The sequence below is a fragment of the Streptomyces spororaveus genome (assembly GCF_016755875.1).
Classification (GTDB): domain Bacteria; phylum Actinomycetota; class Actinomycetes; order Streptomycetales; family Streptomycetaceae; genus Streptomyces; species Streptomyces spororaveus.
Window position 1 is genome coordinate 8,092,485 of the sequence record NZ_BNED01000005.1, and the last position, 55,866, is coordinate 8,148,350.

Annotated in this window: 54 protein-coding genes (2 of these 54 running past the window's edge); 28 read left to right on the plus strand and 26 right to left on the minus strand. The window is 74.0% G+C overall.

Annotated features, from left to right (window positions below; all coding sequences use genetic code 11):
• The 3 genes in view from Sspor_RS38985 to Sspor_RS38995 are tightly spaced (each overlapping or abutting the next) and all read left to right on the plus strand, a layout consistent with a single transcriptional unit that may run on beyond the window.
• Positions 1-33: the final stretch of a hypothetical protein gene (locus tag Sspor_RS38985; RefSeq protein WP_202203338.1), read on the plus strand. 396 nt of this gene lie to the left of the window's left edge; only the last 33 of its 429 coding nucleotides appear in the window; its start codon lies beyond the left edge, outside the window; its stop codon occupies positions 31-33.
• Entirely contained in the window at positions 27-260 is a 234-nt protein-coding gene (locus Sspor_RS38990) for a helix-turn-helix transcriptional regulator (RefSeq protein WP_202203339.1), read from the plus strand. Before Sspor_RS38985 ends, Sspor_RS38990 begins: the two co-directional genes overlap by 7 nt.
• On the plus strand, positions 257-1,225 hold the full coding sequence (locus tag Sspor_RS38995; protein ID WP_202203340.1) for an NAD(P)-dependent alcohol dehydrogenase: 969 nt from the start codon (positions 257-259) through the stop codon (positions 1,223-1,225). Before Sspor_RS38990 ends, Sspor_RS38995 begins: the two co-directional genes overlap by 4 nt.
• Here the strand turns inward: Sspor_RS38995 and Sspor_RS39000 are convergent.
• On the minus strand, positions 1,220-2,107 hold the full coding sequence (locus tag Sspor_RS39000; protein ID WP_237404451.1) for an endonuclease/exonuclease/phosphatase family protein: 888 nt from the start codon (positions 2,105-2,107) through the stop codon (positions 1,220-1,222). The two genes, Sspor_RS38995 and Sspor_RS39000, sit on opposite strands and share 6 nt — an antisense overlap.
• A gap of 266 nt (positions 2,108-2,373) precedes the next feature.
• Between Sspor_RS39000 and Sspor_RS39005 the strand changes: the two genes are divergently transcribed.
• Complete coding sequence (locus Sspor_RS39005; protein ID WP_237404229.1) at positions 2,374-3,348, plus strand: ATP-grasp domain-containing protein; 975 nt, start codon at positions 2,374-2,376, stop codon at positions 3,346-3,348.
• On the opposite strand, the gene Sspor_RS39010 is transcribed toward Sspor_RS39005, so the two are convergent.
• The 10 genes from Sspor_RS39010 to Sspor_RS39055 form a co-directional block, all read right to left on the minus strand.
• The gene (locus Sspor_RS39010) at positions 3,345-3,980 is read right to left on the minus strand and encodes a hypothetical protein (RefSeq protein ID WP_202203342.1); all 636 of its coding nucleotides are present in this window, start codon (positions 3,978-3,980) and stop codon (positions 3,345-3,347) included. The genes Sspor_RS39005 and Sspor_RS39010 overlap by 4 nt on opposite strands.
• A gap of 116 nt (positions 3,981-4,096) precedes the next feature.
• Positions 4,097-6,160, minus strand: coding sequence for an RICIN domain-containing protein (locus Sspor_RS39015; protein ID WP_237404230.1), 2,064 nt, complete (start codon positions 6,158-6,160; stop codon positions 4,097-4,099).
• A 335-nt stretch (positions 6,161-6,495) separates the two neighbouring features.
• On the minus strand, positions 6,496-6,717 hold the full coding sequence (locus tag Sspor_RS39020; protein ID WP_202203343.1) for a hypothetical protein: 222 nt from the start codon (positions 6,715-6,717) through the stop codon (positions 6,496-6,498).
• A complete protein-coding gene (locus tag Sspor_RS39025) occupies positions 6,717-7,922 on the minus strand; it encodes an NAD(P)/FAD-dependent oxidoreductase (RefSeq protein ID WP_202203344.1) in 1,206 nt (401 codons plus the stop codon). The genes Sspor_RS39020 and Sspor_RS39025 overlap by 1 nt, the downstream gene beginning before the upstream one ends.
• Positions 7,923-8,010: 88 nt before the next feature.
• Positions 8,011-8,727 carry a DsbA family protein gene (locus Sspor_RS39030; protein WP_202203345.1) on the minus strand — a complete coding sequence of 239 codons (717 nt, stop codon included), beginning with the start codon at positions 8,725-8,727 and terminating at the stop codon, positions 8,011-8,013.
• Between the two features lie 87 nt (positions 8,728-8,814).
• Positions 8,815-9,627 (minus strand): polysaccharide deacetylase family protein, encoded by an 813-nt coding sequence (locus tag Sspor_RS39035; protein WP_237404231.1) that lies wholly within the window; start codon positions 9,625-9,627, stop codon positions 8,815-8,817.
• A gap of 114 nt (positions 9,628-9,741) precedes the next feature.
• Positions 9,742-10,284, minus strand: a complete 543-nt coding sequence (locus tag Sspor_RS39040) for a heme-binding beta-barrel domain-containing protein (RefSeq protein ID WP_202203346.1) — start codon at positions 10,282-10,284, stop codon at positions 9,742-9,744.
• 144 nt (positions 10,285-10,428) lie between these two features.
• Positions 10,429-12,504 (minus strand): elongation factor G, encoded by a 2,076-nt coding sequence (fusA, locus tag Sspor_RS39045; RefSeq protein WP_202203347.1) that lies wholly within the window; start codon positions 12,502-12,504, stop codon positions 10,429-10,431.
• Positions 12,505-12,945: 441 nt separating this feature from the next.
• Entirely contained in the window at positions 12,946-14,325 is a 1,380-nt protein-coding gene (locus tag Sspor_RS39050) for a sensor histidine kinase (RefSeq protein WP_202204121.1), read from the minus strand.
• A gap of 82 nt (positions 14,326-14,407) precedes the next feature.
• A complete protein-coding gene (locus Sspor_RS39055; RefSeq protein WP_202203348.1) occupies positions 14,408-15,085 on the minus strand; it encodes a response regulator transcription factor in 678 nt (225 codons plus the stop codon).
• Positions 15,086-15,220: 135 nt separating this feature from the next.
• Here Sspor_RS39055 and Sspor_RS39060 point away from each other — a divergent pair, with 135 nt between their 5' ends.
• Positions 15,221-15,856, plus strand: coding sequence for a hypothetical protein (locus Sspor_RS39060; RefSeq protein WP_202203349.1), 636 nt, complete (start codon positions 15,221-15,223; stop codon positions 15,854-15,856).
• Here Sspor_RS39060 and Sspor_RS39065 read toward each other — a convergent pair whose 3' ends face one another.
• Entirely contained in the window at positions 15,857-17,077 is a 1,221-nt protein-coding gene (locus Sspor_RS39065) for an FAD-dependent monooxygenase (RefSeq protein ID WP_202203350.1), read from the minus strand.
• A gap of 49 nt (positions 17,078-17,126) precedes the next feature.
• Positions 17,127-19,019 carry a glycoside hydrolase family 15 protein gene (locus Sspor_RS39070; protein ID WP_202203351.1) on the minus strand — a complete coding sequence of 631 codons (1,893 nt, stop codon included), beginning with the start codon at positions 19,017-19,019 and terminating at the stop codon, positions 17,127-17,129.
• A gap of 626 nt (positions 19,020-19,645) precedes the next feature.
• On the opposite strand from Sspor_RS39070, the gene Sspor_RS39075 reads away from it, so the two are divergent.
• The 3 genes from Sspor_RS39075 (at position 19,646) to Sspor_RS39085 (ending at position 22,806) form a co-directional block, all read left to right on the plus strand.
• On the plus strand, positions 19,646-20,221 hold the full coding sequence (locus Sspor_RS39075; protein ID WP_237404233.1) for an RNA polymerase sigma factor: 576 nt from the start codon (positions 19,646-19,648) through the stop codon (positions 20,219-20,221).
• A gap of 911 nt (positions 20,222-21,132) precedes the next feature.
• Positions 21,133-21,963: an IclR family transcriptional regulator domain-containing protein gene (locus Sspor_RS39080; RefSeq protein WP_237404452.1), complete on the plus strand. Its 831-nt coding sequence runs from the start codon at positions 21,133-21,135 to the stop codon at positions 21,961-21,963.
• Positions 21,964-22,071: 108 nt separating this feature from the next.
• Positions 22,072-22,806, plus strand: a complete 735-nt coding sequence (locus Sspor_RS39085; RefSeq protein ID WP_202203353.1) for a hypothetical protein — start codon at positions 22,072-22,074, stop codon at positions 22,804-22,806.
• A 30-nt stretch (positions 22,807-22,836) separates the two neighbouring features.
• Here Sspor_RS39085 and Sspor_RS39090 read toward each other — a convergent pair whose 3' ends face one another.
• The gene (locus tag Sspor_RS39090) at positions 22,837-23,487 is read right to left on the minus strand and encodes an HAD family hydrolase (protein WP_202203354.1); all 651 of its coding nucleotides are present in this window, start codon (positions 23,485-23,487) and stop codon (positions 22,837-22,839) included.
• 170 nt (positions 23,488-23,657) lie between these two features.
• Between Sspor_RS39090 and Sspor_RS39095 the strand changes: the two genes are divergently transcribed.
• Both Sspor_RS39095 and Sspor_RS39100 read left to right on the plus strand, forming a co-directional pair.
• Positions 23,658-24,497: a dienelactone hydrolase family protein gene (locus Sspor_RS39095; protein WP_202203355.1), complete on the plus strand. Its 840-nt coding sequence runs from the start codon at positions 23,658-23,660 to the stop codon at positions 24,495-24,497.
• A 300-nt stretch (positions 24,498-24,797) separates the two neighbouring features.
• Complete coding sequence (locus tag Sspor_RS39100) at positions 24,798-25,598, plus strand: class I SAM-dependent methyltransferase (protein WP_202203356.1); 801 nt, start codon at positions 24,798-24,800, stop codon at positions 25,596-25,598.
• A 9-nt stretch (positions 25,599-25,607) separates the two neighbouring features.
• Here the strand turns inward: Sspor_RS39100 and Sspor_RS39105 are convergent, their stop codons facing one another.
• The 3 genes from Sspor_RS39105 to Sspor_RS39115 form a co-directional block, all read right to left on the minus strand.
• Complete coding sequence (locus Sspor_RS39105) at positions 25,608-26,501, minus strand: hypothetical protein (protein ID WP_202203357.1); 894 nt, start codon at positions 26,499-26,501, stop codon at positions 25,608-25,610.
• The gene (locus Sspor_RS39110) at positions 26,498-26,836 is read right to left on the minus strand and encodes a PadR family transcriptional regulator (protein WP_202203358.1); all 339 of its coding nucleotides are present in this window, start codon (positions 26,834-26,836) and stop codon (positions 26,498-26,500) included. Before Sspor_RS39110 ends, Sspor_RS39105 begins: the two co-directional genes overlap by 4 nt.
• Before the next feature lie 82 nt (positions 26,837-26,918).
• Positions 26,919-27,824, minus strand: coding sequence for an NADPH-dependent F420 reductase (locus Sspor_RS39115; RefSeq protein WP_272934865.1), 906 nt, complete (start codon positions 27,822-27,824; stop codon positions 26,919-26,921).
• Between the two features lie 24 nt (positions 27,825-27,848).
• Between Sspor_RS39115 and Sspor_RS41240 the strand changes: the two genes are divergently transcribed.
• Together Sspor_RS41240 and Sspor_RS39125 are read left to right on the plus strand one after the other, a co-directional pair.
• Positions 27,849-28,340, plus strand: a complete 492-nt coding sequence (locus tag Sspor_RS41240) for a hypothetical protein (RefSeq protein WP_202203359.1) — start codon at positions 27,849-27,851, stop codon at positions 28,338-28,340.
• 56 nt (positions 28,341-28,396) lie between these two features.
• Entirely contained in the window at positions 28,397-29,098 is a 702-nt protein-coding gene (locus Sspor_RS39125) for a GNAT family N-acetyltransferase (protein WP_202203360.1), read from the plus strand.
• A gap of 18 nt (positions 29,099-29,116) precedes the next feature.
• On the opposite strand, the gene Sspor_RS39130 is transcribed toward Sspor_RS39125, so the two are convergent.
• Positions 29,117-29,827, minus strand: coding sequence for a hypothetical protein (locus Sspor_RS39130; RefSeq protein ID WP_202203361.1), 711 nt, complete (start codon positions 29,825-29,827; stop codon positions 29,117-29,119).
• Positions 29,828-30,083: 256 nt separating this feature from the next.
• Between Sspor_RS39130 and Sspor_RS39135 the strand changes: the two genes are divergently transcribed.
• The 9 genes from Sspor_RS39135 to Sspor_RS39175 all read left to right on the plus strand — a co-directional run bounded on the left by Sspor_RS39135 (position 30,084) and on the right by Sspor_RS39175 (position 37,519).
• Entirely contained in the window at positions 30,084-30,971 is an 888-nt protein-coding gene (locus tag Sspor_RS39135; RefSeq protein ID WP_202203362.1) for a CAP domain-containing protein, read from the plus strand.
• Positions 30,972-31,156: 185 nt separating this feature from the next.
• Entirely contained in the window at positions 31,157-31,723 is a 567-nt protein-coding gene (locus Sspor_RS40935; protein ID WP_237404235.1) for a hypothetical protein, read from the plus strand.
• Between the two features lie 366 nt (positions 31,724-32,089).
• A complete protein-coding gene (locus tag Sspor_RS39145) occupies positions 32,090-32,851 on the plus strand; it encodes a thioredoxin family protein (protein WP_202203363.1) in 762 nt (253 codons plus the stop codon).
• Positions 32,839-33,525: a TlpA disulfide reductase family protein gene (locus Sspor_RS39150; protein WP_237404236.1), complete on the plus strand. Its 687-nt coding sequence runs from the start codon at positions 32,839-32,841 to the stop codon at positions 33,523-33,525. Before Sspor_RS39145 ends, Sspor_RS39150 begins: the two co-directional genes overlap by 13 nt.
• Positions 33,522-34,298: a cytochrome c biogenesis CcdA family protein gene (locus Sspor_RS39155; RefSeq protein WP_202203364.1), complete on the plus strand. Its 777-nt coding sequence runs from the start codon at positions 33,522-33,524 to the stop codon at positions 34,296-34,298. The genes Sspor_RS39150 and Sspor_RS39155 overlap by 4 nt, the downstream gene beginning before the upstream one ends.
• Before the next feature lie 65 nt (positions 34,299-34,363).
• Positions 34,364-34,969, plus strand: coding sequence for a hypothetical protein (locus tag Sspor_RS39160; RefSeq protein WP_202203365.1), 606 nt, complete (start codon positions 34,364-34,366; stop codon positions 34,967-34,969).
• A gap of 34 nt (positions 34,970-35,003) precedes the next feature.
• The gene (locus Sspor_RS39165) at positions 35,004-35,735 is read left to right on the plus strand and encodes a response regulator transcription factor (RefSeq protein WP_202203366.1); all 732 of its coding nucleotides are present in this window, start codon (positions 35,004-35,006) and stop codon (positions 35,733-35,735) included.
• Positions 35,732-37,144 carry a sensor histidine kinase gene (locus tag Sspor_RS39170; protein WP_202203367.1) on the plus strand — a complete coding sequence of 471 codons (1,413 nt, stop codon included), beginning with the start codon at positions 35,732-35,734 and terminating at the stop codon, positions 37,142-37,144. Before Sspor_RS39165 ends, Sspor_RS39170 begins: the two co-directional genes overlap by 4 nt.
• Before the next feature lie 69 nt (positions 37,145-37,213).
• Positions 37,214-37,519, plus strand: coding sequence for a hypothetical protein (locus Sspor_RS39175; protein ID WP_202203368.1), 306 nt, complete (start codon positions 37,214-37,216; stop codon positions 37,517-37,519).
• On the opposite strand, the gene Sspor_RS39180 is transcribed toward Sspor_RS39175, so the two are convergent.
• Entirely contained in the window at positions 37,516-38,295 is a 780-nt protein-coding gene (locus Sspor_RS39180) for an SGNH/GDSL hydrolase family protein (protein ID WP_202203369.1), read from the minus strand. The genes Sspor_RS39175 and Sspor_RS39180 overlap by 4 nt on opposite strands.
• Positions 38,282-38,848: a PadR family transcriptional regulator gene (locus Sspor_RS39185; RefSeq protein WP_202203370.1), complete on the minus strand. Its 567-nt coding sequence runs from the start codon at positions 38,846-38,848 to the stop codon at positions 38,282-38,284. The genes Sspor_RS39180 and Sspor_RS39185 overlap by 14 nt, the downstream gene beginning before the upstream one ends.
• 92 nt (positions 38,849-38,940) lie before the next feature.
• Here Sspor_RS39185 and Sspor_RS39190 point away from each other — a divergent pair, with 92 nt between their 5' ends.
• Entirely contained in the window at positions 38,941-39,354 is a 414-nt protein-coding gene (locus tag Sspor_RS39190) for a nuclear transport factor 2 family protein (protein ID WP_202203371.1), read from the plus strand.
• A gap of 132 nt (positions 39,355-39,486) precedes the next feature.
• On the opposite strand, the gene Sspor_RS39195 is transcribed toward Sspor_RS39190, so the two are convergent.
• A complete protein-coding gene (locus Sspor_RS39195) occupies positions 39,487-40,221 on the minus strand; it encodes an SAM-dependent methyltransferase (RefSeq protein ID WP_202203372.1) in 735 nt (244 codons plus the stop codon).
• Between the two features lie 64 nt (positions 40,222-40,285).
• Positions 40,286-45,064, minus strand: a complete 4,779-nt coding sequence (locus Sspor_RS39200; protein WP_202203373.1) for a hypothetical protein — start codon at positions 45,062-45,064, stop codon at positions 40,286-40,288.
• 191 nt (positions 45,065-45,255) lie between these two features.
• On the opposite strand from Sspor_RS39200, the gene nadE reads away from it, so the two are divergent.
• A complete protein-coding gene (gene nadE, locus Sspor_RS39205; protein ID WP_272934866.1) occupies positions 45,256-46,086 on the plus strand; it encodes an NAD(+) synthase in 831 nt (276 codons plus the stop codon).
• Positions 46,087-46,232: 146 nt separating this feature from the next.
• On the plus strand, positions 46,233-47,483 hold the full coding sequence (locus Sspor_RS39210) for a PP2C family protein-serine/threonine phosphatase (RefSeq protein ID WP_237404237.1): 1,251 nt from the start codon (positions 46,233-46,235) through the stop codon (positions 47,481-47,483).
• 89 nt (positions 47,484-47,572) lie between these two features.
• Here the strand turns inward: Sspor_RS39210 and Sspor_RS39215 are convergent, their stop codons facing one another.
• From Sspor_RS39215 to Sspor_RS39225, 3 genes are all read right to left on the minus strand, one after another.
• Positions 47,573-48,418 (minus strand): phosphatase PAP2 family protein, encoded by an 846-nt coding sequence (locus Sspor_RS39215; protein ID WP_202203374.1) that lies wholly within the window; start codon positions 48,416-48,418, stop codon positions 47,573-47,575.
• A 74-nt stretch (positions 48,419-48,492) separates the two neighbouring features.
• Positions 48,493-49,473, minus strand: a complete 981-nt coding sequence (locus Sspor_RS39220; protein WP_202203375.1) for a YihY/virulence factor BrkB family protein — start codon at positions 49,471-49,473, stop codon at positions 48,493-48,495.
• Position 49,474: 1 nt separating this feature from the next.
• A complete protein-coding gene (locus Sspor_RS39225; protein WP_202203376.1) occupies positions 49,475-51,313 on the minus strand; it encodes a bifunctional phosphatase PAP2/diacylglycerol kinase family protein in 1,839 nt (612 codons plus the stop codon).
• 248 nt (positions 51,314-51,561) lie between these two features.
• On the opposite strand from Sspor_RS39225, the gene Sspor_RS39230 reads away from it, so the two are divergent.
• The 3 genes from Sspor_RS39230 (at position 51,562) to Sspor_RS39240 (ending at position 53,757) form a co-directional block, all read left to right on the plus strand.
• Positions 51,562-52,443: a trypsin-like serine peptidase gene (locus Sspor_RS39230; RefSeq protein WP_202203377.1), complete on the plus strand. Its 882-nt coding sequence runs from the start codon at positions 51,562-51,564 to the stop codon at positions 52,441-52,443.
• Positions 52,444-52,538: 95 nt separating this feature from the next.
• A complete protein-coding gene (locus Sspor_RS39235; protein WP_202203378.1) occupies positions 52,539-52,853 on the plus strand; it encodes a DUF6980 family protein in 315 nt (104 codons plus the stop codon).
• 106 nt (positions 52,854-52,959) lie between these two features.
• A complete protein-coding gene (locus Sspor_RS39240; protein WP_202203379.1) occupies positions 52,960-53,757 on the plus strand; it encodes a GNAT family N-acetyltransferase in 798 nt (265 codons plus the stop codon).
• Between the two features lie 55 nt (positions 53,758-53,812).
• On the opposite strand, the gene Sspor_RS39245 is transcribed toward Sspor_RS39240, so the two are convergent.
• A complete protein-coding gene (locus Sspor_RS39245) occupies positions 53,813-54,613 on the minus strand; it encodes an arylamine N-acetyltransferase family protein (protein ID WP_237404238.1) in 801 nt (266 codons plus the stop codon).
• A gap of 168 nt (positions 54,614-54,781) precedes the next feature.
• On the opposite strand from Sspor_RS39245, the gene Sspor_RS39250 reads away from it, so the two are divergent.
• Positions 54,782-55,866 carry the 5' portion of a carboxylesterase/lipase family protein gene (locus Sspor_RS39250; protein ID WP_202203381.1) on the plus strand. 457 nt of this gene lie beyond the right edge of the window, so 1,085 of the gene's 1,542 nt are visible here — the first part of the coding sequence; its start codon is at positions 54,782-54,784; the stop codon falls past the right edge of the window.

The following is a 55,866-nucleotide window of genomic DNA, read 5'->3' on the forward strand; positions in this document are numbered from 1 at the left end:
GCCTCGTACCGGATGGGCTTCCACCCGTGGTGAGGCCCACCCGGGTCACCAACACCATCCGGGCCCTGCGCTTCGCCAACGGCGAGATGACCCAGGCCGAGCTCGCCCGCAGGATCGGCGTGACCCGTCAGACCGTCATCGCCATCGAACAGGGCCGCTACTCGCCTTCCCTGGAGAAGGCATTCGAGATCGCCCGCGTGTTCGCGGTACCGCTCGACACCGTGTTCCAGTACACCTCCACCGAGGGAGAAGACGCATGAAGGCCATAGTCCAGGACGTCTACGGACCGCCCGGGGTCCTGCGCATCGAAGAGACGGACCGGCCGGAGCCGGGCCGGGGCGAGGTCCTCGTACGGGTCCACGCGGCCGGCGTCGACCAGGGCGTCTGGCACCTCATGGCGGGCATGCCCTACGCGGTCCGCGCCGTGTCGGGCCTGAGGAGACCCAGGTCCCGCGTCCGCGGGATGGACGTCGCGGGGGTGGTCGAGGCCGTCGGCCCGGACGTCACCCGCTTCCGGCCGGGCGACGAGGTCTACGGCAACTGCCACGGGTCGTTCGCCGAGTACGCCCGCGCGAAGGAGCGCACCCTCGCGCCCAAGCCGCCCCGCCTCAGCTTCGAACAGGCCGCGGTCGTGCCCGTCTCCGCGTGCACCGCCCTCAATGCCGTACGCGACAGCGGACGGGTCGAGGCCGGTCAGCGCGTCCTCATTCTCGGCGCCTCGGGCGGCGTGGGCAGCTTCGCCGTACAGGTGGCCAAGGCCTTCGGCGCCCACGTCACCGGGGTGTGCAGCACCGCCAAGACCGACCTGGTCCGCTCCCTGGGCGCCGACGAGGTCCTCGACTACACACGGCAGGACCCCGTCGACGGCAGCCGCCGCTACGACGTCATCCTCGACATCGCGGGCAACCGGCCCCTCACCCGGCTGCGCCGCGCCCTCACCCCTCGCGGGACGCTCGTCATCGTCGGCGGGGAGGGCGGCGGCAACTGGATCGGCGGCAACCAGCGGCAGCTCGGCGCCATGCTGCTGTCACCTTTCGTCGGCCACCGGCTGCGCGCCCACAGCACTCTGGTGCGCCACCGCGACCTCGAAGCCCTCACGGAGCTCATCGAGGCCGGCTCGGTGACCCCCGCCCTCGACCGGACCTACCCGCTCGCCGAGGTGCCCGACGCCATCGGCTATCTGAGGGACGGCCACGTACGCGGCAAGGTCGCCATCCGGCTATGAGGCGTCCAGCCTGATGCGGGCGGCGACCGGCAGGTGGTCGCTGCCGGTGGCGGGCAGCGTCCGGATCTCGGCAGCCGTCGCCGAGCGGGTCAGGATCTGGTCGATCCGGGCCACCGGGAGGGCCGCGGGCCAGCTGAGGGCGAGCCCCCGCCGCGGCGCGCGCATCCGGGAGGTGACCGGGGCGAGACCCCGGTCGTCCACCGTGCTGTTGAGGTCACCCAGCAGGATCACCCGCTCCAGTTCCTCGGCGGCGAGGGCCGCACCCAGCAGCCGGGCGCTCTCGTCCCGCGGGCCGGAGCCGAAACCGGTCGCCCGGAAGCGGACCGAGGGCAGGTGCGCCACGTACACCGCGATCTCGCCCCGGGGCGTGCGCACTCCGCAGCGCAGGCCACGGTCCCAGCCTTCCCCGATGCCCGCCGGCCTGATATCCACCCGGCGGACCCCGGTGAGCGGATGCCTCGACCACAGTCCGACGGTGCCCTCGACCGCGTGGTACGGGTACTCAGCGGCCAGCGCCGCTTCGTAGGACGCGAGAGCGGAGGGCGTCAGCTCCTCCAGGGCGATGAGATCCGGCGCGGACCGGGCCAGGGCGCGCGCGGTGCCCGTGGGGTCCGGATTCTCGTCACTCACATTGTGCTGGACGGCCGTGATGTCGTGCGCGCCGCCGTCCGCGGGCAGCAGCAGCCCGCCGAAGAGGGCCGCCCAGGCGGCCGCCGGCAGCAGTACGGCCACCAGCGCGGTCAGCGAGCGGCGTACGAGCGCCGAAGCGAGCAGGACCGGGACCGCGAGGCCCAGCCAGGGCAGGAACGCCTCCAGCGCACTGCCCAGCCGGCCCACCGCGTTGGGGACCGCGGAGTGGAACACCAGCAGGGCGGCGCTCAGTACGGCGAGCGCCGCGAGGACGCGCCCGCGCGTCCAGGGCGTACGGCCCTGGGCGTCGGTACCCCGGCACCACCGGGCGGTGTGCCGCGCCCGGCTCCCCGCCGCGTCCACCGCCACCGGAGCCCCACCCGTCTGCCTCGGACCGTCTTCCACTCCGGGTACGACGCATGATCAGGCGGCCGGGTTCCCGCCACGGCCCGTGTGGAAGAGTGATCGTCGGGGGCGACCGCACCCGGCGGTCCGAGGAGCGAGGACGGGAGACCCGTATGGGCACGGCGAGGATCGCGGTCGTGACGAGCGAGGGCGGCGCCGACCAGGACGCGGATCTCCCGCTGATCCTGTCGGCCTTGCGCGCCGCGGGCCTGTCCGTGCAGGCGGTGGCCTGGGACGCGGACACCGTGCGGTGGGACGGCTACGACCTCGTGGTCATCCGGTCGACCTGGGACTACGCGGACCGACTGGCCGAGTTCCTGGCATGGGCGGACGCGACGGCCGAGGTCACGCGGCTGTTGAACCCGGCGCCGCTGGTGCGCTGGAACAGCGACAAGCGCTATCTGCTGGAGCTCGCCGGGCGCGGGGTCCCCGTCGTACCGACCCGGGCCGTCGAACCGGGCGGGACCTTCGAGGCGGCGGACTTCGACGGGCCGCACGGGGTGGTGGTCAAGCCGGCCGTCTCCTCGGGCGCACGCGACACCGCGCGCTACGAGCCCGGCCGCCCGGCGGACGCCGAGCGGCACGTGCGGATGCTGCTGGACCAGGGCCGCACGGCGATCGTCCAGCCGTATCTGCCTCTGGTGGAGGAGGGGGAGCGGGCGCTGATCTTCTTCGGCGGCACCTTCAGCCACGCGATCCGCAAGGAGGCGCTGCTGACGGAGGCCGGGCTGATCGACAACTTCAGGGTGCCGCACCCCGGCGCCGCCCCCTACCGGCCGTCCGAGGCGGAGCTCCGTACGGCCCGGGCGGCGCTGGCAGCGGTTCCCGCCCCGGGCGATCTGCTGTTCGCCCGGGTGGACCTGACGTTGAACGGGGCCAGGGAACCCGTGGTCATGGAACTGGAGCTCATCGAGCCGAACCTGTTCCTGCGCATCAACCCGCAGGGGCTGGAGCGCTTCGCCGAGGCGGTCACGGCCGCGGTGACCGCGGGCCGCCAGGGGGTGTCCGGCGGATCAGGGCCGGGCGCCCGTCACGAAATCCCCGGCACCACACCGCCCGGCACGACATCCCCTGGCACGACCCCCTAGCCGAGGCGGTCGAGACGCACGCGCCGGCGGCGGCGGAGCAGGAGACCCACGGCCGCGCCGGCCACGGCCGTCACCGCCACACCCGCCGTGGTCCACCAGACGGCGTACCCCTGGGCGTCGGCGGCCGGTTCCGCCGCCTGCGGCGAGGAAGCGGCCGGGGCCGAGGCGGCGGAGGCCGCCGAGGACACCGGAGCGGCGGCCGACGGGACGGGGGCCGCCGCGGAGGCGACCGGGGTCGGGGCGACCGGAGCCGGGTCCACCACGGGCACGCCCACTTCGAGTTCGCCGTGCCCCAGGGACGGGAAGCCCACGTCGACGCTGACCTTCCACGAACCCGGCGGCAGCGCCTCGGCCGTCGTCCAGCCCGCGGGTGCCGCGGCGGAATCGCGCACCAGGCGCCAGGGCCCCATGGTGCGGGAGCCGTCGACGCTGACCGCGTTCACGGTCGCGGCGACGGCCTCCTCGATGGCGTCCCCGTCGTTCTCCCAGGTGACGTCGGCGGTGACATGACCCTCCCGTTGCCCGGTCACCACCACCTTCACGGTGTCACCGTGGGCGTGGGCCGCGACGGGGAGCAGGAACATGAGGCCGAGTGCGGCCAGGGCGGCCGAGAAAACGATTCGTATGCGCATCGTCGGGGTGCTCCGGTCAAGATGAGGGGTGCCGGCGGACGGCCGCTCGGTGCGGCCGTCCGCCGGGGTGGATTCACGCCGTCAGGGCGTCAGGAAATGCTGCGCCGTGGCAGTGATCAGCCGGACTTCTGCAGGGTCCAGGCCTGCGTCGCGCGGCCGTCCGCACGCTGGAGGTCGAGCAGCCAGTACCCGTAGTAGGGGCGGTTGCTGACGGTGAGGGCGAAGCCGCCGCTCGCGTCCGTCACGGTCACCGCGCCACCGCGCGAGGTCAGCTTCCAGGCCTGCGCCTTGTCGCCGTTGGCACAGGGCTGCTGAGCGACCCACATGCCCGCGGCGGGGGTGCCGCCCGGCTGGAGGCACTTGCCGGAGGCCGCGGACTTGATGCGCACCTGGCCGTTGCCCGCGTCGTCGAAGTACCACTGCTGCTGGGCGTACCCGTTGGTGCGGCCGCCCACGAGGACGGTGCCGTCGGCCGTGCGGCCGCCCCACAGCTCGGCGGCCATGCCGCTGCTGCCGTTGCCGAGCACGTACTTGGTGCCCGGGGTGGTGGCACCGCCGCCGCCACCGGTCGTACGGAAGGACGCGGCCTTGCCGGGGCCGCTGTCACGGCCGGCGCTGTCGCGGACCGAGACGGTGACCTTGTAGGCGGTGTCGGGCTGCAGGTTGTAGATGCGCAGTACCTGGGACTGGACCCACGTCAGGTGCTTGCCGTTCAGCTGCACCGCGTACCAGGAGGCACCGTCGACCTTGGGCCAGCTCACCACGACCGAGTTGGACTGGATCTGCGCCGCCGTCACGGTCGGGCCGCCGGTGGGCTTCTTGGTCGGCGTCGGCGTGGGCTTCTTGGTGGGCGTCGGGTTCGGGTTCGGACCCGGGTCCGTGCCGCCGCCGCCCTGGTTCTTCATCAGGAACTGGTTGTCGGCGATGTTCCAGTGCGTGGCCAGGTAGCTTCCGGCCTTGGGACTGGTGTGGAAGTAGTCGTCGTGGTTGCAGTCCAGGATGTTCTCGGCCGCCTGGTTGGTGCAGATGTTGCGCATCTGCGGGTAGTACGGGGTGTCCGAGTAGCACATCACGTCGTACTCGTCCGTGCAGTGCGCGCCACGGCTGGTGTTCGGGGCGCTGTTGTTGACCGCGCCCAGGTTGTGGCCGAGTTCGTGCGCGGCGGTGTGACCGCCCCAGCAGCCGGAGTCGGTACGTCCGTAGGAGGGCCCGAAGTTGCTCTGGTTGGCCTGGCCGGGCCGCTCGTCGCCCGCGAAGGTGCCGATGCCGCAGTAGACCTGGGTGTCGGCGAAGATCATGTACTTGCGGTCGCGACGGTCGAGGCCCTTGCCGGCGAGCGCGTTGTTGGTCGCGCTGAACTCGGCCAGAGCCGAGGCCGGGAGCTCGATGTTGAGCACGGTGGGGGTGCAGTCGGCGGCCGTCACATAGCGGATGTGACGGATCCCGCCGGTCTCCTTGGCGCTCGTCGAGTAGATCAGGTCGGCGTCGGCCGCCCACTTGCGGAACGAGGCGACGTACTCGGAGTAGCGGTCCTTGCCCGGTGCGTGGACGTAGACGACCTGCACGCGGTTGCCGGTGCTGCCGTCGCCGTCGCACTGGACGGTCTGGCCGGCGGGGCCGGCGGCGACGTTCTGGCTGCCGGCCGCGGCCGCGGGTTCGGGTGCGGAGGCCTTGGTGGCCGTCGACGCGTCGGCCGCGGGCGCGTCCTGAGGACGCCCGCCGCCTTCCTTGCTGGCCGGGTCATCGGCTGCGGGGCGGGCCGGATCGGCCGCCGGCGCCGTCTCCTTGACGGCGGGCGCGATGTCCTTCGTGATGTCGACGCCCTTGGGCGGGGCGTCGGGGCCGTGGGTGCACAGCCCGGTGTCGGTGCGGTAGACACCCACGCACCGGTCGCCCTTCGGCGCGGCCTGGAGGCCGTCGTAGATCATGCCGCTCGCGGTCTCGTTCGCGGGCGCGGCGGCGATCGGCTCCGGTTCCTGGTCACGGGCCGGTGCGGCGGCCGGCGCCTCGGCGGCGGCCTCCACCACGGGCGCCGCCGCCTGGGCGCCGTCGCCGATTCCGGAGTAGGCGATGCCTGCGGCTATCAGCCCCGCCGCTGCGGTGGCGGCGGTGACGAGTATCAACCGCCGGGGTTTGCGGCGGTGGTCGGCGGCGGCAGGCCGTCTGCGACGTCCTGTCATGGGCACCTCAAATCGTTGTCGGAAGACTGGGTGCGCGGAAGCCTGCCAGACGAATGCGGAGGAGAATTCGGACAAACGGGGGCGCGCCCCGAGAAATCATTCCGTTACCTGTCGGCTTGATTTGACGAACAATCAACTTGCGCCAAAAACAAGCGAGTTACGCGCGTCGCACCCTAATGGTCCAGTCCTTCCCGGACGGGTTGTTATCAAATCGAGATATGAACCGGAGGCTTGTTGACGGGAATTCAGTCAGGAATTCACCTAATTACTACCTGCTGAATTCCCTCGGTCACGACCTGTGAGGTGGCTCGTGCGGCGGGCGCCGCGCCGCGGCCTCATCGCAGGGTCGGGGAAGTCTCCGATGCGACCCGGACCGGCTTCCGCGGGTTGCGGACGCGGGAGATGCCCGTCATGCGGGGGTCCTCCAGGCGGATCGCCGTGACGCCGTCCAACTCGCCGTCCAGGTGCAGGGCGAGTGCCGGATCGCCGTTGACCACGGTGCCGGGGAGGCCGGCGCCGTTCCTGGCGGCGGACGTATCCGCCGCCCGGTCGTTCATCAGGCCGTCCGGCCGACGGTGGCCGCCGCCCCGTCGCGCTCGGCGCGCAGCCGCTGTCCGCGCTGGTCCCCTCCCGAGACGCGGTGCAGGCCGTACGAACCGGGCTCGCGCGCCTCGTCGGCCAGGTGCTTGACGGTGCCCTTGCACACGAGTTCCTTGAGCTTCGCCCCGGGGCGGCCCGCGATGTGGAACCACAGCGCCACGTCGTTCCTGTGGGCGAACTGGAAGATCCCGGCGCGTCGGCCCAGGCTGATGCACTGACCGGCGAACACCTGGTTGAGCGTCGAGGGCCGCTCCCCGTCGATCCGGCTGAGCACCGTGTCGGCCGCCCGCGCGCCCAGGGGCATCGCGGCCTGGCAGCTCATCCGCAGCGGCACGTCCGACGGGGCCGCCGAGTCGCCCGCCGCGACGACGCGTTCGTCGTCCACGCTGGTGAGCGTCTCGTCCGTGAGCAGGCGGCCCAGGGCGTCCGTGGTCAGCCCGCTGCGCACGGCCAGGTCCGGCACGCCGAAGCCGGCGGTCCAGACGGTCACCTCGCTCGGCACCGTGCGGCCGTCGCCGAGCTCCACCGCGTCGCGGGTCACCGCCGTCACCCTCGTTCCGGGGCCGTCGAGCACGGTCACCCCGAGCCGGGCCAGCCGCCCGGCGACCGAGCGGCGGCCGCGCGCGTGGAGGTAGGGGCCGAGCACGCCACCGCAGACCAGGGTCACGCGCCGACCCCGCTCCGCGAGCTCGGCGGCGGCCTCGATGCCGGTCGGACCGGCCCCGACCACGGTCACCGCCGCCGTGCGCGGGGCGGCGTCGAGCACCGGCCGCAGCCGCTGCGCCTCCTCCAGGGTGGTGATCGGGTAGGCGAACTCGGCGGCCCCCGGCACGCGCAGGTCGGCGCTGCCGCTGCCCACCGCGTAGACCAGGTAGTCGTAGCCGATCGGGGCGCCGGCCCCCAAGGTCACCGTGCGCTCCGGGGCGTTGATCCGCGTCACGGTGTCCACGACCAGCCGGACGCCCTCGGCCAGGACCTCCCGGTACTCGACGACCGCGTCGTCGGTCCCGGCCGCCAGCTGGTGCAGGCGGATCCGCTCGACGAACGTCGCGCGCGGGTTGATCAGGGTCACCGTCACGCCGTCCCGCCGCGTCAGGCGGTTGGCCGTCATAACGCCTGCGTAGCCGCCGCCGATCACGACCACGTCGGTGTGCTGAGTCATGGTGTCTCTCCTTCTCGTTCGGTTCGACATCAAGACACCGCAGCCCTGCGGGTTGTGACACGGTGTGAGCCGGATCACCTCACAGGCCCTACTCCTTGGCCCGGGCCGCCTTCTTCAGATGCCGGTAGAGGCGGCTGCGTTCGCTGAAGAGCTCGCGCCTCTCCGGCGGGACGAGTACTCCGTCGATCGCCATGGCCGGAGTTCCCGCAACGGGCGACTTGCGGAGCACCTCGTCGGCGGCCTCGACGAACTCCCGGTGCTTCGTCTCCAGCACGGCAGCGTCGAACTCCGGGCCGCGCAGGCCCGGAATCATGATGGCCAGCCCGAGCAGCCGGTCCCGGGTGAAGCCCCCCGCCTTCCGCACCCGGCTCTGCTCGCGGTACAGCAGATCGTGGTAGTCGGCGAACCGGTTCCGGTCCACGGCGGCGCGCAGGGCGTTCGCCGCGAACTTCGACCCCGGGCCGAGGAAGGACCCCAGCGTGAACTGCAGCTGCAGCGCCCCGCTGCGGGCCGCGCGCTTCAGGTACGGGGCGGTGCCCTCCGTCTCGAACTCCGCGCAGGCCGGGCAGCTCATGTCCTCGTACAGCCGGACGGCGAGAGGAGCGCCCGGGTCACCGAGCACGATGGTGGTGCCGTCGGCGGCCAGGGATTCCCGGGCCGCGGGCAGGTTCGCGCTCGACGGGACGTCGAGCGGGTCGTCGCTCCCGTGACTCGCGTCGCCCCTGCTGCGGCAGCCGGCGACCGACGCCGAGGCGGTGATGGCCGCCGCCGCGACCAGGAAACCGCGTCTCGTTCCGACCTGCATGAATGTCCTCTCCCCGTGATCGACAGGGAGACGATACGGGGTCGGGCGGTGGGCGCGTCGGGTGGACCGGAGGTCAGACGGAGCGCCTCAGCGGGCCTCCGCCGCGGGGACGAGGAACTGGCGCAGGTCGATGACCTCGTAGCCGTCGGCCAGCGCGGCGTCGGCGATCAGGGGAAGGGCCTCGGCGTCGAGGACGACGCCGGCGCCGTTGCTGCCGACGTGCATCTGGATGATCGCGCCCGGAGCGAAGGCGTCCACGGCCCGTTCGACGGCCTTCCCCACGGTCATGCCGCCCTTCGGCCCCAGGTAGCCGTTGGTGTCGGCGCTGAACTCGATCGCCGCGTAGCCCAGTTCGTTGACGTCGGCGACGGTCTCCGGGCTGGTGGAGCTGTAGGGGAAACGGAAGAACGGCAGGGGCTCGACCCCGGACGCCGCCCGGATGGCCTCGTCGGCGGCGCGCACCTCCCGCGTCCGCTCGGCGGTGCCGAGGTCGTCGAAGGAGGGGTGGCTGTACGAGTGGTTGCCGAGGCCGTGCCCCGCGTCGGCGATGGAGCGCACCGCAGCCGGCCGGGCCTCGGCGAACTCGCCGGTCGGGAAGAAGGTGGCGGGCAGCCTTCGCCGGCGCAGTTCGGCCAGCACCGCGTCGATCCCGTCGACGTCCCAGGCGGCGTTGAAGGTGAGGGCCAGGACCTTGCGGGAGGTCGGCAGCCGGCGGATCTCGTCGCCCAGCAGCGAGGCCGGCGGACGGGGACCGGCGGCGGCCCGGGCCGTGCGCCCGGGCCCGGCCGCCGCCGCGGCGGCCGAGGAGGACGTGAACCCGGCGAGCCCCGCGAATCCGGTGCACCCGGCCCACGCCAGACCCGCCAGGGCCGAGCGTCGTTCCACATCGACCACGGTCACTCCACTCCTCACGCCCACAGCCTCCGGTACGGCCTGCCACCGACTATCCGGCGGTGCGGGCCCGGCCGCCCGCAGCCCGTGCCGGGCACCCGGGTGATTTCCCGGGGGCCGCTCTCAGGACGGGCGCTGCCGCAGGCGCGTCGTGAGGTGGTGCTGCAGGGGCTGTCCCACGGCGGCCATGTCGTGGACGACCGTCATCTCGCCGTTCTCGACCGTGTAGTGCCGCCGCGTGCCGGTGACCTCCTTCGCCAGCGGGGTCAGCGCCACGTCCTTGGTCTCGATCTCGATCTCCGTACCGGACACCCGCCCGACGTACGTCTCCACGATGCCCGTGGGGTGGGCGAGCACGACCTCCAGCGCGGCGTCGGGAGTCACCCGCCACCACCCGGTCTCGCGCCCCGCCGGCCGCACAGGTGCCCCGGACCCGTCGATCAGCCACGCGCGTGCCTCGTAGCGCAGGAAAGGGCGGCCGTCGTGGCTGAAGGTGATCTCCTGCTCGTAGCGGAAGTCCTGCTCCAGGGTCGGGTACTGGCCCTGCCCCCGGCCGTGCCAGCGCCCCAGCAGGTGCAGTACGGGCCGCAGCTGCGGGTGCGGATCAGGGCCCTCGCCGAGGACGTGGCTGTCGGGGTAGGGATTTTCCTGCACCGGCTCGAACATGTTCACCTTGTCTGCCCGTTCGTCTCTCCGCGAGTACCGCCGAATCCCGCAGCCTAGGGGATGTCCTGCCGATCGGGGGCGCGCCCGCCCCGCCCCCGGCACGGCGGGGACGGGGCGGGCGGGCAGCGGGCGTTCACCCGGCGGTCACCGGGCCGGCAGGGCCGCCGCGACCGAGGCCGGCACCGGTGCGAGACCGGCCGGCCGGGTGGTGAAGGTGCCCCGGCCCTGCGTCCGGCCGCGCAGCCGGGACGCGTAGCCGAACAGCTCGGCCAGTGGCACGGCCGCCGTGATCACCGCGGTCCCGGCCTCGGCCGTGGAGGCGGAGACCCGGCCGCGGCGGGCCGCGAGATCACCCAGCACGCCCCCGACACCCTCCTCCGGAAGCGTCACCGTGACCTCGACGAGCGGTTCCAGGAGCTCCATCGTGCTCAGGCGCAGGGCCTCGCGCAGCCCGAACCGGCCCGCCGCCCGGAACGCCATCTCCGAGGAGTCCTTCGAGTGGGTCGCCCCGTCGGTGAGGGTGACGCGCAGCCCCGTCACCGGGAACCCGCCGAGCGGCCCCTCGGAGAGCGCGTCCCGGCAGCCCGCCTCCACGGCGCGCGCGTACTCCTGCGGTACGCGTCCGCCGACGACCGTCGACCGGAACTCGAAGCACGGCTCCTCCAGCGGCTCGACATCGAGGACGACGTGCGCGAACTGGCCCGCACCACCGTCCTGTTTGACATGCCGGTGGACGAGCCCGCCGACCCCGCGCACGACTGTCTCCCGGTAGGAGATCTGCGGGCGGCCGACGACGACCTCCACCCCGTGGCCGCTGCGGATCTTCTCCACCGCGACCTCCAGGTGCAGCTCGCCCATCCCCGACAGCACGGTCTGACCGCTTTCCGCGTCGGACCGCACCACCAGCGACGGGTCCTCCTCGGCGAGCCGCGCGAGCGCCGCCGAGAGCCGGCCCGTGTCGCTGTTGCGGCGGGCCTCGACCGCGACCGACACCACCGGCTCGGCCACCGAAGGCGGTTCGAGGACCAGCGGCGCGCCCGGCGCGCACAGGGTCGTGCCCGCCCGGGCGGCCTTCAGCCCGATCACCGCGACGATGTCACCGGCCACGGCCTCCTCCCGTTCCTCGTGCCGGTCCGCCTGGACCCGCAGGATCCGGCCGACCCGCTCCGTGCGGCCCGTGGCCGCGTCCAGTACCGTCGCGCCCTTGCGCAGGGTGCCCGCGTAGACCCGCAGGTACGTGAGCCGCCCGGTCGCCGTGGCCGTCACCTTGAAGGCGAGCGCGGTGAACGGCTGCGCCGGGTCGGGGGCGCGTTCCTGCTCCACGCCGTCCGTCACGAGCCCCCGTACCGGAGGCATGTCGGCGGGCGACGGCAGGTACGCGAGGACCGCGTCCAGCAGCGGCTCGATCCCGCGGTTGCGGTACGCGGATCCGCACAGCACCACGACACCGTCCCCGCGCAGCGTCAGCTCCCGCAGGGCGCGCGCCAGGGTGCGCTCCGTCAGGGCCGAGGCCGAGCAGAACTCCTCCAGGGCGTCGGCGTGCAGCTCCGCGACCGTCTCCTCCAGGAGCCGGCGGCGGCGGGCCGCCTCCTCGCGCAGCGGCTCGGGGACCGGGCCCACCTGGTAGCCGTCGGAGCCCGTCCGCCAGTGCACGGAGCGCATCCCCAGCAGGTCGACGACGCCGGAGAACGAGTCCTCCGCCCCGATGGGCAGCTGTACCACCAGCGGAACGACCCCCAGGCGCTCGCGGATCGACGCGACCGCCGTGTCGAGGTCGGCGCCCGCCCGGTCCAGCTTGTTGACGAACGCGATCCGCGGTACACCGTGCCGGTCGGCCTGCCGCCACACCGTCTCGCTCTGCGGCTCGACGCCGGCGACGGCGTCGAACACCGCGACGGCCCCGTCCAGCACCCGCAGGGAACGCTCGACCTCGTCGGAGAAGTCCACGTGGCCCGGGGTGTCGATCAGGTTGACGCGATGACCGCTCCAGGCGCAGCTCACGGCCGCGGCGAAGATGGTGATGCCGCGATCGCGTTCCTGGGCGTCGAAGTCGGTCACGGTGGTGCCGTGATGGACCTCGCCGCGCTTGTGGATGGCACCGGTCGCGAAGAGGATGCGTTCGGTGACGGTGGTCTTGCCGGCGTCGACGTGGGCGAGGATGCCCAGGTTGCGGACGGCGGTGGGGGAAGAGGTGGTGAGGGGCTGCCTGTCGGCGCGCATGGCCCAAGGCCTTTCGGATGTGCGGAGGAAGAGGGCGGCGCGATTCCCGCAATCCGGCACCCGTCACCCCCGCCCGGCGGCCGCGGCCGCGGAAGCCCGGGCAGGCGGTCGTACGGGCTCGCGGACCTACGGCCGCAGGGGGAAGGAAGGCGCCGGAACCCTAGAAGCGGGTCACGGGCATACGGTGACGGCCGCGCAGCCGGCACCGGGCGCCGCGAGACACCGGGATCACGTCGTACCGGGACGGGGGAGCGAACGCGGCGGTGCGGTACGTGCACATGGCGCGGCTCCCCTTCTCTTCACTCGGCATGAGGCGCGCGGCGCCCTGTCGGCGGCGCGCACGACGAGTCTAGTGATCGCGTCATGCCGGGGCACCGGGTTTTCCCGGCGCCTTCCGCCGCAGTGGGGCAGGCGGACGGCCGCTCCGCTTCACCCGCCCCGTCAGCACCGGCCCGTCGTCGGCAGCCGCAGCACCAGCCGCGCGCCACCGGAGCCACCGCCGGGGCGGCCCTCGGCCGTGAGCGTCCCGCCGTGGCGGGTGCTCAGGTCGCGGGCGATGGCGAGACCCAGTCCGGCCCCGCCGTGGTCGCGGCTGCGCGAGTCGTCGAGGCGCGTGAAGCGCTCGAAGACCCGCTCCCGGTCGGCCGCCGGGATGCCGGGCCCGTCGTCGGTCACCTCCAGCACCGCGGTGCCCGGCCGCGCACCGTTCGTGGTGCGCAGGGTGACGTCCACGCGCCCGTCGGCGTAGCGCTGCGCGTTGTCGACGAGGTTGGTGACGATACGCCCGAGCCACATCGCGCCGGCGCTGACCTCGACACCGGGTTCCAGCCGCAGCCCTACGGGAACGCGGTCGCCGAGCCGGCCCTCCACCACCTCGCGCACCAGTGCCGTCAGGTCCAGCGGGGCGGCGGCCACCGGCTGGGCCGCGTCGATGCGGGCGAGCAGCAGCAGGTCGGCCGTCAGGTGCTGGAGCCGTTCGATGTCCTCCAGGGCCCCGGAGATCAGCTCGGGCCACAGCTCCGGGTCCTGGACGGCCAGGGCCACCTCGAGCTGGGTGCGCAGGACGGTGATCGGGCTGCGCAGTTCGTGCGAGGCGTCGGCGATGAACTGCTGCTGGCGGATCCCGGAGGCCTCCAGCCGGTCCAGGGTCGCGTTCATGGTCTCGGCCAGCCGGGCGACCTCGTCGTCGGTCGCCGGCACCGGCACCCGGCGGTGCAGACCACGGGCCGAGATCTCGGCGACCTCGGCCCGGATCTCCTCCACCGGCCGCAGCGCGTGGCCGGTGACCCGCCAGGTGACGAGCGCGACCGTGGCCAGCAGCAGGGGCATGCCGATGACGAGGGCGGCGGTGGTCGTGTCGTCAGCCGCGTCCGCGTCCCGCAGGGAGGCGCCGGCATAGACCGTGGCCATGCCGTCCGGGGTCTGCGTGACGACCTGGACGACTCGCTGCCGGTACTCGCCGTCCAGCGGGCGGACCCGCCACGTGTGGAGCCGGGTTCCCGGAGCGCCGGGACCGGGCGCCGGGAAGGCGGGCGCACCGGCCAGGTTCGGGCTGGCGAACAGGACGCGTCCGTCGGCGCCCACCACCTGGACGAAGTCGATGCCGCGGGCCGGCGGGCGTACGCGCCCCAGCTTCCCGGTGGCGGCGAGCTGCGCGACCGTCTCGGCCTGCCGCCGGGCGTCGTTCTCCGCGTTGCGGAGCAGGTTCGCCTCCAGCAGCCCGAGCAGGGCGAACGAGGCGAGTGCCAGCGCCGCGGCCACCACCACGCTCGCGCCCACGGTGGCCCGCGCCCGCACGGTCGTGGGCCACAGCCGCCGCAGCACCGGCCACCGGCGCAGGACCGCGCCCGGAACCGCGCGCAGGGCGGCGCGCACGCGCTCGCGCGGGACCGGACGCACCGCCTCAGCCACCGTCGGCCGCCAGCCGGTAGCCCGCTCCCCGCACGGTCTCCACCGCGGTGCGGCCGAACGGCGCGTCGATCTTGCGCCGGACGGCGCTGACGTGGACCTCGACCACATTGGGATCGCCGTCGAAGGCGCTGTCCCACACCTGCTCCAGGATGTCCCGCTTGGGCACCACCTCGCCGCACCGCCGGGCCAGGTACTCCAGGACCGCGAACTCCCGCGCCGTCAGCCGGATCTCCGTGCCGCCCCGGGAGCAGGAGTGCCGGGCGGGGTCGAGCAGCAGGTCCCCGAAGCGCATCACCTGGGGCCGCCGACGGCCCGTACGCCGGCCGAGCGCCCGCAGCCGGGCGACCAGGACGAGGTAGGAGAACGGCTTCGACAGGAAGTCGTCGGCGCCGGTGTCGAGCGCCTCGGCTTCGTCGTACTCGCCGTCCTTCGCCGTGAGCATCAGGATCCCCGACTCGTTGCCCGCCGCGCGCAGCTTCGCGCACACCCGGTACCCGTTCAGCCCGGGCAGCATGATGTCCAGCACGATGAGGTCGTAGTCGTGCTCCGTGGCCATCCACAGACCCTGGGTCCCGTCGGTGGCCACATCCACCGAGAACCCCTCCGACTGCAGCCCTCGCTGCAGGGCCACGGCGAGCCGCCGTTCGTCCTCCACCACCAGTACGCGCATGCCGGACAGGATCTCAGGACCGCCCCGGCGTTGGCTGAAGAGGTCTTCAGGTGGCTTCAGCGGGGCTTCAGGTTCCGCTCAGCATGCTCTGGAACGAGCCGCGCACCGCGCCCGGTTGTCCTGAGGAGTGCCTGTATGTCTGATTCTGTCCCGCCGTCCGAGCAGGCCGAGACCGCCCCCCTGTCCGCCCCGGTGGCCGCCCCCGAGGCCGAGGCCCGGAAGTCCGCGGCCCTGGGCCGCCTCGTCCCCCGCGGCAAGCGCACCCGCTGGGTGGCGGCGGCGGGCGCGGTCGCCGTGGTGGTCGTCGGAGGAGCGGCGGCGGTGGCTGTGGCCGGACACCACGACCACCACATGCGCGTCGAGCGGGGTCCGCACATGGCGTGGGCCGGACCGGGGCCCGAGGGCGGCCTCCGGGGCGGCCCGCACGCCGCCGGACCGGGGCAGGAACGGGGGCAGGCCGGGCCCGGCCGCCCCGCGGGCCCCAAGGCCCCCGGCGAGCCCGGCCGCCCGGGAGGCGCCGAAGGGCACGGAGGCTTCGCCAAGGAAGCTCCGGCGCCCGCACCCATTCCCTCCCTGGCCATCGGCGAGGCGGCCGAGAAGGCCGCCGCGGCCGTACCGGGCGGGAAGGTGGCGGGTCTGCGCGCGGTCGCCCAGGAGGGCGGCGGCAGCGCCTGGCTGGCCGTGGTCATCGGCTCCGACGGGGTCCGGCACGCGGTCACCGTCTCCGGTACGGACGGCACGATCACCAGCAACACCACCAGGAACCGGTAGTCACGGGGTCATGGCCCGGCCCCCGATACCGGGGGCCCCGCCGAGCTGGCCCCGCCACCAGGCCGCCATCTCCCCGCCGTCCATGGCCGCCCAGGCCGGGGTCCGCTCGACCTGGGCGCGGCCCAGCCGCCGGGCCAGTGCGACCAGTTCCCGTCCGGCGGCGCCGCGGGTCTCCTCGTAGCCGCGCAGCAGCTCTTCGAAGGACCCGCAGCGCCGCCAGCCGTCGGCGAGGGCGGTGGCGTCCTGCAGCGCCTTGGCGGCACCGCTCGTGTTGTGCGGGCGCACGACGCTCGCCGCGTCCCCCGCGAGCAGCAGCCGGCCGGCGGCGGTGCGTGCCGTCTCCATGTCGTAGATCGGCTGTACGAAGGTGTCCGCCGGGTCCGTCAGCGCGAGCGCCCGCCCCCAGTACGGCGGGAACTCCCGGTCGAGCAACTCCGCCAGATGCCCGGCCAGCCCGGGCGTGAGACCGCCGGGCGGAAAGCTCGTCGGATCGTCGAGGCGCAGCTGCCCGTCCCGCGGCGGAGCGGCGTAGAGCACCCAGTTCACCCGCGGCCCCTTCGGCCCGGGAATGCGGTAGACGACGCAGGAACCGCCCGGGAAGCAGACCGTGGTCCCCGCCTCCGGCGCCGAGTCCGCGACGCTGCCCAGGCCCGCGAGCAGCTCCGCGTCGAAGTTGCCGCGCCAGCACACGTATCCGGCGTACTGCGGCCGGGAGTCCGGGCAGAGTGCCGCGCGCACCACCGACCGGTACCCGTCGGCACCGACCACCAGGTTGTACCGTTCGACGGAGCCTCCCGCGAGCCGCACGTCGGCGCCCGCGTCCCCGGTCTCCTCGACCCCCGTCACCGCCTCCCCCTGCCGGTAGACCACCCCGTCCGGCACGGACTCCCGAAGGCCCTGCCAGAGCAGGCCCCAGTGGTAGGAGTGGAAGGGGAACGGCTGCTCCCAGATCACCCGGCCGCCCGCCCCGTGCGCATCGTCGCGCACCACCCAGCGGCGCCGCTCCAGCGGGTGCGCCGCGATCCCCCGGGGCAGCGTGCCGCTCGCGCCGAGCTCGGCGGCCCGATCGTCGTGGATGCACAGGCCGACGCCACGGTCCTGCAGCCGCCCGCGCGTGCGCTCCAGTACCACCACCTCACCCGCGCCCGCCCGCGCCGCCGCCGTGGCGACGGCACAGCCCGCGATGCTCCCGCCGACCACCGCGATCGTTCCGCCGCGCATAACCGCCTCCTGTCGATGCACACCACTGCCGTGACCCTCGCAGGGCCCGTCACTCCGCGGAAGACCGCGCCATCGGCGGCGTGGGCCGCCCGGAACCCCCGAGGGCCGACGCCGTCAGCACGACCAGCGAGTCCGTCCAGCCCAGAGGCGCCACCGCGGACGGCAGCCCGGCCCCGTTCACCGTCTCGGGGAGCTCGCCGAGCCCGTTCCGCTTGGACAGCACCCAGTCCAGCACCGCGCCGGCCTTCGCCGGCTCACCCGTACCGGCCCAGGCGAGGGCGAAGAAGGAGGTGCTGGCCGTCCACGCGTACGAACCCCAGCTGAAGGACGGGTCGTTGCCGGGCGAGACCCCGCCGTTCGGCAGCAGCAGCGCCCGGTAGGTGGAGTCCAGCGCCTCGCCGAGACCGGCCGGGGCGTCGTTGAACGGGGGCGCCATGAACGCCACCGCGCTGTCCCGGCCGTGCCTGCCGTCGACGGTCCGCTGGTACCCGAGCGGGGCGAAGGAGGTGGCGATCGCGGCGGACAGCCGCCGGGCCGCCTCCCCCCAGCGCTCCGCGTCCGCGACCGTGCCCAGCCGTGCGGCCAGGTCGGCCGCGGCGTTCAGCCCGGCCAGCAGGGGAGCGGCGGTACCGATGTTGGCCGTCGCCGTGTCCAGCTCCCAGTAGTCCGGGGACGCCGGAGGCAGCCCGTCCGGCCCCAGGGAGCGGGCGGCGTAGTCGGCCGCCTTGCGCACCATCGGGTAGAGCGCGCGCAGCCGTTCGTCCCGCCCGCCGGGCGGCGCCGCCCGGTACCACTGCCACGTGGCCCAGGGCACCCAGCCGTTGCCGTCCAGCTGCCACTTCCGTGCGTCCGGCGGCCCGCTGCCGTCCAGCTCGGTACGGGCCTCCCAGGTCCCGTCGGCCCGCTGGGTGAGCGCGTCGTAGCCGAGGATCCGGTACGCCTCCTCGTCGTGCCCGGTGGCGGCGAAGGCGACCGCCGCGAACGCCCCGTCGCGGGGCCAGGAGTACTCCCACGGCGGCGCCCAGGCCGCCGCGAAGGCCCCGTTGGGTTTCAGCAGCGCCCGCATCGACAGCAGGGCGCGCTGCGACGCGGCCCGCTGCGCGGCGGTGGCACCGGGCACCGTGCCCGCCGCCAGCCACGCGCGGCTCTCCTCGACCTGTGCCAGGGCGTCCGGGTCGTCCGCCTCGACCACCACCGACGCCGAGGCCCCGTCGGGCAGGTACCGCCACCGGCCGGAGGGCAGGCGCAGCACGTTGCCGCCCTCGAGGTAGGAGGCGCCCACGGCGAAGGAGGGCAGGACGGCCTCGGTGGCGACCCGGTTGCCCAGCAGGCCCGAGGTACGGGCGGCGAGCGCCGAGGCCGGTACGTAGCAGGGCTCGGTCTCCCCGCAGCGCTCGCCGCCGGCGGGATTGACGTGGAAGGCGAGCCGGGAACCGTAGGCGTGCCAGCCACCCCAGTACGGCCTGTCGTAGTTCCAGCTGGTCAGCGAGCCGGGCACCGGCCGCGTGGTGCCGTACCAGGCGATCGGGCCGCTCTCCGTGGTGCTCGCCTGGAGGAACAGGTGGTACGGGGTGCCGGGGGTGACGGCGGCGCTCAGCGGGAACTCGACCCAGCCGGCGCCGGCGCCGCCGAGTGCCGCGAGGTCCAGGGTCGACGAGGCGATCACCGACTCCGCGTCCGCGCGGTCCCGGCGGACCTGCGCCGTCACGGTGCCCGTCGCGGCCCCGCTGCCCAGCCAGACACTCACCCGGGAGAGCCGGGAGCCGTCCACCGTGAACTCCTGGGCCGCCGCGTGGTCCGTGGCCTTCACGCCGAACAGCGCGCTCTCATGCGCGGCCTGGCCGTCGTAGGGCACGGCGGCCGCGGTGTGCGGGTGCGCGGCGGGCACACCGCTCAGCGCCAGACAGAGCACGGCGGGCAGCACGGTCCTCGCGAACGCCATCTGTACGGCCCCTTCCTACGCGACGGGCGCGCGGGGCGGAGGGGCCGGGGCGCCGGGATCTGGACCCACCATGCAGGCATCGGGCACCGAGGAGGGGGGAGTCGGGACGTATCCCACCGGTATGGGGCCGCAACGACATCCGATCGTGTGACGGGAAGCGGAGCGGACCCGCTCGGGCGCGTGCCGGCGGGGGCGGCGCTCGGCAGGCACGCCGGGGCGCGCGCGGGCGGACCGGGGCGCGCAAGGAAGCGGATGCGCTCACTTCGGAAGATTTCCACGGACCGGCTTGCACGATCGGGCTCGCTTTCCGATGGGGTGGTGAATGGGAGCGCCTGGTGCTCCACGGCTGCCGGTTCGGGGGCAGGCACGCCGATCGCTCATGATCCACTCGAAAGGTTCCGCGCCGAAGTGAATGTTGCCGAGACGGCCGCCCTCGCGCTGTTAGTCACCACCGCCCGTTATCGCGTCATCGATGTGTTCAGGGCGCCGATGCGCCTGCCGGGCGCGGGGGTACGGACAGGAACAGGCGGACCAACCACCGGCCGTCGCCGTGCCGCTCCCCGCGCCCGCCACCATGAGGTCCCCGCCACCCCGGTGCGCGGCGACGAACAGCTGTGGGGGAGCGTATGAGCGAAGGCGAATTCGATCCATCGGGGGACCAGGCGGTCTCCAGCGAACTGGCCGGCGTACTGCCGGTGGACTTCACCGCTTTCCACTCGCAGCAGCACCGCGCCTATCTGCGCTACGCCCACCTGCAGCTGGGAAATCCCAAGGACGCCGAGGAAGTCGTCGACGACGTGTTCACCTTCCTGCTGAAGGTGTGGCGCCAGGCCCTGAAGGAGGCGAGCCTCCACGGCTTCGCGTGGGCCGTGCTGCGCGAGCACGTCGAACGGCGGCTGGCGGCTCTGGGCCGGCAGGTGGCGATGGTGGAGACGGCCTGGTTCGCAGCGCTCCGCCGCTCCTCCAGAGAGCGGCTGGAACTGCTGGAGTCGAAGCTCGGGCTGTACGCCGCGATCGCCGGCCTGTCCGAGCGGCAGTACGACGTGGTGCTGCTGGCGTTCCTCCTGGGCAACGACTCCGACACGGTCGCCCGGATGATGGGGATCACCCCCGCGACGGTCCGCTCGCACATCCGCGGCGCACGCCGAACCCTGTCCCGCAAGCTCGGGGTGGACTGGATCCCCGGAGAGGAGAAGGACTAGTGAGCGACATGCCACGCCACCGCGACATGCCGCTGTGCGAACTGGACGCGGCCCTCGCGGACGCGACGGTACTCGCGGAGGAATACGCCGGATACGACGAGGGCGCGGCCCGCCGTCGGATCGCCCGCCGGATCGTCGCCGACCGTGCCCGCTCGGCGACCGGCATGACCGGCATGACCGGCCCCCCGTGCACCGCGCCCCCGCCGCCGCGGGGGTACGCCGTATCCGTATCCGCGTCCTCTTCCGCAGCAGCAGCCGACGAACTCGTCCTGGACGCCGCCTGTCACGTGCGCGCCGCCCGGGGTCTGGACGACCTCACCTGGTGCCTCGTGGAGAGCCGCGCCTTCGCCGAACTCGCCCTCGACGCCGACTCCTGGCCCCACGGCGTGGACTCGGCCCTGCTGTTCGGCTGCCTGCTCCACCTGGCCGACCGGATGGAGGGCGCGCAGTTCTGGTTCCAGTACGCGGCCGGGGCGGGCTCGCAGACCGCCGCCCACTGCCTCTACCTGCTCCACCTCGCCCGAGCCGAGGTCGCGACCGCCCGCCACTGGAAGCGCCAGGCCACGACCCTGTCCCCGGAAGAACACCTGCCGCCCCTGCCGCAGCTCCCGGACCACCTCGAAGGGGCCCTCGGCGCCTCCGTCATCTGGACCACCCCGCCCATCACCACCCAGGACCTCACCGCCCTGACCACCGGAGCCGGCCGGGCCGGCCGGCCCCCGTGCCGACTTCCCGTACGACTGCGCCAGGCGCTGCTGGCCCGCCCCCGCAAGGAACACCCCGACCTGGGGGAGATCGTCACCCCCGGCCCGCAGGTGGCGGTCGCCGTCGCGCAGAACGCCCGGCTCAACCCCCTCCACCTGACGGCCCAGGCGAGCGCCTGGGCCCTCGACGCCCTGAAACAGCCGCAGCTGGTCCATGCCGCCCGGAAGACCCCCGAAGGCAGGCCGGCCCCCGCCCCACTGGAATCCGTCCACCAGGCACTGCGCGTCCTGGAAGTCGTCAACCGCTACTCGGGAGGCGTGAACCTGACCCAGATCGCCCGGGAGACGGCACTGCCGCAACTGGTCCTCGCCCGGGCCATGGAACAGCTCCTCCGGGCGAACCTCGCCACCCCGATCGGACCGGACGCGTACGTCGCCGGCAGCACCCTCCTGCCGGCCGAAGCGGCGAACGGCGAGGGCCGCGGGCACCTGTGGGAGACCCTTTCCTGGCTGCGGGACGCCGTAGGCGCCGCCGTCTACGTCGCCCGCTACACCGACGGCGAGGTCTCCATCACCCAGTACGCCGACGGTCCGGCCGCACCCGTGGTCGAGGAATGGGTCGACTTCCGGGTCGCCGCCCATGCCTCGGCGGTGGGCAAGGCGCTGCTGACCCAGCTCGACTACGACGACAGGAAGGACCACCTGGCCCGGCACCGGCTCACCCGCTTCACCCCCCACACCCTCACCAGCCAGCAGGACCTCTTCCACCAGCTCGACCACCGCCCGCCGAACGCTCCGCTCCTGGACCTGCAGGAGTACGCGATCGGCACGGTGTGCGCGGCGGTCCCGATCACCGCGGGGCCGAACGCGGAATGCGTGGCCCTGTCCATCCCGGTTCCGGACCCCGGCCGGCTGAAGCAGGCCGCCCGGATCCTGCAGAGCGAGGCGGCCGCGGTCCTGCTCGCCCTGATCGTCGCCGGCAGCAACCGCGACCCGGCACACCGCCCGGAGGACACCATGCTGTCGCCGACCGCCTAGCACCGTGAAGGACGGGCCCGCCGCACCCAGGGTGCGGCGGGCCCGTCCGGTCTTCCGGGTGCGCCCGCGCGAGATGCGGGCCGCCGCGCCGCGTGCGATAACGGCACCATGGCAGAGTTCCCGACGGCCACGGCCGCGGAAATCAAGATCAGCTTCGGCGGGACGGACGCGAAGGCCGCCTTCGACGCCCTGGAGCTCGACCGGGACGACGGGCGCCGCCGCGCGATCCATTTCTGGGACAGCCCGCAGCGGGCGGCGGGCGGCGAGGTGACCCTGCCCCTGCTCGAACGGGGGGTCATCCTGCGCCTGCGCCGGGACGACGAGGGGCACGCGTCCGAGCAGGACGCCGACCTGACCGTCAAACTGCGTCCCTGTCCGGTGCTGCCGGCGTCCTGGAGGGAGGACCGGGAGGGCGAGGACTGGGAGTTCAGGGTCGAGGAGGACCGGACCGGGCCCGCGTTCACACCGGTGCTGTCCGCCTCGCTGGAGGCCGAGAGCGGTCCCACCGGGCTGCTGCTCGTCGAGCGGCAGCGGGAACTCCTGGAGGCGGCCGGGCTGACCGGGGCCGATCTCGCCGGCCTGACGGCGCTCGGCCCCGTGCGCGCGGTCAAGTGGAAGCAGGACTGGGACGAGGTGCCGGGCACCGTGGCGATCGAGGAATGGCGCACCGGCAACGGCCTGCGCTTCCTGGAGGTCTCGGCGCGGTCGGACGTCGGCGACGCCGCCGAGGTCCAGACGCGGCTCGAACAGGCGCTGCGGGAACGCGACATCACCCCGCCGCCGTTCGGCGAGATGAAGACCCAGGCTGTCATGAAGGCCCTCGCCCGCGACGCGCAGTTCTGACCCCCGGCCCCGGACCCGGCCCCTCGCGGGTCACCCGGCGGCGATGAGGCCGGGCAGTTCGCCCATGTCGTGGAAGACGACGGTGCCGGTGCCTTCGAGCCGTTCGGCCGGAGTCAGTCCCCCCGCGTAGCCGAAGGCCCGCATACCGGCGGCGCGGGCGGCCTCGACACCCGGACGGCTGTCCTCGACCACCACGCACGCGGCCGGGTCGACACCCATCCGCCGGGCCGCGTACAGGAACAGGTCCGGGGCCGGCTTGCCGCGGCTGACCTCGGTGGCGCTGAAGATGCGGCCCTCGAAGTGCTCGTAGAGGCCGGTGCGGCCGAGGGTGTGGCGCATCTTCTCGTGCGAGCCGCTGGAGGCGACGCAGGTCGGCAGGGTGATCGCGCCGAGTGCCTCGGGCAGTCCCTCGACGGCGGACAACCCCGCGTCCACCGCCTCGCGGTGACGCTGTTCGAACAGCTCCTGCCAGAGGCCGGCCGTCTCGTCGCCGACTCGCAGGGCGATGTCCTCGCCTATGGAGGCGCTGGAGCGCCCGATGAAGCGGTGCATGACCTCGTCCTCGGTGAGCGGCCAGCCCAGCTCCGCGCCCAGCGCGACCTGGATGGGTACCGCGAGGGGCTCGGTGTCCACGAGGACGCCGTCGCAGTCGAATATCACGAGTTCAATCGGCTTGATCATTCCCGCAGCATAGAGGCCGGTCCGGTGCCGGACCCCGCGGCGGGCCACCGCGCCGCTCGTCCCGCCTGCCGCGGCCACGGCAGAACACGGCGCGACGGCTTGACCGCGACGCTCTGCTTCTCGGTAGCTTGATGTCGTCCAGGCGAGAGCGGTCGGAAGGAGCGGGGCGCATGGCTGACCACGACCTGAGCGGGTTCGAGAAGAGCACCTTCACCCATGACGGCACCACCCGCCGGATCCTGCGCCGGGGCACGGGCCCCGCGGTGATCGTCATGGCGGAGATACCGGGCATCACCCCGAAGGTCATCGAGTTCGCCGAGCACGTCGCGGCGTCCGGCTGCACGGCCGTGCTCCCGGTGCTCTTCGGTGAACCCGGCCGCGACGCGGATCCCGGTGCGGTCGGCTGGCCGAGTGCCGGCCGCTACATGGCCTCGTCGCTGTGGCAGGTCTGCGTGAGCCGCGAGTTCACCCTGCTGGCCACGGGACGCAGCTCGCGCGTCGTGCGGTGGCTGCGCGCCCTGGCCGCGGCCGAGCACGAGCGCTGCGGCGGACCCGGGGTCGGCGCCGTCGGGATGTGCCTGACCGGCGGATTCGCCCTGGCCATGGCCACGGACGAGCGTCTCGTCGCCCCGGTGCTGTCCCAGCCCTCGCTCCCGCTGGCCTGCACCGCGAGCCGCGCGGGTGCCATCGACATCAGCCCCGAGGACCTCGCGGTCGTACGCGGGCGCTGCGAGCGCGAGGGGCTCCAGGTGCTGGGGCTGCGCTTCCGGGGCGACCGGCTCGTCCCCGGCGACCGGTTCGCGCACCTCCGGCGCGAACTAGGCGACGCGTTCGTGGCCGTCGAGCTGGATGCCGGCGCGGCGAATCCGGCCAGCGCCCTCGCCCCGCACTCCGTCCTGACGGAACACCTCATCGACGAACCGGGACAGCCCACCCGGCAGGCGCTCGACACCGTCCTCGACCTGTTCCGCACCCGGCTGCTCGGGGAACGGCCCGCTCCTGCCGTGTGACCCGACGTGGGGCCGCCGTCTCGTCATGCCGCCGGACGCCTGGCTGACGGGGCGTCCGGCCCTGGGCGCGTTGCGTGGACCCCTGGCGCAGCACGTGGCAGTCTGAGGCGATATCGCCCTAAACGCCCATTCTTCTGAACTGCGCGCGCGTACGCCGTGCCGCGCCGTTCGCTTCCCTGGATAGTCCAGTGGTTTATATATGTCGGTCACCGACGTATGGTGGGGCCTGAAGATCCTTCCCGGTGGCAGTCGCTCCTGCCTGCCGTCGGGGATTCACGTTGCGACGGAGACGGAGTGCCCATGGCCACCAGGAAGAACCTCACCGCGAACCGGGAATCCCTCGTCCACAAGGTCCGCTACGCCGCCAGCCGCCCGCACCGCATCGCCCCCTACCTGAAGCGGGCCGCCCGCGACCGGTGGCTGGCCTTCAAGCACCCCGACCACGTCAGCTACTACCGGGCCGTGATGGCATCGGACACCCGCCGCAACCCCGAGGCGGCGGTCGGCAGCCAGACCCACGAACGCTGGCTCGCCCTCGGGCAGATGCAGTTCGACTACCTCCTCGGACACGGCCTCGCGCCCGGTGCGCGCATGCTGGACATCGGCTGCGGCAACCTCCGCGCCGGCTGGCGGTTCATCGACTACCTCGACGCCGGCCACTACTACGGCATCGACATCTCGCCCGACATCCTCATCGCCGCGAAGCGGACCCTGACCGAGCGGGGACTGCAGGCCAAGGTCCCGCACCTGACCCTGACCAGGAACCTGACGCTGGATTTCCTGCCCGACGGCTACTTCGACGTCGTCCACGCCCACAGCGTCTTCTCGCACTCGCCGATCGACGTCATCGACGAGTGCTTCGCCCACGTGGGACGCGTCCTGGCACCCGGGGGCCACTTCGACTTCACCTTCGACCGCACCACCGGCACCGAACACCAGGTGCTGCGCGAGGACTTCTACTACCGCACCCAGACCCTCGTCGACCTCGCCGCGGGACACGGGCTGTCCGCGCGCTTCATGGACGACTGGGAGGCGCTCGGCCACGGCCAGTCCAAGATCCGCGTCAGCGTCGCCGGATCCGACGCCGAAGCCGAGGTCTGAGCCGCCGGCTCAGGCGCGGCCGGCCCGGTCCGATCGCCTGCGGCGCCACAGGCGCACGGCCAGGCCCGTGGACGCGAGCACGGTCAGGCACGGCAGCGCCGTGTCCTCGCTGACCACCCCCGCGAAGTGGCCCACGACGAGGAACGGCGCCGCGGCCAGGGCGAACTCGCCGGAAGTGCGGATCCCGGAGAGGGCGGGGCGGCCCGCCAGCGCCAGGGCGGCGGTTACGGTCACGGCGAACCGCCACAGCGGGATCATGGCGACACCGCCCGCGTCGAGCAGACCCAGCAGCGCCACGGACAGCGGGGCCCAGAGCAGCAGCGCCACCAGCCCCGACGTGGTCCGGATCCGGCCGGGCGGGCGCAGGTCCGGGGGACACAGCAGCGGGAGTGCGGCGATCGCCAGCGGCGGGGCCAGGTAGGCCACGTGTTCCAGCGGCATCTCCAGGGCGCCCGGCAGCGCGGCGACCACGAAGCACACCGCGGTTCCCGCGACCCCGGCGAACGCGGTCCGCGCGCCCACGGCGAAGCGCCCGCCCAGCGCCACCACCGTGCCGAAGAGGGCCAGTGCGCAGAAGCCGTTGATCGCGTACCCGAGCGGGGTCTCGAAGTCGGGGCGACCGGTGACGTACGCCCGGTTGAGGGCCGAGGCGAGGCGGAACGCCGCGTGCGCGCCCGTCGCGGCCAGCGCGAAGGGAGCGGCCGCCGCGAAGAGGCGCCCGCCGCGGTGCGCGGAACCCACCCGCAGGCGCAGCCGCAGCGCGTGCGCCACGACGTCCCCGGCCTCCCGCAGCCGGGTGACCGGGCCGGCGCCCTCGGTCGCCTCCCGGTAGGCCTCGGCCAGCTCGTCGCCGAAGGCGCGTCGGAAACCGGCCGGGTACAGGCGCAGCAGACGCGGGTTCACGCCGTGGCCGTCTCTCCGGAGAGGCCCAGGCGGCGTGCCGCCTCGCGCGCGGTGGCGGCGATCCGCCGCGCCTCGGCGGCCAGGCTCTGCCGGCCCTCGGCGGTGAGGCCGTAGGTGCGGCGCAGTCGACTGTCGACGATCTGCTCCTCGCGCACCTCGATCAGCCCCTGACCCAACAGCCGCTCCAGAGCCCCGTACAGGGTGCCGGTCCGCATCTTGACGCGCCCGCCGGAGATCAGCTCCACCTCGCGCGCGATCGCGTACCCGTGCCGGGGCTCGTCCGCGAGCGCGGTCAGGAGGAGGAGGGTCGGTTCCTGCATCGCACGATCACTCATGTCCGCATGGTAGGCCACTCACCGGCATATGCCGCCGGGTGGGGCGCGCGCCGGGCCGCCGGGGCGCGCCCCGTGGTACCGGTCAGCCGCGGAAGTCCGCCGGGCGGGTCGGGGAGGCCTCGGCGAGGGCCTTGGTGACCGCGTCGACGCCCTCCCGCAGTCCGTAGACGGGGGTGTCGGGCTGCTGGCGCCAGGATTCGTCGAGGCCGCCCGCGTCGACCGTGTCGAAGCCGAGTTCGTCGATCAGGGCGCGGACGGTCTTCTTCGCCGCGGCGTCGTCGCCCGCGACGGGAAGGGCCATCCGGTCCGCGGCGCCCGCGGGCCGGTGCCGGTCGAGGATGTCCTGGGCGTAGGTGCCGTTGAAGGCCTTGATGACGGGGTGCCCGAGGTGCCGCTCGGTCCAGCGGCTCTCGGTGAGACCCTCGTCCTCGACACCGGCGATCCGGCCGTCGCGCTGGCGCGGGTAGTAGTTGCCGGTGTCGATGACCGCGAAGCCCTCGGCCGCCTCCGCGAAGAGGCCCGCCGGCAGGTCCGGCACCTTCTTGAAGGGGATCGTGACCACGACGATCTCGGCGCCGCGCGCTGCCTGGGCCACGGTGACGGGGGTGGCGCCGGTCTCCTCGGCCAGCGCGGCCAGGGTCTCGGGACCGCGCGAGTTCGCCACCGAGACCTCGTGCCCGAGGGCCGTGAGGCGGCGGGTGAGGTTGCCGCCGATGTTGCCCGCGCCGATGATGCCGATCTTCATGAGCTCTCCAGTGCATCCGGGATCAGTGTCGCGTTCGCACCAACCCCCTTCCCGGGCGGGGCATTCCGCCCCGGAGCGGGCGTCCCCCGGTCGAGCGATGCGATCGCGCCGCCGTACGAGGGGCCGGCCGGTATGCGGGCGGGGCCCTGTCAGGCCCGATACGGCCAGAGGTGTGATTTTTCGGCCATTTCTCGCATTCCGCGAACCGGGCCGGGCCGGGACCGCGTCGGTCGGTACAGCCACTCAGCACGAGGAAAGGCTCAGCAGATGTCCAAGCTCCCGGCCAGGCGGACCGCCACCCTCACCCTCGCGGCCGCCGCCGCGCTCACCCTCGCCCTCGTCACCAGCGCCTCCGCGAACGGACCGGCGGCGGGGACGCCGGCCCTGGTCGCAGCCCGGGCCGCGGCCCCGGCCCCGTCCGTCTCGGGCAGCCCCGAGAGCGCCTTCACCCGGATCGCCGACTTCTACGGCGCCTACATCGACGCGGTCTACGACGGGGACGGGCCGACCGCCGAGCGCCTGCGCTCCTTCTATCTCTCGGACCGGCTCCAGGCGGAGTTGAAGAAGTGGGAGGAGGCGAACCACGCGGACGGCGTGCTCCGCGCGCAGAACGTGCCGCTCGGATGGAAGGTCGCCTCCACCGGAAGCGGAACGGGCCGCACCGACGCCACCGTCACGCTGACCTGGGCCAGCGGTACGACGAAGGTGTACGTCCAGGCCGACCTGGCCACCCGCAAGATCGTCTCCATCCGGGACTGACCCGTCGGCACCGGGCACGCGGGGGCCGCATACAGTTCCCGCGTGAGGACACACCGATGATCCGGGGCCTGGGACCGCGCCGCCCGCAGCCCGTGCCCGTCCGCTGCGGCGGAGGCCGCCACGCGATACGGACCGCACGACTGGTCCTCTACACCCCCCGCGACCACCTGGACGCGGAGATAGGCGTCGCGGCCGGTTCCGACAGCGACGCACAGCGCTGGTTCGGATGGAACCCCGACACGCTCGTCACCCCCGAGACCGCCGCGCACCTCCTCGGCATCCACGACGGAAACCGCGCCGAGCGGCTGCGGGCCTTCCCCCGAGCCGTACGGCGGGAGTTGGTACGGCCGGTGGTGCTCCCGGATCCGGACCCGCGCGCGGCGCACCGACTGCTCGCCGTCCACGCGGCCACGGGCCTGGTGGCGGGGATGAGTTCGCTCACCCCGGGCAACGGCGGGGCCATCGGGATCCAGCTCGCCCCGGACTTCCGCGGCCGGGGCCTGGGCACCGAACTCGTCGAGGCGACCGCCCGGTTGGGCCACGAACACCTGGGCCTGGAGTCGGTGTCGGCCGGCACCGAGACCTCCAACCACCGCTGCCGGGGAGCTCTGGAGGCCGCCGGTTTCGTCGAGTGCGAGGGCCCGGCCCTGCACACGCTCCCCGACGGCAGGGTCGTCGACTCCGCCTGGTACGAGCACGAATCGGCCGGTACCGCCCGCTGCGCCGGGGTACCGGCGGCCGCCGTCACCCGGGTGTGAGCGGGGAGGGGCCGCGGGTCAGGAAACCGCGTACCACTGGCTGGCCCAGCCGGTGTTGATGGTGCTCACGGACTGCTCGGCGAGGTTCACGCGGGGCGGCAGCGAGGTCTGACCCGTCAGCAGGGTGCTGTACCGCAGGTTCGGCGGCGCCAGGCCCGCGTTGACGGAGATGCCGGCGCCCGTGGACTTCAGGGTGAGGCCGTTGGTCGCCCAGGTGCCGTTGAGCAGCAGGGCGATGAAGTAGGTCCCGGGGGCGGCGGTGAACGGCTTGCCGAGGGCGAACGGCTTGGCGATCGCGTCGGTCATCAACTGGGGGGAGATGTCCGGGGTGGTCGCGACGAGGGTGCCCGTGGCGTCGTACACACCGAGGTAGCAGTTGGCGAGCTGGGCGTTCGGGTCGATGCCGGCCAGGCCCAGCCACACGTTCGACCAGGTGATCTGCTCGCGCAGGACGATCCGTACCAGGGTGACCCGGCCGCCGACCCCGGCCGACGACTGGGCGGTGACATGTCCCGCGTCATTGGGGTCCCCGGTCCACGCCAACAGGTTCTGGTCCTGCGGCCGGGGCCCCTCGAAGCCGGACCCGCCGCCGCTCTGCGCGGGCACGGTGGCCACGGAACTCGACGTCGCGGGCCGGCCGCTTCCCGACCCGGTACAGCCGGTGAGGACGAGCAGCGCCGCGAGCGCGGTCACGAGACCGGTCGTGGCGGTGGTGGTGCGGGTGCGCATGGTCCCCCCATGAGGTGCGGATCTGTCGACGGACATGATCACACGCCGCCGGAGCGCGCCCGTCCCGCCAGGGACGCCGGACTCGCCGCGTCCGTATCGACCGAATGGTCAGGGGATGGCCCGGGTCGTCCCCTGAACCGACCCTGCGGGCTTCCTTAAGGGAACGTGAAGTACCCCTCCAGCGCGCGGTTTTCACTGATCACAACCCTAGGCTCGGTCGCACCCACCCCCTCTCCCTCTGTGAGGTGCTACAGGCATGAGCAGCCGAACTCCCGCTACCCCGTCCCGCGTCGAGGCGCGGCGGAAGAAGGCGATGCGCACGCGCATCGTCCTGTCCCTCACCGCGGCCGCCGCGGCGGTGGCGGTCGGCGTCGCCGTGGCCGATTCCGGTGGCGGTACGCAGGCGGACCAGCGGGCCGACGGCGCCACCGGCGGGAAGTCCGGGACGCCGACCCCCGCGGACACGGCCGGGACGGCGAGCCCCACCGCGCCGCTCCCGGAGGTCACCGCCGATGCCGCGGCGGCCACGGGCTCGCTGCCGCCCGGGACGCCGGCCGCCGAAGGCACGGAGTCCGCGGCTCCGGCGAAGGCCCCGGCCGAGGAGAGCAGCCCGGCCAGATCCACCCCGGCCGGCAAGCCCCCGCGTACGTCGGGCGGGAGCAGCGGCGGCGGTTCCGGCACCTCGGGCGGGTCCGGCGGGTCCGGGGGATCGTCCGGCGGTTCCTCCGGAGGCTCGTCGGGCGGTTCCGGCAGCTCCTCAGGCGACTCCGAATCCGCGGTGCTCGCCCTGGTCAACAAGGAGCGGGCCACGGCCGGCTGCGGCCCCCTGAGCGTGAACGGCAAGCTGAGCGCCGCGGCACGCGCGTACAGCGACACCATGGCCCGCAGCGGCGTCATGTCCCACACCGGCCCCGACGGCTCCACCATGACCACGCGAGTGGAGGCCGCCGGTTACGCGTGGTCCCGCCTCGGCGAGAACATAGCGCGCGGCCAGTCGGACGCCGACGCGGTCATGAAGGCGTGGATGAACAGCTCCGGACACCGGGCCAACATCCTCAACTGCGCCTTCCGGGAGATCGGCATAGGCGTGCACAAGGGCGACGGCGGCCCGTGGTGGACGCAGGACTTCGGAACGGGGAAGTAGGAACCCTCCCTCTGGGGGCACCCCCGGCGCCCCCCGGCTGTCGAGCCGCACACGTCCTCCGACCCGTACGCGGGTCAGGAGGACGTACGTGTTCGCGCCCGTGACACCGCGGCGGCGGGCGCTCCGTCGCGCCGAGCAGGGGGAGGCGGTGACGCGCCGCCCGGTCCGTCGGCCACTATGGGGCCGTGCCTCGATTTCCGCGCTACCTGTTCATATGGCTGTCGTGCACGGCCACCAGCGTGACGGCCGTGCTCGCCACGGTCCAGTTCGTGGTCGGCTCCACCAGCCATACGCCCCCGGTGGCCCGGTCGGCCCCCATGGTCTTCGACTCGCCGCCCGCGTGGCTGGCGGCGCAGAGCCCGTCGCCGGGACCGCCGTCCCCGACCGTCTCCGCGTCCCCGAGCCCCTCGCCCACCGCGACCGAGGCCCCGACCCCGTCGGCTCCGGCCTCCCCGTCCGCGAAGGCCTCGCCGGCCGCCCGGACGAGCGCACCGAAGCCCGTCGTCGACTGCGTGAACGGCGGACCGGGCCTGCACACCGTCCCCTCGCAGGGCGGCAAGGTGACGGTGCGGTACGGGAGCCGCGGCGTGTGCCTGATCTCCGCGGTCCCGAGCCGCGGCTTCAAGGCGACCACGTCACAGAGCGACGACGACACCCTGACGGTCACCTTCAGCAGCTCGGACCACCGGTCGGTCGTCACCGCGACGATCGACCCGACGGCCAAGGCCAGCGTCCGCGAGACGTCGTTCTGACGGCGGGCCGGCCGGACCGTGGCCCGACGCCGCACCGGCCGGACCGGTGCGGCGTGACCGCTTCGGCCGGTCCGCACCGCCGAGTCGCTCCTGACCCCTTTCGCGGGATTTCAGCTCCCCTTGTGCCCCTTGTGCCCGCATCGGACGGCTCCCGGCGAAGCGGAAGGTGAGCTCTTCCTTAGGGGAACCTCAAGATCGCGCTCAGGAGGTTCGCAGGGCCCGTCGCGGTCCTATGCTCACGTCAGCCGATCGGCCTTCGGCGCCCGGGCACATCGCCCCGGCCGGCCGCAGGACCGTCGGCTTCACCGAGTCGGGGGGCTGCTCGCCCGTCCCGTAGTTCTCAGCGCGCCTTGGGGTGTCTTCGCCATGACTTCTCGCATACTCCGACCCGTCCGTGCCGGCCACGCCGCGCAGCCCCGCTCCGCCGCGCCCCGGGGCGTTCGGCTGCCCCTCGTCGCCGCGGCCGTGGTCGCGGCGGGGCTGTGCGCCGCCTGCGGGCCCTCCACCGAGACCGTCGGCTCCGCCTCGCCGACCACGGCCGGCCAGTCCGCCGAGGCCCTCGCCGCCCTCGCGCCGTCGGCCTCCGCGTCCACCGAAGCCTCCCCGAGCGCGTCGGCCTCGCCTTCGGCGTCGGCCACCGCACAGGCCTCCTCCTCGCCGACCCCCTCCCGGACCCGGAGCACTTCGGCCGCCCCCAAGCCCGCCCGTACGTCCACCGCGTCGGCCCCGGCCCGGGTTCCCGGCCCCGGCTACGACAGTTCGGCCGACGGGCAGAAGCAGATCGACGCCGCACTGGCCGCGGCCAAGGCCGACGGCAGGATGGTGCTGCTCGACTTCGGCGCCAACTGGTGCGGCAACTGCAAGGCCGCCGACAAGGTGTTCGCCCAGCCGCAGACGACCGCGATCCTCGGAGCCTCGTACCACCTGGTCAAGATCGACATCGGCGGCAACAGCTCCGCCAACTCCGCGCTCCTGCGCAAGTACAGCCCCTCGGGCGGCACCTACACGATGCCCGTGCTGATCGTCGTCAACTCGTCCGGCAAGGTGCGCACCGACACCCACACGACGGGCAACCCGTCCCTCACGGCGGAGGGGATCAACGCCTTCCTGCGCAAGTGGGCCTCGTGAGACCGGCGGGCCCGGGCCGGGCCCGGATGCGTACGGCGGCCCTGGCCGGAGCCGCTCTCGTGGCGGCGGTGGCCGGCTGTGTCTTCGCCGCCCTCGGCACGGTCGCCGCCCTCGGCACGGTCGCCGCCGACGGCAGCCGCGCGGAGGCGGCGGCCGGACCGGCGACCGGACCGGCGACCGAGGCCCGGGCGGCGGTCAGGACCGCGGCCGAGGCCGTGGTCATCGACCCCGCCGACCGGCCCGCCGCGCCCGCGCTGGCGGGCGGCGATCTCGACGGGAAGCCGGTCCGCCTCGACGGCTTCCGGGGGCACGTCGTCGTCCTCAACGTCTGGGGGTCCTGGTGCGGCCCCTGCCGGGCGGAGGCCGACGACCTGCAACGGATCGCCCGGCAGCACCGGGACCAAGGCGTCCGTTTCCTCGGGATCAACACCCGCGACCCGGACCGCGCGGCGGCCCGCTCCTTCGTACGGGCGCACGGCCTCGGCTTCCCCAGCCTCCACGACCCCACCGGCGAGCTCCTGCTCCGCTTTCCCCCCGCCCTCCTCAACCCGCAGGCGATCCCCTCGACCCTCGTGATCGACCGCCGCGGACGCATCGCCGTCAGCATCGGCGGCGCGATCACCGAGGACGAACTGAACCCGCTGCTCGCCCGCGTGACGGAGGAGGCGTCATGACGACGGGCCTGGCGCTCGCCGCCGCGGACACCCCCTCGCTCCTCCAGGGGACCCTGGCCGTCGCCGCTCCGGTGGCGTTCCTCGCGGGACTCGTCTCCTTCCTCTCGCCGTGCGTGCTGCCGCTCGTACCGGGCTACCTCAGCTACGTGACCAGCCTTTCGGTCTCCGATCTGGCGCAGGCCCGCGGCGGGCGCCGCAGCCGGATGGCGGCCGGAGCGCTGCTGTTCGTCCTCGGCTTCACGGCGGTTCTCGTCTCCGGGGGCGCTCTCTTCGGCTACTTCGGCCGCACCCTGCTGGCCCACCAGGAGGTGATCACCCAGGTGCTCGGTGTCTTCACCGTGCTGATGGGCCTGTCCTTCATGGGGTTCCTGCCGGGATTCACCCAACGGGAGTTCCGCAGCCACCGCCGTCCCGCGCTCGGGCTGGCCGGCGCGCCCGCGCTGGGCGCGGTGTTCGCGGTCGGCTGGACCCCCTGCATCGGCCCGACGCTCGGCGCCGTACAGGCGCTGGCCTGGAGCGAGGCCAGCGCCGCCCGCGGGGCGCTGCTGATGGCGGCGTACTGTCTCGGCCTGGGGCTGCCGTTCGTCCTGGCCGCGCTCGCCTTCCGACGGGCCCTGGGCGCCTTCGGCCTGGTCAAACGCCACTACCCGTGGGTCCTGCGGATCGGCGGCGGGATGCTCGTGCTCGTCGGCGTGCTGCTGGCCACGGGGGTGTGGAACGACCTGGTGTACCGGCTCCAGCTGTGGAGCGCGGACTTCACCACCGCCGTGTGACCGGCCGAGACCGCTCGCTTTTCCGGACTTCCCGATCCCCTGACACAAGAGGCACAGAGACACAGATGAACGTTTTCCCGCGCATCAGGCACACCCGGACGGCCCCGACCGTGGTCGCCCTCCTCTCCCTGGCCGCACTCACGGCCTGCGGCGACCAGTCGGCCGACGAGGCCAAGGACGGCAAGGACGTCAAGGGCACGGCGGCCGCTGCCGCAGCGCCGCCGCCCGCGACCAGCTTCACCGAGAACGGGGTCACCGTCACTCTCTCGGTGACCGACTGGCACGCCCCGAAGGGCACGCTGACCGCCGTCTTCACCCCCGAGAAGAAGGGCTTCCACCTGTACAGCACCGAACTTCCGCCCACCGGCGTGGAAGGCGTGGGCCGGCCGACCGCGGTCGGCGTCACCGGAGTGCTCAAGGCCGACGGGAAGCTGACGGCCGCCGCCGACGTGCGGTCCGTCAACGTGCCCGGCGTGGACGCCCCCATGCCCGTCTATCCCGACGGCCCCGTCACCACCACCCTGCCCATCCGGGCCGACGGCAACGGGGACGCGACGGTGCTGCTCGGATACGCGAGCTGCAGCACGAAGGAGGGCTGCACGATTCCGGTCGCCGACCACCCCGTACACCTGCGTCTCACCGACGACGGCCCGGCGTTCGCCGCCCACTAGAAGGGTGTCCGGACCGAACCCCTAAGGTGTGCCCATGCCCAGCGTCCTGGTCGTGGAAGACGACCCCAGCATCCGCCAGTCACTCATCGAGGTCCTGGCGGAGCACGGGTATGCCGTACGCAGCGTGGGCGACGGATTCGGCGCTCTGCGCGAGGTCACCCAGACGCCCGTCGACGCGGTGGTCCTCGACCTCGGGCTGCCCGATCTGGACGGGGGAGACGCACTGCGCATGATCCGGGGCATATCCTCCGTCCCCGTCCTGGTGGCCACCGCTCGCGACGACGAGACCGAAATCATCAAGCTCCTCAACGCGGGCGCCGACGACTACCTGGTCAAGCCCTTCTCCGGAGGACAGCTCATCGCCCGCCTCTCCGCCGTCCTGCGGCGCACCAGCCACGTGGCCCCCACAGGCGTCGCCCACACCGGGCAGGGGGCCCGGCCGGCGCCGGCCGCCGACCCGATGGGCGCCACCACCGTGGGCGAACTGGCGGTGGATCCCGGCGCGCGCACCGCGTACCTGGCCGGACGGGAGCTCCACCTCACCCGGCGGGAGTTCGACCTCCTCGCCTTCCTGGCCCACCACACCGGCCAGGTCGTCTCCAAACGCCGGCTGCTGACCGAGGTCTGGCGCGAGCCTTACGTCGACGACCAGACCGTCGACGTGCACCTGTCGTCGCTGCGCCGCAAGCTCGGCGAACGCGCGGCGGCTCCGCGCTACCTGCTGACGGTCCGCGGCGTCGGCATCAAGCTGGTGGCCCCGCGGTGAGACGCTCACTGGCGGGAGTCGCGCTCGCGGTGACGTCCATGGTCGCCCTCTCCTTCCTCATACCCCTGGGCGCACTCGTGATGTCGCTGGTCAAGGAGCAGAGCGTCACCGCGGCCGAGCAGCGCGCCGCGGCCCTCGCACCCGTCCTCACCCTCACCACGGATCCGTCCGCACTGCGGGAATCCGCCGCCGGACTCGACTCGGCCGAGCACCTGGTCGTCCACCTGCCCGACGCCCAGAGCCTCGGCGACTCCCAGGCCCCCGTGAAACTGCTCGAACGGGCCCAGCAGGGACGCGAGTCCATCTCCCAGAAGATTCCCGGCGGATGGATCTGCCTGCAGCCGGTGGTGCTCCCCGGCGACCGGGTCGCCGTCATCGAGAACTTCGTCCCCGACGAGGAACTGACCCGCGGGGTCAAGGCCTCCTGGGCGGTCATGCTCCTGCTCGCGGTCGGCCTGGTCGGTGGCTCGGTGCTGGTCGCCGACCGGCTCGGAGCCAAGGTCGTCCGGTCCTCCAAGCAGCTCGCCCAGGCCTCGCACACCCTCGGTCAGGGCAACCTGGACACCCGGGTGGAGCCCGCCGGCCCCAAGGAACTGCGCGACGCCGGCGTCGCCTTCAACGCCATGGCCCACCGGATGACCGAACTGCTCGCCATCGAGCGCGAACTGGTCGCCGACCTGTCCCACCGGCTGCGTACCCCGCTGACCGCCCTGCACCTGGCATCGGAGCGTATGGCCGGCACGCCGGAGTCGGCCAGGGTCGAGGCCGCGGTGCACGCACTGGAGTCCGAACTCCAGGCCATCATCGCGGCGGCGCGGACACCGCTCGCCGTGGGCCCCATGGGCCACGGCATGCGCAGCGCGGAAACGAGTACGACCCGGCAGACGACCGGCAGGGGCGGTCCGTCCGAGGGGCCCCGCTGCGAGGCCGCGGATGTCGTGCGGCGCCGGACCGCCTTCTGGGCGGTCCTGGCGGAGCAGCAGGACCGCTCCTGCTCCCTCGACCTCACCCAGGAGCCCACGGCGGTCAGCCTCAGCGACGACGACATCGCCGCGGTGGTGGACGCGCTCATCGGCAACGTCTTCAGCCACACCCCGCCCGGCACCGCGTTCGGGGTGCGGGTCGCCCGTACCGCCCAGGCCGTGGAACTGGTCGTGGAGGACTCCGGACCGGGCATCCCGGAACCGGACCGGGCCCTCTCGCGCGGGAGCAGTACGGGATCCTCGGGGCTCGGCCTCGACATCGCCCGCAGGGCCGCGGACGTCACCGGGGGCTCGATGCGCATCGGGCACGGCCCGCGCGGAGGTGCGCACATCACCGTGGTCTTCGCCCTGGCACCGCCCCTGCTGCCCGAGCGCGGTCCGCGCGGCTCGCGAAGGCGTGCGGGATGGTGGCCGCGCAAGCGGTGACCGCGTACGGGCCGGGAGCGCCGTCACGGCCTCCGCGGCCGTACGATCTCCGCAACCGAGGGGGAGGGTATGGAGGACGTCTTCGATCTGACCGGCAGGCCGCCGCGCGGCTGGATGCACGCGCTCTTCGGCGCTGGGCCCTACGGTGAGGACGTCGGCCGATGCGTGCCGGGTCCACCCGCGCCCGAGAGCGTCCCGGTCCCGCTGCCCGGGGGCGGCGAGTACGTGTACCTGCTGGTCAAGGTCGCCTCGTGGTCCGATCCGGAGGACCCCATCGCCGTCTACAGCGCGACCGGTCCGGTACCGGTGCCCCCGCTGTCGGCGCTGGAGCGGTCCTGGCTCGAACGCCGGAAGGGCCGTCGGACACCTTCCTAGGCGGTACCCAGCGGCTGCAGTGCCGGGCGCTTCGCGGTGCGGCCGTCGCCGGAGGAGCGGCCGCGGAGGCGGCGGCCCAGCCAGGGGCCGAGGAACGCGGCCGCCCAGCGCAGTTCGGCCGCCATGGTCGAACCACCCGGAGCGTTCGGCGCCGGTGGCAGCGGGTGCGTCCAGCTGTCGTCGCTGCCGGGCAGGCCCACGGCGTGGGCGAGGGCCGCGGCGATCCGTTCGTGGCCGACGGGGCTGGCGTGCAGCCGGTCGTCGGTCCACATCCGCGGGTCGCTCACGGCGGCCGGCCGGGCGGTCTCGGCGACGGTGACCCCGTGGCGGGCGGCCGCCGCGCGGATCCGGTCGTTGAGATCGGCGATGCGCGGCGCGACGGGCCGGGCGAGGGGCACGATCTTCCCGAGGTCGGGGAAGGTCACGGTCGCCACGTGGGCCCCGGCGGCCGTGAGCGCGGCGAACATCTCCTCCAGGTGGCCGGCGACCTCCGCGGCGTCGAACCGGGGCCGCAGGATGTCGTTGACCCCGGCGACGACGGTGGCCAGGTCGGGGCGCAGCTCCAGGGCGGGGCCCAGCTGCTCGGCGCGGACCTGCCCGGCGAGACGTCCCCGGACGGCCAGGTTGGCGTACCGGAGGCCGGGGTTGACGGCGGTGAGGTGTTCGGCGAACCGGTCGGCGAAGCCGCGCAGGCCCACGGTGTCGTCCCCGTCGCCGAGGCCTTCGGTCTGACTGTCGCCCAGGGCGACGTAGCGCAGGTATTCACCGTTCGGCACGGGTCGGCCTCTCCTTCAGGATCGCCGCGCTGCGGCGGCACCAGTCGCGGTGTCCCTGTTCGAAGGCGAGGCCGCGCAGGCCCGTCAGGTACCCGCCGATCCGCTCGCCGTGGAGCAGGAACTCCTCCTCGTCCATGTCGCCGCGCATCTTGCGCAGCACCCTGCCGAGCAGCTCGATCTTGGCGTCGGCGGCGGCCGCGCGCGCTTCGAGCTGCGCGATCACCGGTTCGATGCCGATCCGGTCGGCGGTCTGGACCTTGACGAGGAGGTCGTCACGGATGACGGAGGACTTCAGCGGGGCCGCGGCGAACTCCTCCAGTTCGGTGCGGCCGGCCTCGGTGACCTGGAAGAGGCGTTTGTTGGGCCGGGTCTCCTGGACCACCTCGCGGCCTTCGACGAGCCCTTCCTTCTCCAGCTTGGCCAGCTCGGCGTACAGCTGCTGGGGCAGGGCGTGCCAGAAGTTCGCGACGCCGATGTCGAAGGACTTCGCCAGTTCGTAGCCGCTGAACTCGCCGTCCAGCAGTGCCGCCAGTACGGCATGTCGCAAGGCCATCGCGGTCGCCCCTTCCCCTTCCTCGCCAACCCCTGCATCATACTCATGAAAGTGACTAGTCAGATTCATGAGTATGAGCAGGAGGAGGGGTCATGGAGACTGCCGAACGCTTCCGCGCCGCCGTGGAGAAGCGGGATCTCGCCGCGCTGGAGGACCTGTTCACCGAGGACGTCCGGCTCTACAGCCCGGTGAAGTTCACCCCCTTCGAGGGCCGGCCCATGGTGCTGGGCCTCTTCGGGGTCCTGCTGCGTGTGTTCGAGGAATTCCGCTACGTCGGCGACTTCGAGGGCGCGGCCGAGACCAGCTCCGACGGCCGGGAGGCCCCGGCGGAGGTGCTGCTCTTCCGCGCCGCGGTGGACGGCCGGGAGATCCACGGGATCGACCTGCTCCACTTCGACGAGTCGGGCCGCATCAAGGAGTTCACCGTGATGGTCCGCCCCCAGTCCGCCGTGCAGGCCCTGGGGCAGGCGGTCCTCGCCGGCCTGGTCGCCGACGGCCTCGCGTAGGGGACTCGCGCGGGCGCCCGCGTCGCCCGTCGGACCGCGCCGTTTCGGTGTCGGTCCCGGGTCCCCGGCGCCGGAGTGCGGGCGGCCGCCGCCGCCCGCACTCCCTCGTCGTCACACCGGGACGCGTCCGGGCTACGGGGTCGGACGCAGGACCAGGGAGAGGAAGCCGAAGCTGTCCCGGTACCCCTTCAGCCATTCCGCACGCCGTGCGTGGGCGGTCGCCAGTACCTCGGCGGCGTTCGGGTCGTCAGGGTGGTCGAGAGCCCATGAGGCCAGCGAGCCCAGGCAGGACCACTCGTACGCGTCCAGCTCCCCGCGTGTGCTGACGTGGGCGTGGACGGGTGCCCACCCGTCGGCGACGATCAGGTCCACGGTGGTCGCCAGGTCGTGGAGCTCGCCGAAGATCTCGACGGCCTCCGGCGAGGGCTCACCGTCCCAGAAGCTCTCACCGAGCAGCACCCGGCCGCCCGGAGCCAGGTGCTTGCGGGCCGCCGCGAGGGTCGGCAGCAGGCCGCCGAAGGCGTGGGTGGCCCCGACGCTGAGCACCAGGTCGAAGGGCTGCTCGGAGACGAAGTCCGCGGCCGCCTGCTGGTGCAGGACCAGGCGTTCCGCGACGCCGTGCAGGCCCGCCGACCGGCGGGCGTGCTCCACGGACACCTCGGAGGTGTCCACGCCCTCGGCGTACAGGCGGGGATGCAGGGACAGGGCGCGCAGCAGCCATTCCGCGGTACCGCACCCCAGATCGAGCGCCCGCCCTCCGTCGCGCGGTGCGCCGTGTTCGAGCAGTCGGCGTACCGAATCGTCGGCGAGCGGGGCCTTTATGGGGTGGTCGGCGTGTGCGATCCCGGAGATCTGTTCATGATTCACCGGGGAAGCCTGCCAAGGTCGCGGCCCGCGCGCACCTCAATTCCCTCCGAGTACCGGCTGTCCTTCAGCGACCGGCGGACCTCCGCTCCCAGGCCTGCGCGAACATCTCGTGCAGGGGCGCCGTCGGCAGCACCCGGCCGAAGGGGGCGTGGACCGCCCCGCTCCACAGCGGACGCACCCGGTGGCTCGCCAGCTTCACCGTCTCCAGCGGCAGGTTCGGGGCCTTGAGCTCGGTCCACTCCCCGGGCAGGAACACGGTCCGGCCCGCCCGCGCCCGCTTGGCCTCCACGACCGCGCCGGTGGCGAGGAGTTCCGCGCGGACCTCCTTGTGCCGCTTCGCGGACCAGCCGTTCCACCGGCGCACGTTCCTGTCGGTGGGCGTGGCCAGAGCCGCCACCTGGAGGTAGAGCGCCGCAGCGTCCGCGCCCACGCCGAGCCCGGCCGCCACCGCGGCCACCAGCTCCGGGCACGACTGCCGCGGGTCGGCCTCGTACGCACCGGCCGGCACGCTTCCGGAGCGGGCCCGCAGCATCATCCGTTCCAGCCCGCCACCCGCCAGCAGCGGCGCCACCCGGTCCAACTCCTCCGCGACGTCGGTGACCTCACGGACCCGCCGCCACGCCTCGGGGTCGGCGACCGCCGCGGGCCGCAGGAACGAGGCACCGCCGGGCGCGCAGACCACCAGCAGCCCGGAGCCGTACGCCGTCACCGGAACCGGACCCTCCTCCTTGCGGTCGTCCATCGCCACCGGCAGCAGTGCGGGCCCGAACCGCTCCGCGATCCGCGCCGAGGTGTCCTGGACCCGGCCGCCGGGCAGCGCCAGCAGCAGCTCCGGACGCTCCAGTTCGGCCCGCAGCCGCGCGTACACGTCCATCGCGCCGGCCACCGCGGGATCCCCGACGGGCCGGTCCGTCCACGCCCACACCAGCGCGCTCGCCATCGCGCGGAGGTCGAGGCCCACCGGGGTGCGCCGCGGCACTTCGAGCCCGGCCGGGGGCACCGCGCGGACCTCCACCCCGATGCCGTACCGGGTGGCCGCCAACTCCCAGCCGGACGCGGCCACGTCCGTGTCCGCGACGGCCCCGTAGCCGCCCGCCAGCCGCCGGGCCCACACCTCGCCGAGCCCCAGGCCGGCCTCCAGGGCGTCCGCCGCCTCGTCGTGCACGGCGGCCGAGGCTCCGAGCAACTCCCGCCACACCGCGGCCATCCGCTCCACGGCCGACTCGACCCCGCCCGGCCGCCACAGCTCGGCCGGGTCGTCGGGCAGGGCCGCGGCCAGGACGGCCCGCCGCCCCGCGCCGCCGAGCCGCGCGCGCAGCTCCTCGTACGCATCGGCCGTCATCGCGCTCGCCCGGTACGGGGCCTTGCCCACCAGGGCGCGGTCCTCGTCCCGGTCGGCCCGGCCGACCAGACCGGCCACCACGAGCCGGGCCACGGCCCGCCGGACACCGGTCAGTTCCGCGAAGCGCGCGGCCGCCGACTCGGGCACCGGAACCGGCCCGTGCGTCCCGACCGCCTCCACCAGAGCCCGGAGCCGGACGGCATCGTCCCGCCGCACCCGGACCGGGCGGGCCTGCCCGACCGCCGCCGGTACCGCGTCGCCCTCCGGATCCCCGGCCGCGGCCGCCACGAACCAGCACGTCGACCCACCGGCCCGCAGCGCGGCGGAAGCCACCGGGGTCCCGCCCGCCCGCAGCCCGTCCAGGGCCGCCGGGTCGCTCGTCCGGCCCACCCACCAACGGCTGCCCGAACGGGCGAACGGCTGGTCGGCCCAGGTGTCGAGCAGCGCGAGCAGAGCGGCCCGGTCCCCGTCCGCGGTCGGCGCCACGGCCGCCCGCCACGCCGCGGCGTCGATCGAACCCAGCAGCTGCGACCAGTCGCGCGGCGGCGCGGGCGGAGACAGCCGCCGCACCTCCTCCACGATCGTTCCGGCCAGGCAGGCACCGTCGGAAGCGAGCGCGCTCAGCGTCGCCGGCAGGGCCACGTCCCGGGTACGCCGGCGTGCGTCGTCCTCCTCGGCCGAGACCAGCCCGTACAGCGCGGGCAGCAGCTCGGTGTCCCGCGCGGACCGGCGCGGCACGACCGGCGGCGCCCCGGCGAGCAGGGACACGCGCCGGTGCAGGGCCCGGCGCCGCTCCTCCACCCGGGCCGCCCGCGCGGCCACCGTCACGACCCCGTCGACCAGTACCGGATCGGTGACCTCCGGCAGCTCCCGGGCCACGGCGGCGCGCAGCGCCTCCTCGCCCGTGAGGGCGGCCGTCAGCAACGTCTCCGCGGTCCGCCCTGCCACGCTCCGCAGCGCACGCGACCCGGCCGGGTCCCGCGTGCGCAGCAGGTACCAGAAGGCGGGCGGCAGGGCCACGCCCCGCGACACGGTAACCCGCCGGGCCGGCCTCACCCGCGGATGACTGGGCGAGTGGTGCCCGTCCAGCTCCCACAGCAGGACGCCGTCCGCGGTGTACGCGCGCACGCCTGTACGGGTCTGCGCCTCGGCCAGGACCACGTCCTCGACCGCGCCCTCCGGAGCGGCCCACAGCCCCCACGGCTCCTGCCCCGGCCGGTCGATGTCGAAGCGCGCGGTACGCCCGTCCACGCTCTCCACCAGGTAGTGGTCGGGCGCGTGGTCGCGGTGCAGGGTACGGAACAGCACGCGCGTCCCGACCAGCCCGTCGCGGCTGCCCAGCGGGGAGCCCGACAGCCCGGCGGGCAGCGGCGCCAGCTGCAGCGCCTCCGAGGCCAGGCTCATCCCCGCCTCCGACGGCTCCGTACCCGGATCGGCGCTCGGAGCACGGCCGGGGAAGTCCGGCAGCGCCACGGCTCCGCGCCGCTCGCCGGTGACCGGATCCACCACCTCCCAGGGCTGCCTCCCGAAGACGGCGTTGGTCCAGATCCGGGAGCCGTCGCCGAGCAGCAGTTCCTCGCGGTCGATGCCCGCCCGGCTGCCCGGGCGCAGCACGCCCAGGCCGCCGTGGCGCCCGCCCCCGTCGGCGGTCTCGAACTGGAAGCCGTACGCCCCGTCCAGACTGCCGCCGAACGGCACCAGGCCGCCCACCTCCGCCGGCTCGAACGGCTCCTCGGGACGCTCGGCCCAGACGGCGGTGTCGCAGTAGTAGGGGTTCGGCTTGAGGGTCCAGCTCACCAGGAAGGAACCGCCCACGTAGTGCACGGCGAACATCGTCGCGTCCGCGGGAACCGTGAACCGGCAGGAGCCCCGCTCCCCGTCCGGGGCGACGGCGACCGCCCGGTCGCGCCCGAACACCGTCAGCACCGGCCAGGTACAGGTCACGCCGGCCACGCCCGGCAGAGCCGCGTCCGCCGCGGGCTCGGTGGCCGGAGCCGGCCCGGCGGGCCCGGCGGCCCGGGCGGACTCCGCGAACTGCGCGTACACCGACTCCAGGGCGGGCCAGGCCAGCTCCTCCGGGAGACCGGCCGCCAGCGAGCGCCGCAGCGTGCCCGCCGCGCCGGCCTCGGCGAAGGCGTCCACGATCCCGCCGAGGGCCGTCACCGTCGGCCGGTCCAGGAGGGTCTCCAGCTCGGCCACGGCTTCCTCGGCCCCCGCGACGCCGCCGCCCCCGACCGTGCCGACGAGCCTGCCGACCCGGGCGGCCACCTCGTGGGCGATGCCCTCGTTGCCCGGCAGCAGCGTCGCCGCGGACCCGGTGCGACGCCCGCGCGCGGTCCAGTGGTCCGGGAGCAGATCGGCATGGACCGTCCCCTCCAGCCGCGGGCCGAACACCGGGTCCGCGGCCAGCGCGACGAGGTCCCGCCGGGACCGCTCCCCCCAGAAGCGCATCCGGACCTCCTCGCCGGGGTCGACCACCGCGACCCCGGCCGCCAGGCAGGCGTCCAGCACGTCCGCGTCGAAGCCCTGGTAGTGGTAGCGGGTGGTGTGCACCGCGACCGGACCGCCCGCCGTCCGCAGCCGCGGTCCCAACCGGCCGACCAGGTCGAGGAATTCCGCCGGCAGCGGCTGCCGGGCGACGCCGCCGCCGGACTGCAGCGCGTACTGGTACATACGGACGAACTGTCCGACCCAGTGCGCCAGCCCGCCCTCCGGCACCACCCGGCCGGCCGCCATCGCCTCCGTCGCGCCGCAGCCCATCAGCATCCGCAGCCAGGCGCCGCCGTCGGTGACCCCGGCCGGAAAGACCTCGACCAGTCCGGCCAGGACGGCGTCCGTCTGCGGATGGGCCGTCAGGACGGCCCCCGCGGCGGTCAGCAGCGCCTCGGGCACCGACTTCCCGCGGGTGACCGACAGGATCGCGCCCACCATCCGTGCGGCCTCGCCGTCCCCGTACCCGGCCGCCCTGGCCGACGCCCGTACCCGGCGCACGAGATCCGCCGGCAGGTCCGCCCGCGAGCCCGCCCAGGCGGTCAGGAACTCCTCCAGGGCCGTGTGCGCCGCCGCCGGATCGAGGGTCTCGGCGAGGAAGCGCTGATGCGCCCCGAACTCCTTGGCCGGCATGGCCCCGCCCGCCGCGAACAGCAGGGCGTTGGCCCGGCGGTATCCGGGATCCACCGGCAGCCCGTGCTCGGCCTCGGCCGCGCGCGCCGCCGCGTAGGCCCGCCCGCCCGGCCGGCTCCCGTAGCCGATCAGGCGATGGCCCACCGTGTCCCAGAACCACGGCAGATGCGCCGGCGGCAGCCGCCGCGCCCGCGCCGTCATCGAGTCGACGAACCGGCCGGGCTTCTCCCGGGACCGGGCGAGCTCGCCGAGCACGTCCGCGACCAGGTCCCGCGCGAGCCCGGCCGCACCCGGGTCGTGGGCGGTGACCCAGTCGGCGTACGTGGTGGAGGTGTGCGGGCCGGAGCCGGGCAGCAGGGCATCGAGCGAGACGATCATGCTTCGCATCGTCGCACGGGCCACCGACACCACCCGTCCGGTCCGGTGCCCCGGGCGAAGAGCCCGTGCCAAGGGCTCCGGCCCACGGCCTCCCGCCCTTCCTCTAGAGTGCTTCCGTCCCGTACACGTGACTGTGACCCCGGCCGGGCGGCGCGTGCCGACCCGCGCACGGGCCCGAGCGAGGAGCAACCGTGACCGACCTGGCGCCCATATCCCTGCAGCAGGAGATCGCCCGCGACCTCCAGGTGACCGCGTCCTTCGACGCACGGCAGGAGATCGAGCGCCGAGTGGCCTTCCTCGCCGGGCGACTGACCTCCACGGGCCTGCGCGCCCTGGTCCTGGGCATCAGCGGCGGTGTGGACTCCACGACCGCCGGCCGGCTGTGCCAGCTCGCCGTCGAGCGGGCGCGCGCCGCCGGACACGAAGCGACGTTCTTCGCGATGCGACTGCCCTACGGGACCCAGGCCGACGAGAAGGACGCGCAGCTGGCGCTGGACTTCATCCGGGCCGACCGGGTCCTGACCGTGGACGTGAAGTCCGCGAGCGACGCCGCCCTGGAAGCGGCCCTGGCCGGCGGCACGGTCTTCCGCGACGCGCACCACCAGGACTTCGTGCACGGGAACATCAAGGCCCGGCAGCGCATGATCGCCCAGTACACGGTGGCGGGGGCGCACGAGGGCCTGGTGGTCGGCACGGACCACGCCGCCGAGGCGGTCTCCGGCTTCTTCACCAAGTTCGGCGACGGCGCGGCCGACGTCGTCCCGCTCACCGGCCTCACCAAGCGGCGGGTACGCGCCCTCGCGGAGGAGCTGGGCGCGCCCGCCCAGCTGGTGCACAAGACCCCCACCGCGGACCTGGAGACGCTCGACCCGGGCAAGCCCGACGAGGACGCGCTGGGCGTCAGCTACGACGACATCGACGACCTGCTGGAGGGCAAGCCCGTCGAGGGGACCGCCTTCGCGGCGATCGTCGCCCGCTACCGGCTCACCGAACACAAGCGACAGCTGCCCATCGCCCCCTGAGCCGCCCGCGCCGTGCCGTCCGGCGCCGCGCCGCCCGCGTCGCCCGCGCCGCCCCGGCATTGATCCGAACGGCTCAATGCCGGGGCCGACGACGGGCCCGCCTCCGGCGCTCGCACCTATCGTGGAAGCGAGCTCATGACCCGGCGGTGGCGCGCGAACAGGTGGACGTGGACGGATCAGGGATCGACTACGAGGCGGTGTTCCACGCCCTTCCGGGCGCGGTCGCCCTGCTGACCCCTGACCTGGTGTACCTGGACGTCAACGAGTCCTTCCTGGAGGCGTCCGGCCGTACCCGCGGGCAGATCATCGGCCGCTACCTGTTCGACGTCTTCCCCGACAACCCCGCCGATCCGGCCGCGACCGGCATGCGCAACCTGCGCGCCTCCCTGGAACGGGTCGCGGCCACCGCCGAGCCCGACACCATGGCGGTGCAGCGCTACGACGTGGAGGACCCCGACGGGTCCGGGCTGTGGCAGGAGCGCTACTGGAGCCCCGTCAACGTCCCCGTCCTCGCCGCCGACGGCTCGGTGGCCCTGCTGCTGCACCGCGTGGAGGAGGTCACGGAGCTGATCCGGGCCCGCGGCGGCCCCAGCGGCCGGGACCGTGCCGCCCAGGTGCTGGAGGCCGAGCTCTACACCCGGGCCCGCGAGCTCCAGGCGGTCAACGAACGCCTGCGGCGCACCCACGCCCGTGAGCGGGAGGTGGCCGTCCACCTCCAGGAGTCGCTGCTGCCCGCGCCCCACCCGCTCGGACACCACCAGGCCGCCGTGCGCTACCGGCCCGCCATCGTGGCCCTGAACGTGTGCGGAGACTGGTACGACCTCGTCGACCAGCCCGGGCGTACCGCTGTCGCCGTCGGGGACGTCGTCGGCAGCGGACTGCGCGCGGCCGGCGTCATGGGGCAGCTCCGCAGCGCCCTGTCGGCCGCCTCGCGCGTCGCGGAGGGCCCGGCCCAGGCCCTGGAGGTCCTCGGCCTGTACGCCCGTGACATCGACGGCGCCGAATCGACCACCGCCGTGTCCGTCTTCATCGACTGGACCAGCGGCACCCTCACGTACAGCAGCGCCGGCCACCCCCCGCCCCTGCTCTGCCACCCCGACGGCACGGTCACCTTCCTCGACCAGGCCACCGACCCCCCGCTCGGCGCCCGGCCCGAACACACCCGCCGCCCCGAGGAGCAGCTCGCCTTCGCCGCGGGCTCCACCCTCGTCCTCTACACCGACGGGCTCATCGAACGCCGCCGCGAGGACATCGACGTCGGCCTGGGCAGGCTCGCCGACGCCCTCGTACGCCACCGCACGGCCGGCCCCGAAGTCCTCGCCGACGCCCTGCTGGCCGAGCTCATCCCCGCGGGCGGCATCACCGACGACACGGCGCTGGTCATCCTCCGCCTGTGACCGCCGCCGCCCCTGATCACCAGCGGGATGAACGTCGCCGGCGCGCGGAGCACGTTTCCGACACCGGGACCCCACCCGAGCCATCGGGATCAGGATCGGGGCCGGCCGACGTCCCTGCCTCCGGCGGGCGGTTCCGGGTGGGCCGTCACCAGCTCCGGTTCCAGGCCCTGGGCGGGCGTGGTGAGGGGGCGGCCGACGTCACCGCGCCATGCCTCGAAGGCCAGGGTGGTGGCGGTGACCACGGCGAGGCCGAGCAGCCAGCCTCCGACCACGTCGCTCACCCAGTGCACGCCGAGCGCCACCCGTGTGCCGCCGACGCCGAGCACCGCGCTCACCGCGAGCGCCCAGGCCGCCGGGCGCCACCCGCGCGGCACCAGCGGGAGCAGGACCAGCAGCAGTACAGCGCAGGAAGTGGTGGCCGTCATGGCGTGCCCGGAGGGGAAGGAGAAGCCGGGCGCCTGGGAGACCGGGTCGGGCAGGTGCGGCCGGGCGCGCTCGACCGCGTTCTTCGCCAGCAGGCCCACCAGACCCCCCGCGACGGCGGTCACGGACGCCCAGGCGGCCAGCCGTATCGCCCGTTGCCACAGCAGCCACACCACCACCGCGGCCACCAGGAGCCGCATGGTCAGCGGCCCCCAGGCGACGTGCGTGAGGAACTCGAGCATCCGTACCCACGCCGGGTGGTCGAGTGCGGTGCGGTGCAGCCACTCGGCTGCGCCCTGGTCGAGTCGGCGCAGCGGCGGCCACCGCGACTCCACCAGGACCAGCGCGAGGGAGAAGGGCACAGCCGCCAGCGCGGTCGCGGCCGACGTCGCCAGCAGGCGCGTACCGAACCGGGCGTCGGGCCCGGTCCGCCCGGACACCGGCCGCGCGAGCAGTCGCCGGGCTCGGGGCCGGAGCCCGGGCCGGTCGGATCGCTCGGATCGCTCCGTCATGGTCGGTGGGGTTCCTTTCCTCGTGCGGTGGGGCGGAGGCCGGCAGGCCCCTGGGGCGGTGCCCCAGACGTGCCTCAGACACCGGGGTCCGCTGTGACCGGCTCGGCCACACCCGCCCGCAGGGCTTCCAGCTGGGCCGCGAAGGACAGGCCCAGGAAGAGGGCGAGTGAGGTGAGGTAGGACCACAGCATCAGCGCCATGAACGCGCTGAGCGGCCCGTACACGGTGGTGAAGGAGCTGTTGGCCCCGACGTACAGACTCAGCGCCCACGTCGCGCCGAGCCACAGCACCAGGTAGACCGCGGAGCCGAAGGCGAGCCAGGTGTAGCCCGGCTGGGTACGGCGCGGGGAGCGGCGGAAGACGGCGCTGGTGGCCACCACGGCCAGCAGGATGCCCACCGGCCAGCGCAGCACGTCCCACGTCCGGTGAGCCGTCGGTCCCAGGTGGTACACCTCCGTCATCGCGAGACTCAGGTCGGAGCCGAGCACGGTGACCGAGAAGGCGAGTCCGAGGGGCAGCCCCGCCGACAGCGCCATCACCAGGCCGCGGGTGTACTTGTGCAGGAAGGGGCGGTCGCGCTCCACGCCGTAGATCCGGTTGGCGCCGCGCTCGACCTGGCACATACCGGTGGTCACGTTGGCGATCGAGAACAGCAGACCCAGCCAGAGGGCCACCTCGCCGCCGTCCCCGGCCTGGCGGCGGCTCTCCCGCAGGGCGTCGTCCACGACGTCCTGGCTGGGTCCGCTGACGAGCCGGCGGATCGTCAGCTCCCCGATCCGCCCGATGTCCTCGGTGTGCAGTACGCCGGACAGGCCGATGAGCGCGATGGCGAGCGGCAGGATCGCGAGGACCGTCTGGAGGGCGAGGGCCCGGGAGTGGCTGAACCCGTCGGCGTACCGGAACCGTACGAAGGAGTCCCGTACGAGGTTCCAGCCGCCGTAGCGGCGCAGCGCGGCCCACGCCTCCTCGGCCGAGAGCTCCTCGCCCCGTATCCGCTGTTCGGCCTCCGCCGCCTCCACTTCGCTGCGCTGCGGTACCCGTGTGGCGGTGCCCATGTCAGTGCGCCCCGTCCGGTCGGCCGGTCCGCGCGGGTGGGCGGGCCGCGCGCCGCGCCCCGTCGGGATCCCCGGCCGCGCCGGCCGTCCCGGTCACCCCGGCCGCGCCCGGTGCGCCGACCGGCCCGGGTCCCGGCAGGCAGACGCGCAGCGCGCCCGGCTCGACCTCGGCGGTCAGCCGGGTTCCGGCGGCGATGGCGTCGCCGTCGAGCTCGCGCGGCTGGGGCCGGGCGAAGCGCAGGTCGATCCGCTCGGCGCTGAAGTACTCCAACGCCCCGTGCACCGCCCGGCGGTCCTGGCCGGGGGACCGGCGCGGCCCGGGAGTCTGCGCCGCCGAAGGGGTCAGCAGGTGCCTGGCCGCCGCGAGCCATCCCGCGACGCCCCGCGGATCGAGGAGCACCACCTCCAGCCGGCCACTGTCGGGGCGGGCGTCCGGCAGGAGGGGCAGCCCGCCCTGCAGGGAGCCGACGTTGCCGAGGACGACCATGCGGGCCCGCCGCTCCAGCGGAGCACCTCCGTCGAGCCGGACCGACAGACGCATCCGCGGATCGCCGAGGTGGCGCAGGGCCGAGAGCACGTACGCGGCCCAGCCCAGGCGCTTCTTGAGCCGGGCGGAGGCGTCCCGGACCATCGCGGCGTCGAACCCGGCTCCGGCCATGACCGTGAACCGGGTCGGCGCGAGTCCGTCACCGTGCACGCGGCCCACGTCGAGACCGACGGCCGTCCCGGCCAGGGCCTCCCGCAGGGCCGTGTCGGGATCGGAGGGCAGCCCCAGGTTGCGGGCGAGGAGATTGCCGGTGCCGCAGGGGACGATCGCCAGCGGGATCGCGCCGCCTGACAGCACGTCGGCGCAGGCCCGTACCGTGCCGTCGCCTCCGCAGACCACCACCAGGGCGGTCTCCGCCTCGGCCAGGTGGGCGGCGAGTGCCCCCGCCGGCTCGTCGGCGGTGGTCGCGGTCCACACCTGGCCGGTGTAGCCGTGGAGGTGCAGCAGGGCCCGCACCCGGGCGGCCGCGCCGTCACCGCAGCCGTGCGGGTGACGGACCACCACGACCCGGCGCGGCACGGCCCGTTCACCGCAGGGGGCGGAGGGATCGAGAGCGGCAGCTGACGGCCGGGTGGAGCCGTCGGCGTCGTCCGGGCGGTTCCGGGGCGCGGGAAAGCCCGCCCGGGTGCCCGTACCGGGGGCGGACAGGAGCAGCGCGTACGCCATCACCAGCAGGGTGCACCCCCCGTTCAGCAGCCCCACCAGCACGTCCGAGGGGTGGTGCATGCCCCGGTACACCCGGGAGACCGCCACCGCCGGCGGGACCAGCAGGAGCAGGCCCACCACCAGGCCGCGCCGGGCCCCGCGCAACCGCCCGGCCGCGAGTACGGCCAGCCCGCCGAAGAGCGCCGTGGCAGCCCCGACGTGCCCGGAGGGGAAGCTGGAGGTCGGCGGCGCCGCGTCCAGGTGCGGTACGTCGGGCCGGGCACGGCCCACCACCGTGGTGACGAACAGGAAAACGGCGGACTGGGCAGCCACGGCCCCGGCCAGGAACACGGCATCCCGCCACCGGCGGACCCGGGGGACCAGCAGCAGGGCCAGCACGGCGACGAGCGCCAGCGCGATGACGCTCTCGGTGCCGGCCAGCAGGGACACCGCGTCCGAGAGCGCGGTGGCGAGGTCCCCTCGCCGGTCCGCCAGGGCCCGGTTGACGTCGTCCTCCGCCGAGAGCGGCCACCGGCCGGCGAGCGGACCGGTCACCAGCAGTCCCAGACCCGCGACCGAGGCCGCCTGCAAAGGCAGCAAAAGGAGGAGGCTGCCGGCTCTTACACCGGGAGTGCGTGCGTTGCTCATGGACGGCGTGTTACCCGGCCCGGCTCCGTCATGCGTCCCGCCGACGCCTCGACCACGGGGGGCGCGCCCGGCAAGCGCGGAACCCGGCCACCCGGTCGTGTGGGCCCTGCCGGGCTCTCGTAGGCTCTGCGCGGTGATCGACCGCGCCCGTGCGCAGCAGTCGGGCAGCGACCGGAGCAGGCCGCTTCCCGTACTTCCATGGGCTGGGCGGCGGTGCACGGGGAACCGGAACAAGGGATATCAGGGGCATGGGGAACACGCGTACATGGGGAGCGGCTGCCGCGGCCGTCCTCACTCTGGCGGGGAGCACGGGCTGCGGCCCGTTGCTGACGGAAGGACGTGACGGTCCCGCACCCGCCGACACGGGCATCGTCGTCCACGACGAGGCCGGCCGCGTGGAGGACCGCCGCGCGGCCGAGGACCACTGGACCGGTGGCGGCATCGCGGCCGTGGCCCGCTTGGACGCCAAGGACGACCTGGTCCAGCCCGCGTGGCAGGGCGGCGGCTCGATAGCCCGTACGGTCGGCCGGGTCTACGCGTCGGGCGCGGACGGCGGCTCCGGTGCCTGCACGGCAACGGTCGTCGGCCGCCGCACCGTGATCACCGCCGCGCACTGCGTCAGGACATCGGTCGAAGGTGCTCCCGCGAGCAAGGCCACCTGGGACCAGGGCCTCTACTTCCTTCCGGGGTACGAGAACGGAGCAGGGCCCGCCGGTGGTTTCACGGTGCGCCGGGTGCGGATGGCCGAGGACTGGGAGAGGTACGGACGGGACGTCGCCATGCTGGAGATGAACCCCGGCCCCGACGGGCGGAACATCTCCGAGTTCACCGGTGTCCAGCCGATCTCCTTCACCGCGAAACCGGGCACGGAGGCGAACTTCTTCGGCTACCCGTACACGAACCGGGTCCTGTACTGCTCGGGCGTCACCACCTGGACGGAGAGGAACACCCTGTTGCGCGTTCCCTGCGTCATGGGGAGGGGGTCGAGCGGCGGCCCGTACCTCTCGGGTGACCCTGCCGAGGGCAGCGTCGTCGCGGTGAACGTCATCAGCGACGACGAGGCGAGCTACGGAACGGCCCTCGGCGCCTTCGCCCAACGGCTCTACGAGGAGTCCGAGCGCGGCGACTAGTGCGTGTGGCGTCGGCCCGGGCCCTGCCACCCGGTGGTCATCACAGTCCGTGATCTACTTCTGGGCAGGGTGCCGATGAACGAGAAGCCGAGGTCATGACCAACCACTGCTGCGAGGTGATGAGCCGCCGCGTGAACGTGCGCTGTGACCAGCACGACGATCCCTTCGCCTGTCCGGACGCGCTGATCGACTTCAGTGCCAGGTTCCAGGAGTACGGGCTGATCGTCCACGACGGCGGCACGTCGAGCATCACCGTCGGGTTCTGCCCCTGGTGCGGACGGCACCTCCCCGACTCACAGCGGGACCGATGGTTCGACGAGCTCGAACGCCGTGGGATCGATCCGTCGGAGGACGAAGTCCCTGCCGAGTTCCAGGACGACCGCTGGCTCGCCGCCCTGCCGCGGGACTGACCAACCGACAGCCCCTCAAGTCACTTCCGACACACGCCCGAGGACAGTGCCGAAGCCAACCGAAAACAGCTTTACCTCGGCGGCATGTCAGCGCACCATCTCGAACATGCGAGCCACATCACCGGGCACACCGACGGCGCGACCGGACGAGCCCCCGATTCAGCGCGTCAACGCCTTCCTGTCGGACTTCGCCCGCCGCCAGGCCGCGCACACCGCGGCCGTTCCGGGCGGGTTCGCCGTGTACGACGACGCGTTCGCGCAGTCCCGGGCGAACAACCAGGTCCTCATCGACGCGGCCGTCGACCCCGAGGCGCTGCCCGCCCTCGCGGAGGAGGCCCTGGGGCATCTGCCGCACCGGCTGATCTCCGTACTCGACGACGACACCGGCAAGGCGTGCGCGGAGCCGCTGATCCGGGCCGGGTACACCCACTCCACCTACCTGGTCATGCTGCACACCGGACCGGTGCCGGACGCCGGACCCGCGCAGGAGGTGGACCTCGACGCGCTGCGCGGGCCGCTGGCCCGGCGCTGGCGGGGCTTCCTCCCGGACGCCGACGACGAGGTCGTGCGCCAGCTCGTCGACCGGCGCGAGGCCCGTCGGCGCGGGGCGGACATCGTACGGTTCGTCGGCGCCCGCGCCGGGACGGGCGAAGTCGCCTCATGGGCCGACCTCTACGTCGACCCGGCGACCGGCACGGCCCAGATCGAGGACCTGATCACCTCGGAGGCCCACCTCGGACGCGGCTACGCCGACGCCGTCCTGGCGGGCGCCCTGCACCTGGCCGCCGCCCACGGCAGCGACTTCCGCTTCCTGACGGCCGATGCCGCGGACTGGCCGCGCCACTGGTACGAGCGCCGGGGCTTCGCCGTCATCGGCCACTCGCACGCCTTCGAACGCGGCTGACGCCGCCCGCGTCCCGTACGCACCGTCAGCCCCGTGCACTGCCCGTGCCCTGCCGTCATGGGCGGGGGTGGAGGGGAACCGGGACGCGGGGCAGGTCGATGCCGAAGTGGGTGCGGTACGCCGCCAGGACCGCGGCGTCGTCGGCCAGGGTCCGCGCGGTCCGTTCCCCGTCGGCCGTCACCGTCAGCACCCGGTCGCTGAGGGTGATCCGGCCCGTCTCCGTCAGCAGCGAGCACACCGGCTTGCGGGTGAAACCGGACGCGGGCGAGGTGCTGTGCCACCACGCGCCGGTCACGAAGTCGGACAGCACCCGGGGGCGGGTCTCCAGCCGGTACCGGGGCACGCCGTCCTTAAGGACGTCGAGGTCCCCCTCCGGGCCACCGGCCGGCCCGATCCGGAACACCCCGCCCGGGTCGGACTGCTCGCCCGGCTCGTCGAAGTCCAGCGGGAAGTGGCTGTGGTCGCCGAAGCCCACGTCCACCAGCCAGGGGCGGCCATCCTCGCACTCCACGCGCAGCGCCAGGTGATCGTAGGGAACGCCCTGCCCGCCGTCCGGCGAGTGCACCCGGGCCTGCAGGAGCTCCACCCGGTAGCCGAGGGAGCGCAACAGCAGCGCGAACGCGCCGTTCAGCTCGTAACAGAACCCGCCGCGGCCACCGAGCAGCAGCTTGTCGAGGAGCGCCTCCCCGTCCAGCACGATCTCCTGGCCCAGGTGGATGGACAGGCTCTCGAAGGGGACGGTCCGCAGGTGCCGCAGGTGCAGGTCGCGCAGGGCCGCCAGACTCGCCGACCCGGGCCGCTCCGCCCCGATCCGCCGCAGGTACGCGTCAACCCGTGACGCCGAAAACTCTTCCATCCCGGCAGTCTCGCAACCGGCCCCCGGCCCCGCCATACACAGTTGGACCTAGGCCGTCTCTTTCGTGCCGGGCCCCGGCCCCGCCCCGTGCCTCCCTAAATCGTTGGCGCGCGCCGGGCGGCAGCGCAATGATTCGGGTCGTCCAGGACGCCCAGTGGGGGAGCTGTCATGAGCGTTGACGCATCCGGGGTCCCCGGCTCGCGGCCGGAGGTCCGAGTGGCGGGCGGGGTGCTGCGCGGCGCCCGGGAGGAGGGCGTGGCGGTCTTCCGCGGCATCCCCTTCGCCGAGCCGCCCGTAGGCCCGCTGCGTTTCGCCCCGCCGAGGCCCGTACGGGGATGGGACGGGGTGCGGCCGGCGGTGTCGTACGGCCCGCCGCCCCCACAGGGCGCCCATTTCGGCATGGACGCGCTGGCCCGGGACGCGGCGGGCGACGACTGGCTCACGGCCAACGTCTGGGCGCCCGAGCCGGACCCGCGCGCGGGGCTGCCGGTGATGGTGTGGATCCAGGGCGGCGCCTACACGATCGGCATGTCGGGCCTGTCCGAGTACGACGGAGGCCGCCTGGCGCGTGACGGCGGCGTCGTCGTGGTGACGTTCAACTACCGCGTCGGCCTGGAAGGGTTCGGGCAGATCGAGGGCGCGCCCGCCAACCGGGGCCTGCTGGACCAGGTCGCCGCCCTGGAGTGGGTGCGCGACAACATCCGGGCCTTCGGCGGTGACCCGGGCCGCGTCACCGTCTTCGGCCAGTCGGCGGGAGCCGGATCGGTCGCCGCCCTGCTGGCGATGCCGCGGGCGGCCGGCCTCTTCGGCCGGGCCGTGGCGCAGAGCGTGCCGGGCACCTTCTTCACGCCGGATCTCGCCGCCGACATCGCCGCCGCCTGCGCCGCCGAACTGGGTCTGCGGCCCACCGTGGCCGACCTCTCCGCAGTGGATCCCGCCCGGCTGTCCGCCGCAGGGGACGCGGTCGCCACCAAGATGGTCCAGTGGGCCGATCGCTGGGGCGCGGCCGCGCACCGGGCGATCCCGTTCTCGCCGGTCGTCGACGGCGAGACCCTGCCCGTCACGCCGTGGGAGGCCCTGGCCGACGGCGCCGCCCGGGCCGTCGAACTCCTCGTCGGCCACACCCGCGACGAGACGCGGCTGCTCACCGCGCTCGACGGACTGCTCGGCCAGGTCACCCCGGCGCGGGCCGAGACCGCCCTGCACGTCTTCGGACCGGGTCAGGACGCCGCACACCGCTACCACGAGGCCTA

Excerpts from the sequence above, each read along its gene's own strand:
- Sspor_RS38995 (WP_202203340.1), top strand. The coding sequence starts at position 257 with ATGAAGGCCATAGTCCAGGACGTCTACGGACCGCCCGGGGTCCTGCGC.
- Sspor_RS39005 (WP_237404229.1), top strand. The coding sequence starts at position 2,374 with ATGGGCACGGCGAGGATCGCGGTCGTGACGAGCGAGGGCGGCGCCGAC.
- Sspor_RS39010 (WP_202203342.1), bottom strand. The coding sequence starts at position 3,980 with ATGCGCATACGAATCGTTTTCTCGGCCGCCCTGGCCGCACTCGGCCTC.
- Sspor_RS39015 (WP_237404230.1), bottom strand. The coding sequence starts at position 6,160 with ATGACAGGACGTCGCAGACGGCCTGCCGCCGCCGACCACCGCCGCAAA.
- Sspor_RS39020 (WP_202203343.1), bottom strand. The coding sequence starts at position 6,717 with ATGAACGACCGGGCGGCGGATACGTCCGCCGCCAGGAACGGCGCCGGC.
- Sspor_RS39025 (WP_202203344.1), bottom strand. The coding sequence starts at position 7,922 with ATGACTCAGCACACCGACGTGGTCGTGATCGGCGGCGGCTACGCAGGC.
- Sspor_RS39030 (WP_202203345.1), bottom strand. The coding sequence starts at position 8,727 with ATGCAGGTCGGAACGAGACGCGGTTTCCTGGTCGCGGCGGCGGCCATC.
- Sspor_RS39040 (WP_202203346.1), bottom strand. The coding sequence starts at position 10,284 with ATGTTCGAGCCGGTGCAGGAAAATCCCTACCCCGACAGCCACGTCCTC.
- fusA (WP_202203347.1), bottom strand. The coding sequence starts at position 12,504 with ATGCGCGCCGACAGGCAGCCCCTCACCACCTCTTCCCCCACCGCCGTC.
- Sspor_RS39055 (WP_202203348.1), bottom strand. The coding sequence starts at position 15,085 with ATGCGCGTACTGGTGGTGGAGGACGAACGGCGGCTCGCCGTGGCCCTG.
- Sspor_RS39060 (WP_202203349.1), top strand. The coding sequence starts at position 15,221 with ATGTCTGATTCTGTCCCGCCGTCCGAGCAGGCCGAGACCGCCCCCCTG.
- Sspor_RS39065 (WP_202203350.1), bottom strand. The coding sequence starts at position 17,077 with ATGCGCGGCGGAACGATCGCGGTGGTCGGCGGGAGCATCGCGGGCTGT.
- Sspor_RS39070 (WP_202203351.1), bottom strand. The coding sequence starts at position 19,019 with ATGGCGTTCGCGAGGACCGTGCTGCCCGCCGTGCTCTGTCTGGCGCTG.
- Sspor_RS39075 (WP_237404233.1), top strand. The coding sequence starts at position 19,646 with ATGAGCGAAGGCGAATTCGATCCATCGGGGGACCAGGCGGTCTCCAGC.
- Sspor_RS39085 (WP_202203353.1), top strand. The coding sequence starts at position 22,072 with ATGGCAGAGTTCCCGACGGCCACGGCCGCGGAAATCAAGATCAGCTTC.
- Sspor_RS39090 (WP_202203354.1), bottom strand. The coding sequence starts at position 23,487 with ATGATCAAGCCGATTGAACTCGTGATATTCGACTGCGACGGCGTCCTC.
- Sspor_RS39095 (WP_202203355.1), top strand. The coding sequence starts at position 23,658 with ATGGCTGACCACGACCTGAGCGGGTTCGAGAAGAGCACCTTCACCCAT.
- Sspor_RS39100 (WP_202203356.1), top strand. The coding sequence starts at position 24,798 with ATGGCCACCAGGAAGAACCTCACCGCGAACCGGGAATCCCTCGTCCAC.
- Sspor_RS39110 (WP_202203358.1), bottom strand. The coding sequence starts at position 26,836 with ATGAGTGATCGTGCGATGCAGGAACCGACCCTCCTCCTCCTGACCGCG.
- Sspor_RS41240 (WP_202203359.1), top strand. The coding sequence starts at position 27,849 with ATGTCCAAGCTCCCGGCCAGGCGGACCGCCACCCTCACCCTCGCGGCC.
- Sspor_RS39125 (WP_202203360.1), top strand. The coding sequence starts at position 28,397 with ATGATCCGGGGCCTGGGACCGCGCCGCCCGCAGCCCGTGCCCGTCCGC.
- Sspor_RS39130 (WP_202203361.1), bottom strand. The coding sequence starts at position 29,827 with ATGCGCACCCGCACCACCACCGCCACGACCGGTCTCGTGACCGCGCTC.
- Sspor_RS39135 (WP_202203362.1), top strand. The coding sequence starts at position 30,084 with ATGAGCAGCCGAACTCCCGCTACCCCGTCCCGCGTCGAGGCGCGGCGG.
- Sspor_RS39145 (WP_202203363.1), top strand. The coding sequence starts at position 32,090 with ATGACTTCTCGCATACTCCGACCCGTCCGTGCCGGCCACGCCGCGCAG.
- Sspor_RS39155 (WP_202203364.1), top strand. The coding sequence starts at position 33,522 with ATGACGACGGGCCTGGCGCTCGCCGCCGCGGACACCCCCTCGCTCCTC.
- Sspor_RS39160 (WP_202203365.1), top strand. The coding sequence starts at position 34,364 with ATGAACGTTTTCCCGCGCATCAGGCACACCCGGACGGCCCCGACCGTG.
- Sspor_RS39165 (WP_202203366.1), top strand. The coding sequence starts at position 35,004 with ATGCCCAGCGTCCTGGTCGTGGAAGACGACCCCAGCATCCGCCAGTCA.
- Sspor_RS39175 (WP_202203368.1), top strand. The coding sequence starts at position 37,214 with ATGGAGGACGTCTTCGATCTGACCGGCAGGCCGCCGCGCGGCTGGATG.
- Sspor_RS39185 (WP_202203370.1), bottom strand. The coding sequence starts at position 38,848 with ATGGCCTTGCGACATGCCGTACTGGCGGCACTGCTGGACGGCGAGTTC.
- Sspor_RS39190 (WP_202203371.1), top strand. The coding sequence starts at position 38,941 with ATGGAGACTGCCGAACGCTTCCGCGCCGCCGTGGAGAAGCGGGATCTC.
- Sspor_RS39200 (WP_202203373.1), bottom strand. The coding sequence starts at position 45,064 with ATGATCGTCTCGCTCGATGCCCTGCTGCCCGGCTCCGGCCCGCACACC.
- Sspor_RS39215 (WP_202203374.1), bottom strand. The coding sequence starts at position 48,418 with ATGACGGAGCGATCCGAGCGATCCGACCGGCCCGGGCTCCGGCCCCGA.
- Sspor_RS39220 (WP_202203375.1), bottom strand. The coding sequence starts at position 49,473 with ATGGGCACCGCCACACGGGTACCGCAGCGCAGCGAAGTGGAGGCGGCG.
- Sspor_RS39225 (WP_202203376.1), bottom strand. The coding sequence starts at position 51,313 with ATGAGCAACGCACGCACTCCCGGTGTAAGAGCCGGCAGCCTCCTCCTT.
- Sspor_RS39230 (WP_202203377.1), top strand. The coding sequence starts at position 51,562 with ATGGGGAACACGCGTACATGGGGAGCGGCTGCCGCGGCCGTCCTCACT.
- Sspor_RS39235 (WP_202203378.1), top strand. The coding sequence starts at position 52,539 with ATGACCAACCACTGCTGCGAGGTGATGAGCCGCCGCGTGAACGTGCGC.
- Sspor_RS39240 (WP_202203379.1), top strand. The coding sequence starts at position 52,960 with ATGCGAGCCACATCACCGGGCACACCGACGGCGCGACCGGACGAGCCC.
- Sspor_RS39245 (WP_237404238.1), bottom strand. The coding sequence starts at position 54,613 with ATGGAAGAGTTTTCGGCGTCACGGGTTGACGCGTACCTGCGGCGGATC.